Here is a 57,671-nt window from a genome sequence, read left to right on the forward strand (position 1 = left end):
GCGTGAACAGCGAGATCGCGTCGGGGTTCACTTCCGGCACGATCAGCGGCACGTCCTGGTCGTAGCGGAAGGCCGACGAATTGTCGATGACGACGCAGCCCTGCTTGCCGATCTTCGGCGACCATTCCTTGGAGACGTTGCCGCCGGCCGACATGATGCAGATGTCGGTGTCGGAAAAATCATACTGGTCGAGCGACTTGACCTTCAGCGTGCGATCGCCGAACGACACTTCGGTGCCCTGGCTGCGCCGCGAGGCCAGCGCCACGACTTCGCTTACCGGAAAGCCGCGCTCTTCCAGTATGTTGAGCATTTCCCGGCCCACATTGCCCGTGGCACCGACGATCGCTACCTTGAAACTCATTAGAAATCTCCTGTCCCTCTCCGCTTGGCTTTTGGAGAAACCCGCTGGCCGATGCGGGTTCCGTCCCCCGGGCCGGACCCGGGAGAGGGTGGTTAGGCCAAGGGAGTCACACCGTTTTGGTGGTGGTTTTGGCCATAGTTTTGCTGGAACGGGAAGACGCGCCGACGCGCCCGGCCCAATGATGTGCATTGCGGCCAGGGAGGTCGAATGCAAGAAACGCCATCAAAAGGCCGCGCATCGAAACTATCCTGTTCGGTGCCGGCTTTTACGCGGTTTGCGTCAAGAGTCAATTGCCGAGCGACCTCGGTTTCCCGCGCACCCTGTACAATCGCGGCTGCGCGAAGTACGAACAGCCAAGATTGTTTTGGCTGGCGCTAGGTCGGCCCCGGCATGTGCTCCATGATGAGCGCAGACCCTAAATTCCGAAAGAGTGAGATGTCCAATTTCGTAGCACTTGTCCCAGCGCTTGCCAGGGCGCTGGAAAAACGCGGCTATTCCGAGCTGACCCCGGTACAGAAGGCGGTTGTTGCCCCCGAACTCGGCCAGGCCGATGCGCTGGTTTCCGCGCAGACCGGCTCCGGCAAGACGGTGGCCTTCGGCCTTGCCCTGGCGCCGACCTTGCTTGACGGCGCGGAGCGCTTTGGCCACGCCGCGGCACCGCTGGCGCTGGCCGTGGCGCCGACGCGCGAACTGGCGCTGCAGGTGACGCGCGAGCTTGAGTGGCTCTACGAGCTGACCGGCGCCACGGTGGCGTCCTGCGTCGGCGGCATGGACATGCGCTCGGAGAGGCGTGTGCTGGAGCGCGGCGCCCATATCGTCGTCGGCACGCCCGGCCGGCTGCGCGACCACATCACGCGGCACTCGCTCGACATGTCGGCGCTGAAGGCAGTGGTGCTCGACGAGGCCGACGAGATGCTCGATCTCGGCTTTCGCGAGGACCTCGAATTCATCCTCGACGCCGCACCGGCCGAGCGCCGCACGCTGATGTTCTCGGCCACCGTGCCGCGCTCCATCGCCACGCTCGCGCAAGGATATCAGCGCGATGCCGTGCGCATTTCAGCCGCCGGCGAGGAAAAGCAGCATCTCGACATCGAATACCGGGCGCTGAGCGTCGCCCAGCCCGACCGGGAAAATGCCATCATCAACGTGCTGCGTTTCTACGAGGCGAAAAACGCGCTGGTGTTTTGCAACACGCGCGCCGCCGTCAACCATCTGACCGCGCGCTTCAACAACCGCAATTTTTCGGTCGTGGCGCTGTCCGGCGAGCTCAGCCAGAACGAACGCAGCCATGCCTTGCAGGCGATGCGCGACGGCCGCGCAAAAGTCTGCATCGCCACCGACGTCGCGGCGCGCGGCATCGACCTGCCCAACCTCGAACTGGTCGTCCATGCCGACCTGCCGACCAATCCGGAAACGCTGCTGCACCGCAGCGGTCGCACCGGCCGCGCCGGGCGCAAGGGCGTCAGCGCGCTGATCGTGCCCAACAGTGCCCGCAAGCGCACCGAGCGGCTGTTGCAGAACGCCGGCCTCAAGGCGACATGGGCAAGCCCGCCTTCGGCCGACGACGTGATACGGCGCGACGACGAACGCATCATTGCCGATCCGGTCTTCGACGAATCGGTGAAGCAGGACGAGCGCGGTTTCATCGACGCGCTGCTCGCCAAACATGGCGCCGAACAGGTGGCCGCCGCTTTCGTGCGCCAGTGCCGCGCCAGCCGATCGGCGCCTGAGGACCTCATCGAAATCGCGCCGTTCACGCCATCGCGTGAAAGACCGGCGGGCGAAGGTTTCGCACGCCGCGACGAGGCACCCAGCCGCCGCGACGATTTCGGTGCCAGCGTCTGGTTCTCGCTGTCGATCGGGCGCCGGCAGAATGCCGAACCGCGTTGGTTGATCCCGATGCTGTGCCGCACCGGCAGCATAAGCAAGCGCGAGATCGGCGCCATCAAGATGCAACCGGATGAAACCTTCGTGCAGATCGCGGCGGACTGGGCCGACCGCTTCCTGGCGGCGATCGGTCCCGACCGCAAACTGCAAAACAACATCATTGTGAAGCGGTTGGACGGCACGCCCGATTTGTCGCGTGCCGGCTACCAGGCGCCAAGCCCCGACAAGAAACCGCATCGCGGCAAGGCGCCGTTCGATCCCAACGCGCCGAAGCGCAAGTTCGAAAAGCGCGCACCGGCTTCAGCCGATCAGCGCCCGGCAGCCGCGCACGAGACAAAGCCTTGGGCGAAGAAGCCGGGTAAGCCGAAGTTCGAAAACACCGGCGCGCCGAAGCACAAGAAGGCGAAGAAGCGGCCTTCATAAGATCGCAAGCAGCTTCATTTTCCGGCAGCGACGGCAGGCACTTCATGGTGCCGCTTGCCCATCGGCTCGGCCCTGTGCCACATCTTGATCGGGACGTGGCGAGAGGGGTGGCCTATGCGCGGCGAGGTGCTTCACTATGACGAGGACCAGGGTTTCGGCTTCATCATTGGAGACGATGGCAACCGTTACACCTTCAGCCGCGAGAACCTGCGCCGGGAAAGCGCCATGCCCAGGGGCACCGTCGTCGAGTTCCAGCCGGGCGGCGGTCAGGCGCGCGATGTCTTTTCGATTGGTGTCCGGACCGCCATCGAGGCGCCGCACGTTGACGCCGGAACCAACACCGCACCGATTGAAGCTGGCAACGCACCCGCAGCTTCCGCTGTCCATGCGCCGCATTTCGGCCGCTCGTCCGGACCAGTCGAGCCCACCGGCCTCTGGGACTATTTCTGGCGCGGCGTGACGCAGAACTATTTCAATTTCGCCGGCCGGGCCCGCCGCAAGGAATATTGGGGCTATTTCCTGTTCTGGGTGGTCTCGCTGCTGATCATCGGCGGCATCGGTCTTTTCGCCGACAGCGAAATGGGCAATTTCGACAGCAGCGTATCGGCGGCGGTAACCGTTGGCCTTTGCGTCACCTTCGTGCTGGCGACCCTGCTGCCAAGCCTCGGCATGACCGTTCGCCGCATCCATGACATCGGCCTGTCGGGCTGGCTCTATCTGGTGGTGCTCATCCCGACCATCGGCAGCCTGATCATCCTGGTCTTCGCGCTGATCCCGACGCAGGCACGGGAAAACCAGTGGGGGCCGGTGCCGGCAGGCGTCAGGGTTTAGGGACGATAGCCTTCAAGGCGTCGTCCGAAAGCCGGAGAAAGACCTTCTGGCCGTGGCGTTCGGCGCCGAGCCTCGCGTAGAAACGCAGCGCGCCCTCGTTCCAGTCTTCGGAGGTCAGGTCGATGCGACCGATGCCGTGGCTAAGGCAATGATCGGCGAGAAAGCCGATCAACGCCCGGCCGACGCTGGCGTTGCGGATGTTGTCGCGCACGAACAGGTCCTTGAGGAACAGCAGCCGCTCAAGATCGATACCCGGATGCGCGATTGCCACCGACGCCAGGCCGCTGACCTCGCCGTCGACGAAGGCGAGCGCGAAATGCGGATAGGCCGGACTTTCCTCGCCAAGCCATTTGCGTGCGGCAGACAGGGCCCGGTCGGCATCGAGGCGCGGCTGCCGGTAATGCTCCGCCATCTCGCACAGTATGGCCGCCAGTGCCGCCGCGTCCTCGATCGTCGCCCAGCGGACGTCGACCGCCATGCGGATCAGCCGAGGAACCTGGCGATGATCGCGTCGCCCATCTCGACGGTGCCGACCTCGGTCATGCCGGGGGAGAAAATGTCCTTGGTGCGCAAGCCTGCGTCGAGCACGGCGGCGATCGCGCTTTCGACACGGTCGGCTTCAGCAACCATGCCGAAGGAATAGCGCAGGCACATGGCGAAGGAGGCGATCATGGCGATCGGGTTGGCAATGCCCTTGCCGGCAATATCCGGCGCCGAGCCGTGCACCGGCTCGTACAGCGCCTTGCGCTTCTTGGTCTTCACGTCGGGCGCGCCGAGCGAGGCCGACGGCAGCATGCCGATCGAGCCGGTCAGCATCGCGGCGATGTCGGACAGCATGTCGCCGAACAGATTGTCGGTGACGATGACGTCGAACTGCTTTGGCCAGCGCACCAGCTGCATGCCGCCGGCATCGGCCAGCATGTGGTCGAGCTTGACGTCTGAATAGCGCGCCTTGTGCGTTTGGGTGACGACCTCGTTCCACAACACGCCGGACTTCATCACATTGCGCTTTTCCATCGAGGTGACATGGTTCTTGCGGGTGCGTGCCAGCTCGAAGGCGACGCCCGAAATGCGCTCGATCTCGAACGTGTCGTAGACCTGCGTGTCGATGCCGCGCTTCTGGCCATTGCCGAGATCGATGATCTGCTTCGGCTCGCCGAAATAGACGCCGCCGGTCAGCTCGCGCACGATTAGGATGTCGAGACCCTCGACCACCTCCTGCTTGAGCGACGAGGACGCCGCCAGCGCCGGATAGCAGATGGCCGGGCGCAGGTTGGCGAACAGTTCCATGTCCTTGCGCAGGCGCAGCAGGCCGGCTTCGGGGCGCACCTCGTAGGGCACCGCATCCCATTTCGGACCGCCGACGGCGCCGAACAGCACCGCATCCGCCGCCATCGCCTTTTCCATGTCGGCATCGGAGATCGCCGCGCCATGCGCATCATAGGCACAGCCGCCGACCAGACCTTCGTCAGTGGAGAAATCGCTGCCAAGCTTGTCGTTCATGACAGCAATCAGTTTCTTGACCTCGGCCATGGCCTCTGGACCGATGCCGTCGCCGGCGAGCAGGAAAAGATGCTTCGTTGCCATGGAGAACCGTCCCAGAAAGAATGCGTTGCGATTTGCGGCCTTGCTAAACGCCAAGCGCTTGGCGCGCAAGCCCGCGCGCCATAACCATGATCACTGGTGCGAGAGAATGTTGACCAGCCGGCCGAACGGATCGCGCACGTAGAAGCGCCGTACGCCCCAAGGCTCGTCGGCCGGCCCGTATTCGATGGCGAAGCCGGCGGCACTCATGGCATCGAGCGCCGCATCGACATCGTCGACCTCGATCGAGAGATCCGGCACCGGCGTACCGGAGCCGCCTTGCGCCATGAAACTGACCTGCACCTGCATCTCTTGATCGGAACCGTAGGTCGCGATCCAGCCAAGATCCATCAGCACATCGAGGCCGAGCACGTCCTGGTAGAAGGGCTGTGCCGCAGCGATATCAGGTGTCTCGATGTTGGCAACGATACGCCGGACTTTCATCTGCCCGCCTTTCACGCCGTGCGCCGCAGCGCCGTCACCTCGATCTCGATCTTCATTTCCGGTCTGTTGAGCTGGCAGACGATCATCGTCGCCGCCGGCCTGATGTCGCCGAACGTCTCGCCGAGGATCGGGAAGACGACATCCACGAAGGCCTGGTCGGTGATGTAGTAATGCGCCCGCACCACATCGGCCATCTCGAAGCCGCCGTCCTGGAGAGCCTTGCCGATCGTCGCCAGGCAATTGCGCGTCTGCGCTTCCACCGTCTCCGGCATCGTCATTGTCGCATAGTCGTAACCGGTCGTCCCCGACACGAAACACCAGTCGCCCTGCACCACCGCGCGCGAATAGCCGGCGGTCTTTTCGAACGGCGAGCCGGTGGAGATCAGTTTTCGCATGGGAGGTCTCCTTGCAGGTCAGTGCGGCCATTCTGCAGGCAAGATGCCGGTTCGGCCATGGGCCAACGCAGAGGGATCGGCGGTGCAAACTCGATGCCGGCGGGGCAGCACCCCCCTCTGGCCTGCCGGCCATCTCCCCCGCAAGGAGGGAGATTGGCAGCTTTGACGAACCGCCATTCTTGCAACGTTGAAAGATTTGCGAAAGTCGTGGTGACGGCCGATCTCCCCCCTTGCGGGGGAGATGCCCGGCAGGGCAGAGGGGGGTGTGAAGGATCGCGGCGTANGAACAAAATCTCCGGCAACGGATGCTGCGCGGTCAAGTCCCGCGGGTCCGGAACCTCGCCGAATACATCCAGAAACACCATGCTGACCTCAGATCATCCAGAGGTCCTTTCAGAATCGATTTCCGCACACCACACAAGAGTCCCTTTGTACTCATGTGCGATTCCCCTGCCCGCAAGGGGGGAGATTGGCAGCGTTGATGTCCCGCCAACCTTCCAATCTTGGAGATTGGCGAAAGCCGAGGCGACATCCGATCTCCCCCCTTGCGGGGGAGATGCCGGGCAGGGCAGAGGGGGGTGCTGTCCCTCCGAGTTTAGAAGTGTCTGCGCACCACCCATCACCCTTCCACCCTCGCCATATGATCCCGCCCAAACTGCTCCCATTTCGCCGGAGCCGGCTCAAACCCCTGCGGCCGCACAAGCGAGGGAACCTGGCGCGTATCAAGCTCGAAATGCTCGTGCCGTCGGTCGATGGTCGGAACGGCGGCAATGAGTTTTTTGGTATAGGAATGCTTCGGTTGCGACAGCACCGAGGTCGCGTCACCGATCTCGACGATCTGGCCGGCATAGATGACGGCGATCCTGTGCGCGATCCGCTCGACGACCGCCATGTCGTGCGAGATGAACAGATAGGCTAGCCCGAACTCGCGCTGCAAATCGACCAGCAGCTCCAGCACTTTCGCCTGTACCGAGACATCTAGGGCGGACACGGCTTCGTCGAGGACGACGACGGAAGGGTTGAGCATCAGTGCGCGGGCGATGCACAGCCTTTGCCGCTGGCCGCCGGAGAATTCATGGGGGTAGCGCTCCAGGCTGTTTTTCGGCAGGCCGACGCGTTCCAGCAGGCTCGCCATCCTGGCCCGCGTTCCGGCATCGACCCGACCGCCGGTGGCGATCACCGGTTCGGCCAGGATGCTCTCGATGCTGAGCCTCGGATTGAGCGACGCGTAGGGGTTCTGGAACACCATCTGCACGGGCAGGGCGCTTTGCTGAGCAGACGCTTTTCTAGCGCCGACCGAGAAGCTGCCGCGCGTCGACCGCACCAACCCCAGGACGGCACGCGCGGTGGTCGATTTGCCTGAACCGCTCTCGCCGACGATGGCCAATGTTTCGCCCGGCATCAGGTCGAAATCGACGCCGTCGACGGCATGCACGGCGCCGGTGGCGCGGCTGAAGAAACGGCTCTTGAGAGGAAACCGCACCACGAGGCCGTCGACCTTCAAGGCCGGCTCGTGGCTCGCGACCTTGTCGCGCCGTCCGTCCGAACGCGTTGTGCTCCCATTGGTGAAATGCGGCACGTCCTGCAGCAGATGCTGCGTATAGGGATGCTGCGCATTGTCGAGGATCTGGTTCAACTCGCCTTGCTCGACGGCCTGGCCGTTCTGCATCACCATCACCTTGTCGGCGATGCCGGCGACCAGGCCAATGTCGTGCGTGATGAAGATCATCGACATGCCGGTTTCCCGCTTCAGTTCGGCAAGCAGCGCCATGATCTGCGCCTGCACCGTCACGTCGAGTGCCGTCGTCGGCTCGTCGGCGATCAGCAGGCGCGGATTGCAGGCCAGGGCAATGGCGATCATCACCCGCTGCAACATGCCGCCCGACAGCTGGTTGGGCGTGTATTTCAGCCGCCGCGCGGCATCGGGAATGCGCACGCGGTCGAGCGCATCCTTGGCCGCTGCCGTGGCTTGCCTGCCGGTCAGGCCGCGGTGCAGGCGAAAGGATTCCTCGATCTGCCAGCCGATAGTCAGCACCGGGTTGAGCGAGGTCATCGGCTCCTGGAAGATCATGCCGATCTCGGCGCCGCGAATGCCGGTCAGTTGCGGTTCGGTCGCGGTCATCAGGTCGAAAAGGCTGCCGTCGGCGCGTTTCAGCGTCATGGCGCCGCCGGTGATGCGGCCGCCGCCGAAATCGATGAGGCGGTTGATCGAGAGCGCGGTGACGGACTTGCCCGAGCCGCTTTCGCCGACTATGGCCAGCGTCTCGCCATCAGCCAGATCGAAGCTTATGCCGCGCACCACCTCGTTGGCTTGCGGATCGCGGCCGAAGCCAACGCGCAGGTCGCGAACGGACAGCAGCGGCATCATGCCGGCGCTCTCCGCATCTTCGGGTCGAGGATATCGCGCAGGGCATCGCCAAGCAGGTTGAAGCCGAGGATGCTGATCATGATCGTCAGGCCCGGAAAGATCATCAGCCAGGGGGCGGTCTCCATCAGATTGCGGCTGTCGCTCAGCATCAGGCCGAGCGAGGCCGCCGGCGGCTGTGTGCCGAGGCCAAGAAAGCTCAGACCGGCTTCGGTCAAAAGCGACCATGCCAGCGCCAGCGTCACCTGCACGGTCAAGGGCGCCACCAGATTGAGCAGCAGATGGCGCGTCACGATGTAGCCGGAACTGCTGCCGAAGGTGCGTGCGGCATCGACGAATTCACGCGCCTTGAGCGACAGTGCAGGGCCACGCACCACGCGGGTGAATATCGGAGTGTAGACGATGCCGATGGCAACGACGCTGGTCCAAGTGCCGGGTCCAGCGACGGTGACGATGAGCAGCGCCAAAAGGATGGCCGGGAAGGCCAGCAGCACATCCATGATCCGCATGACAGCACCGTCCCAGCGGCGGCCGAGCCAGGCGGCGGCCAGCCCGAGCACGGTGCCAGCCAGAGCGGCGAAGGCCACCGAAAAGAAGGCGACCGTGAAGGACTGGCCGATGCCTGCCATCAGCCGGCTAGCCACGTCGCGGCCAAACAGGTCGGTACCCATCCAGTAGACGCCGTTGGGGGCATGCAGTCGGTCGACGCGGTACTGCGTGATGGGATTGTGCGGCGTCAGCCCCAGCATGGCAAGCATGGCGACCGTGATATAGACGCCGACGATGACGCCGCCGATGCGGCCGCTGCTATGGCCGAAGATGGCGCGCAGGATGCGCATCAGGACTCCCCCAGCCGGATGCGCGGATCGAGCGCGACATAGGCGAGATCGACCAGAAGATTGACGATCATGAAGTTCAAGGCGATGAACAGCACGCTGCCCTGCACCAGCGCGTAGTCGCGCTGCTGGATCGCGTCCAGCACCATGCGACCGAGGCCGGGCAGCGCGTAGATCTGCTCGACGATCACCGCGCCGCCCAGGAGGTAGCCGAACTCGATGCCGCTCAGCGTCACGACCGGGATGAGCGCGTTGGGCAGAGCGTGCCGCCAGATGACGCTGCGCGCCGAGGCGCCCTTGCTGCGCGCGGTCCGCACATAGTCGTCGCTCAACACGTCGAGCATGGCCGAACGCGATATGCGGGTGACCGACGCGGCGAAGGCGAAACCGAGCGTGATGGCGGGCAGGATCAATTGGCTGAGATTGCGCAAGGGATCCTGCCACAGCGGCGCGAACTCGCCCATCGCCGGCAGCACGCCGAAGCCGGCCGACAGCGTGTAGATGATCAGCAGGCCCAGCACGAAGCTCGGCGTCGACTGGCCGATCATGGCGGCGATGCGCACTCCCAAATCGGACAGCTTCTCGTTGTGGGTGGCGGCATAGATCCCGGCCGGCATGCCGGCAGCGAGCGCGATGACCATCGACAGCACGGCCAGTTCGAGCGTCAGTGGGAAGCGCTCGAGGATGACGTCGAGCACCGGCCTGCCATAGGTGACCGAGATGCCGAGATTTCCATGCAGGATGCCGCCTATCCAGCGCCAGTACTGGACGAACCAGGGCTGGTCGGTGCCGAAATAGGCGGCGAGCGAGTCACGCTGCGCCGGTGTCAGCAGCCCGGCTTCGGTGCCCAGCATCGCCGTGATCGAATCGCCCGGCACCATCCGGATCGCCACGAAGACCAGGATGGACACGCCAAGCAGGACGAGAGGAAACGTCGCCAGTCGTCGCATCAGATAGTTCACGCGAAGAAGTCCTCTCGTCTAGAGCATGATGCCGAAAAGTGTGAAGCGGTTTTCTTGGACAAACGGATATCGTTTGTCCAGACATCATGCTCTATCTCTAAAGCCTGCGGCGACTACTGCTGAATGGTAACCTTACTCAGGCTGAACAGCGTGCCGATGGGCGTCGGCACGAACCCGGCGATGTTCTTCTGCTGGGCCGTATAGCTGTAGGACGTGTAGAGCCAGATCCACGGCGACATTTCGGTGAGATGCTTCTCGAACGCGGCGAAGATCGCCTTGCGTTTTGCCGGATCGGTTTCGGCGCGGCCCTGCTGCATCTGGCTGTCGAGCGTGTCGTCGATGTAGTTCGCCACCTTCTGCAGATTGCCCGCCTTGGTCCAGTAGCGGTTGTACATGGTGTAGGGATCGGCGCGGCCGCCGTTCAAGGCGATCGCCATGTCGAAGTCGCCCTTCAGCCAGGCATCGACATAGACGTTGAGCTCCATCATCTTGATGTCGAGCTTGACGCCGATTTCGGCGAGCTGCGACTGGATGACCTGGGCCTCCGCCGCTGCCGTCGGCGGTTCGCCGGTGGCGCCGATTACGGTCGCCGAAAAGCCGTCGGCATAGCCGGCCTCTTGCATCAGCTTCTTGGCCTTTTCGACGTCGCGCTTGTAGCAGAACAACTGACTCGGGTCGGTCGCGAGCGCCGGAATGGTGAGCGGCCCGGTGACCTTGCCTTCGCCCAGCGAAGCGGTGTCCAGCACTTCCTGGCGGTCGATGGCGCAGGAGATGGCCTGGCGCACCTTGAGCTCGGTCATCGGCTTGCGCGACGGATTGAGCTGCAGCACGTGATAGGCGAGCACCGGCACGCGGTTCAGCTGCAGGCTGGATTCCTTCGGCACCAGCGTGGCGACCAGCGGGTCGTTGAGCAGCGCGAAATCGATCTGCTTGGTGCGCATGGCGGCCAGGATCGCCGCTTCATCGGGAAGCACGCTGATTTCGATGCCGTCGACACCGGTTGCGCCCCCGGCCCAATCCTTGTTGGCGCTCAAGACTTCCTTGGCGTTAGGGTCCCATTTGTCGAGCTTGAAGGGTCCCGAGCCTAAAGCCTTGGTGCCGATCGAGCCGGCCTTGATTTCGCCGGCCGGGACGATGGCCGCGTTGACGTCGCTCATCGCGGTCAGGATGGGCGCATCGGGCTGCGACAGATGAAACACCACGGTCGCTGCATCCGGCGTATCGATGCTTGCGATCGACAGAAAGTTGGCACGAGCCGCAGCCCCCGTCTTCTCGTCGAGGATGCGTTCGAACGATGCCTTGACGTCGGCCGAGGTCACGGCGGCGCCGTCCTGGAATTTCGCCTTGGGGTCGAGCTTGAAGGTCAGCTCCTTGCCGTCCTTGGAGAACTCCCAGGAGGTGGCGATGGCAGGGATGATCTGCAGGCTGGCGTCGACCCGCACCAGCGGCTCATAGATCAGCTCCAGCAGCCGCAGCGACGAAAACGCCGTCTGCTTGTGCGGATCAAGTCCCGTGGCGTCCTGTGACCAGGCCATGTGCAGCGTTGCCGCGTGGCTCGAAACCGTCGCAATGCCGAGCATCGCGGCCAGCGTGATACCTGAAAGCAGTGTTCTTGTGAGATGCCTTGCCATTTTCGTCTCCCTTTGTGATTTGACTCGATGCCTTGCAGTTCTGCCGACCGCTTCCAAGACACACATGCTTTGGACCATCGGCCCAGTCTATGCGGCTCACGCCGTTATGTCGCTGATTGCCTTTCGCAGGAACCCGCAGGCCTTGCCGAGAGCCGCGCGCGCCTCCTCGACACCCATGCCGGTGATCGTCACCAGAATCGCCAGCTTGACATCGTTGCCGGTCTGGCCGAGCGCTTGCTTTGCCTGTCGCGCCGTACAGCCGGTCGTCTGCATGACGATCCTGATCGCCCTCGCGACAAGCTTCTTGTTCGACGGATTAAGGTCGACCATCAGGTTTTGGTAACTCTTGCCGATGCGGATCATCGAAGCGGTGGTCAGCATGTTGAGCACCAGCTTCTGCGCGGTTCCCGACTTAAGCCGGGTCGAGCCGGTGAGCACCTCCGGGCCGACGACCGGCGAGATGGCAATGTCGGCGATGCCGGCGATGGTGGAGGCCGGATTGCAGGACAGGGCGACCGTCGTTGCGCCCACCTGTTTGGCATAGTTCAATCCACCGATGACATAGGGCGTACGGCCGCTGACCGCGATGCCGACCACCACGTCGTCTGCCGTGAGCGTGATCTCCCGTAATGCCTTGGCGCCCATTTTCGGATCGTCCTCGGCGCCTTCCGTCGACCGCACCAGGGCGTCGGGACCGCCGGCGATCAGGCCGACCACCATGCCTTCGGGCACGCCGAAGGTGGGCGGACACTCCGATGCATCGAGAACGCCAAGCCGGCCGCTGGTGCCGGCGCCCATATAGACAAGCCGCGCGCCTCTCTGGAAGGCAAGCACGATACGGTCCACCGCGGCAGCGATTTCAGGCAGGACCTTTTCGACAGCCGCCGCAACAGCCTTGTCCTCGTCATTGATCTTGCGCAGGACGTCGATGGTCGGCAGCAAGTCGATGTCAATCGTCCTTGGGTTCCGGCCCTCGGAAACCAGCCGGTCCAGCTCAGACATCAACCTTTGCTCGGTCATCCCAGTGCTTTCAAGAGCCACGCGGCACAGCCGGATGAGCATGGCTCGCCGATCGGGAGCGGCATATAGGGGCCAAGAGCCTATCCTCGCTACCGTGTTTTCTCTGTTAACTTTTTAGAATTGGATATTCGTATCGTCAACAGAAATCTGGAATATTTTATTCCTTCGGGGCAAGACGCTGCCGTCGGTGAACGGACCTCTTGGCAAGGATGATCGCGCCGGACACGGCATCGCCGTCAGCAGGCTTCAACCGGCGCCGGACATCGGGGGAGAGCCACGGTTCGAGCGGGCTGGCGAGGCCGCCGAGCAAGGCCACACGCGGCGCGCCTTTTTCGAACAGCACCCGCACCAGCGTATCGATCTGCTCGGCCGCACTTTGCACGATGCGCCGTCCGACCGGATCGCCTTGATCGGCGTGGCGCATCACCATCGGCGCCAGGGCGGCATAGTCCGTCGGACTTGCGCGATCCATCCAGGCGACCGCTTCCATCGGATCGTCTTCGAAACGCTGCATCACTTCTGCCAGAAGTGCTGTCCGCTCATGGCGGCCGTCATGGGCGCGCAACGCCAGCTGCACGGCTTTCAGGCCGAGATCGGCGCCGCTGCCCTCGTCGGAGATCGGAAAGCCGTAGCCGCCGACACGCAGGTCGCGTCCGTCGACAAAGCCGAGGCCGATCGAACCGGTGCCGGCGATGACGATGGCGCCGTCCTGGCCCGAATGCGCGCCCAGGCAGGCGCCGACTCCGTCGCTGACGAAATCGATGCTTGCGAAGGGATGTGCGATCGCCCTGAGTGCTTCCAGCGCGCCCTTGCGGCCGATGCCGGCAAGGGCGATGCCGGCGTGGATCCGGGCGATCTCCGCAGCCCCGAAGCCCGCCTCTTCGACCGCCGTGCCAAACGCTTTCGCGACCGACGCCCAGGCGGCGTCGATGCCGAGCCGCGTCGTTGCCGGGCCCGACAGCCCTTGTCCCAGCACGGTTCCATCCGAGTCCTCGATGCGGGCGCGACAGCCGGTGCCGCCGCCGTCGACGCCGAGAAAATGGCGCCCCGGGCTCATGCGCTCAGCCGCTCGATATCGGCGCCGCACAGGCGCAGCTTGTGGTCCAGTTGCTCATAGCCGCGGTCGAGGTGGTAGACCCGGTTGATGATGGTTTCGCCCTCGGCGACCAGCGCCGCCAGCACCAGCGACACCGAAGCGCGCAGATCGGTGGCCATCACCTGCGCGCCGTGCAGTTTCGCGCCGCCGCGCACCAGCGCCGTGGTGCCCTGCAGTTTGATGTTGGCGCCGAGCCGCATCAATTCGGGAGCATGCATGAAGCGATTCTCGAAGATGGTTTCACGTAGCAGCGATGCGCCGTCAGTGCAGCACATCAGCGCCATGAACTGCGCCTGAAGGTCGGTCGGAAACCCCGGATAGGGTTCCGTGGTGAGATCGATAGCCTTGAGCGGCCTATCGCGCGAGACGATAAGCCCGCGGTCGCCGGGCCATACGCTGACGCCGGTGGCCTCCAGCAATTGCACTACCGAGGCCATGTGCTCGAGCCGGGCGTGGGTCAGCTCTAGTTGGCCGCCGGTGATCGCAGCGGCAATCGCATAGGTGCCGGCCTCGATTCGGTCCGGGATGATGTCGTGCCTGGCCGCATGCCAGTTGGTGTCGCCGGCAATCAGGATGCGGTGCGTGCCGGCACCCTCGATGCTGGCACCCATGGCGTTGAGGCAAGCGGCGAGATCAGCCACTTCGGGTTCGCGGGCCGCGTTGAGGATCTCGGTTTCGCCCTTGGCCGTGGTCGCCGCCATCATGGCGGTTTCCGTCGCGCCGACCGACGGTGAGCTTAAGACGATGCGCGTGCCGGTCAGCCCGTTCGGCGCTGATGCGACGATCGAACCGTTCTCGATGGCAATCCTGGCGCCCAGCGCGGCGAGTGCCGCGACATGCATGTCGACCGGCCGCGCACCGATCGCGCAGCCGCCCGGCAGCGAAACCCGGGCATGACCGAAACGCGCCAGCAGCGGCGCCAGCACGAGCACCGTCGCCCGCATTTTTCGCACCGTGTCGTAGGATGTCTCCTTGGATACGGCGGCACTGGTGTCGATCGTCGCGGCATGCGCCGACCGCGTCACTTGGGCGCCGTGAAGCCGCACCACGCCGAGCATGTTTTCGACATCGGTCACATCAGGCAGATTGGTCAGTTCGAGCGGGAAGGGGCTGAGCAGCGCGGCCGCTATCTGCGGCAAAGCCGCGTTCTTGGCGCCGGATATGGTGACCGCGCCTTCCAGTCTTTGTCCGCCGACGATCCGCAATCTGTCCATGGTTTGAAACCTTCGTGCGAAAGCCGGTCACACACGGGCGGCTCGCTCTGGAGATGTCGCTCCGAATTCCGGATCTTGGCCCGATCGGTCGAGAATTAATTCTACGTTCTTGGCTGTCAATCGGAATTGGAATATTTTATTCCTTTTGCCGTCACCTGAAAGCGCGAGGGAATCCGTGTCAGTTCTGAACAGGATCAATGCGAAGCTCGACGGCATGGCGCCTGGCGATCGTGAGATCGGCCAGTACATCGTCGACAATCCCGACCAGATGCTGCGCCTGTCGACGGCGGCTCTTGCCGCCGAGATCGGACGCAGCCAGTCGAGCGTCGTCAAGTTCAGCCAGAAGCTCGGCTATGCCAGCTATCAGGAGCTCAAGCTCGCGGTCAGCGAGGCCAAGGCGCAGGAATGGCAGGTGCCGGCGGGCATGATCCACGGGTCGATCGAGGTCGGCGACAACTACCAGGTCATTTTGAAGAAGCTGATCGGCAGCAAGCTCCTGTCGATGCAGCGGACGGTCGCCGCCAACACCGAGCGCATCATCTCGAGGACGCTGGAATTGCTGGATGGCGCGCGCCGCATCCATCTGGTCGGCGTCGGCGCTTCCTCGCTGGTGGCGCGCGATTTCTCCTACAAGCTGATGAAGCTTGGCCGCAATGTCCTGCATGACAGCGACAGTCACATCCAGATGGCCAATGTCTCGACGCTCGGGCCCGGCGACGTGCTGTTCGCACTCTCCTATTCCGGCGCCAGCATCGAAACCTTGCGCATCGCCGAGCTTGCGTACAAGCGCGGCACGACCGTAATCGCGGTCACCGGCCTGCACGACAATCCGCTGAGCCGTGTCGCAGACATCTGCCTCTACACCATCGCCGATGAGGAGCGGGCGCGCTCGTCTTCGATCACCGCGCGCGATGCGCAACTGGCGCTGACGGACTTGCTGTTCATCCTGCTGGTGCAGAAACAGCCGGACGCCAATGAGTACGTCCACAACAGCGAAGTGGCGGTTTCGGTGCTGAAGGCCGAGCGGTCTTCGTAGCGCCACAGGCGATATTGGATTGCGCAAACGCCGGTCCCGCGACCGTCTGGCTCAACGACTGCAGCAATTCCATCTCTTGCCTGTCACCCGCGAAGGCGCAACCCTGCCTGATCTGCAAGGAGAGAAAAATCATGACATCCGATGTGGCCGTCATTGCAGGTGCTGGCGCTGGTCTGAGCGCCTCGCTTGCGCGCCTTCTCACCCGGGAAGGCTTTCGCGTGGTTCTGGCCGCCCGCAACGTTGAGAAGCTGGGCGCTCTGGTCGACGAGACCGGTGCGCTGGCCGTCGAGACGGATGTCGCCGACGCCGCATCCGTGGCCAAGCTGTTCGACGCCGCCGACAAGGCCGGCCCGCTGGCGCTCGTGGTTTTCAATGCCAGCGCGCGCACGCGCGGCCCGATCGCCGAACTCGATGCCGAAGCGGTCAAACAGGCATTGCTGGTCGGCGCCTATGGCGGCTTCCTGGTCGGCCAGCAGGCGGCGCGCCGGCTCCTTGTCCGGGGTTCCGGATCGATCCTGTTCACCGGCGCCACCGCCAGTGTGAAGGGATTTTCCGGCTCGGCCGGCTTTGCCATGCCGAAGTTCGGCCTGCGCGGCCTGGCGCAGTCCATGGCCCGCGAACTCGCCCCGAGGAACATCCACGTCGCCCACTTCATCATCGACGGGGCGATCGAGCCGCCCGGTAAGCTCGGTGACCCGGACCGGCCGGACCGCCGCCTGTCGCCGGACGCCGTCGCCGAGGCCTATCTCGCGACCCATCGCCAGCATCGCAGCGCCTGGAGCTCAGAGCTCGAGCTGCGGCCCTGGGTCGAGACTTTCTGACAATCCAGAGGATTGCCCGGGGCGACCGTGTCGTGCAAGCCCTTGGACCTAAACGCTTTCGAGATAGGTCTCGATTTCGAAATCGCTGACATTGAGCGCGAACGTGTTCAGCTCCTGCCGTTTGCAGGCAACGAAGGAGTCGCGCAGGATTGCCGGAAAGATTTCCGCCACATGCGTGCCGCCTTCAAAGGCGGCGATCGCGGACGCCCAGTCCGGCGGCAGCTTTGCCGGCGGAAGTCCCTGGCCATCGCTACCCGTCGGATCGCCAGGCGACAACTGTCTTTCGATGCCTATCAGTGCTGCGCCCAGTATGGCGGCAAGCACCAGATAGGGATTGGCGTCCGCCCCCGAAACGCGATGCTCGATACGGCGCGCACCGCTAGGTCCGCCGGGAATGCGGATCGCCACCATGCGGTTCTCGTAACCCCAGGCGACGGCGGTCGGCGCGTAGGATCTTGGGCGTAGCCTGCGGTACGAATTGAAGTGCGGGGCGAACACCAGCGTGCTCTCGGCCATCGCCGCAAGCAGGCCGCCGACCGCATGGCGCATGATCGACGAACCCTGATCGGTGCCGTCGTCGAACACGTTGCACCCTTCTCCATCGACCAGGCTGAAATGGACGTGAAAGCCGTTGCCGGCCCGGTCGCCATAGGGCTTGGCCATGAAGCAAGCGGCAAAGCCATGCTTGCGGGCAATGCCCTTCACCGTGCGCTTGAAGAGCACCGCATCGTCAGCCGCCCGCAAGGCGTCCGCGACATGGTTCAGGTTGATCTCGAACTGACCGACACCGTTTTCGGCGATGGCCGTGTCGACGGGAATGCCTTGCGTCCGGCAGGCCTCGTAGACGTCATGGATGAAGGATTCGAAATCGTCGATCTCGTCGATCGACAGCGCCGCGTCGGAATCAAGACGGCGCCCGGTTACCGGCGAGACAGGTCCGACCGGCCGTTGCGACTGCGGATCGACGAGGTAGAATTCGAGTTCCGTTGCCGCGACCGGGGTCAGGCCCAGGGCCTTGTAACGATCGAGGATGCGGGCCAGCGCCCGTCGCGGGTCGCCGAGATAGGGCGCGCCGCTTTCGTCGGCAAGCCATAGCGGGATGAGCGCCGTCGGGTGCGCCGTCCAGGCGACCGGCAGAATGCCGCGCCCTGTCCACTGGCAAAGCCCATCGGCATCGCCGGTCGAGAAGACCAGCGTGTTGCCTTCGATATCCTCGCCCCAGACATCGAGCCCGATCAGCGAATAAGGCATGCGCAGCTTGCCTTCCAGCGCCTTCCTTGCCTGCTCGACGGGAATGCGCTTGCCGCGCATGATGCCGTTGAGATCGCACACCGCCGCCCTCAGGCTCTGGATGTCGGTTCTGCTTTCGAGCCAGTTCAAAACGTCCGCAATTGCATCGCTCAATTTCTAACCTCTGGTTTTGGAAGGCGCCGCAGCCTGCTCGGCTGCACTGTCCCTGGTAAAAATAGCTTGCGAGTTTTCGGGAAGCACATCCGGCTGATGCCAGATATTTTCCTTATTTTTTCAAGTCACTAGCTGGGATGTCGGGAGGCATTTCAAAACCAATTGCGCGATCTGCGATCGCAACATAGAGGCAAGAGCACGGAAAGCCAAGGGGCATTCGGGCTGTGATGTCTGCCCCCAGCTCCTGGGCCGATGCCTGCTTCTTCGGCGAGAAAGTCTTGACGGTGACGAACCGCATGCCTTGGCGATTGGCGGAAACGTCGGTCAATTCGTCATCCACGGGTGGAGCAAGGAGCGTAGCGACGCGGCGCAGACCCCTGGAGCTGCTTCGCAGCCCAAGGGATCCATGCCGCGATGTCGGAGCGTTGCTGCGTTGCAGAATTCTGCTCCGTTGCATTCTTCGACCAAGGTCGCGGCATGGATCCCAGGGTCTCCGCGACGGAGCTTCGCTCCTGCTTCGCCCAGGGATGACGACGTTGGGGAGGCTTCAGCCAATCGCGAAGGTTTTGCGATAATCCGCTGAAAGGAACGATAGGCGTCGGGTGATCCATTCTAACCTCTAGCGTCCGGAAATCTGGCCTGCTGAAGGATGTGCGCGGCGCCTTCTTCGATGTCACGCACGATGGCCATGCGCGCTCGATCCCCATCCTGGGCCTCGATCGCCGCGACGACTTCCTCGTGATAGTCGATGTCGAGAATGGAGGCGAGGTCATCTTCGAACCCTATGGCAAGGTTCCTGAGAAACGGGCCGACCTGCATCCACACCGTCTCGATCAGGAAGATCATCTGCTCGTTGCCGCAATGGCGATAGATCGAGAATTTGAACTCGTGGTTCTTGCGCAGGTAATCGTCGATATCGCCCTTGCAGGCCGTCAGGGTCAGGTCGGTGCAGTGGCGTCGGATCGTCCGCAGATTGTTGCCGTTGATGCGTTCTGTCGCAAGCTCTGTCGCCGAGCCTTCGAGGATCGTGCGTACTGCGGTCAACTGCGAAAACCGCTCGGCCGAAATGGCCGGCACTTCGACGCTGCCGTTCGGCAGTGGGCTGAGCGCGCGCAGTGCCTGAAGCCGCATGAAGGCGCTGCGCACCGGCATGTCGCTGGTGCCGAGCTCCTTGGCGAGCTTGCGCGAGGTCAGCTTCTGGCCCGGCGCGAACTGGCCGGACATCAGCGCCCGCACGAGTTCCAGATAGACTTTCTCATGCAGGGGAACGGTGTCGACGGCGGTCAAGCCGAATTGTGTCTTGTCGGCCATTGGCGGGGGCGCTGCTTCATTCGTTCTGAAATCTACCCTGGCGAAAACAGCCGCGGATAATCCTGCCTGGCCGATCGCGGCGAGAACGCCAAGTCAGCGATTTATCGACGCATGATAGACGCTTCGATCGTCGCGCGGCAAGCCAGCTCGTCACCCTGCCGGTGGTTGCAGCAAACAAACTTCTCCAGAGACGGTGCGATTCTTCCGGCGGCTATCGCAACCGCATCGGATTCAGTCTGGCATATCCGCGACGGATACTCACCTCCGCGATCCCCCTGTCCAAAACGGTCATCACAAATCTTGACCTTGCGCGCACTTGCACCTCTGGCCGCTCTCTGGCTTTTTGGGGTACCCATCCGAACGGACTGATTCGCGTCGTGCCGCTCGATTGCAATGTCCCAAGGCAGTCTGGGGGTGGGCCGTGAAGCAGCGCGCAATTAGCGAAGGAGAAGCAGGCATGGCCGAGTTCAAGAAGCCCGAAATCTCCGAGATGAGACCCAAGATCACCGTTATCGGCATTGGCGGCGGCGGCGGCAATGCCGTCAACAACATGATCGCGGAGCAGCTTCAGGGTACGGAATTCATCGCCGCCAACACCGACGCCCAGGCGTTGACCATGTCGAAGGCGACGCGGCTGATCCAGCTTGGCGCTCACGTCACCGAGGGATTGGGCGCTGGCTCGCTTCCAGAGATCGGCCGTGCCGCGGCCGAGGAATCGCTCGACGAGATCATGGATCATCTGGCCGGCACGCATATGTGTTTCGTCACCGCCGGAATGGGCGGCGGCACCGGAACCGGCGCTGCACCCATCATCGCCCAGGCGGCGCGCAAGGCCGGTATCCTGACGGTGGGTGTCGTCACCAAGCCGTTCACCTTCGAAGGCCGGCGCCGTATGCAGATGGCCGAAGAGGGCATCGAGCGGCTGCGCGAGAGCGCCGACACGGTGATCGTCATCCCGAACCAGAACCTGTTCAGGATCGCCGATGCCAAGACCACCTTCGCCGATGCATTCGTCATCGCCGACCGGGTGCTCTATGCCGGCGTCAGCTGCATCACCGATCTCATCGTCAAGGAAGGCCTGATCAATCTCGACTTCGCCGATGTCAAATCGGTGATGCGCGACATGGGCCGCGCCATGATGGGCACCGGCGAGGCGTCCGGTGAGGGCCGGGCGATGAAGGCGGCGGAAGCCGCGATCGCCAACCCCCTGCTCGACGAAGTGTCGATGAAGGGCGCCAAGGGCGTGCTGGTCTCGATATCGGGCGGCAGGGACATGACGCTGTTCGAGGTCGACGAGGCTGCCACCCGCATCCGTGAAGAGGTCTACGAGGATGCCGACATCATCGTCGGCGCGATCTTCGACAAGAGCATGGAAGGCCGCTTCAGGGTCTCGGTGGTGGCGACGGGACTCGACCGTGCGTCTGGAGCAGAAGATGGCGATGCCGGCATAGCCCGGGATCACCTCGGCCAGAGCGCGCGGACGCTTCAGTAGATCTGGCCGACCCGGATGCGGAGCGCTAGCCTCCAATGTCGTCATCCCTGGGCGGAGCAGCCGCGAAGCGGCGTCGCGGAGACCCTGGGATCCATGCCGCGACCTTAATCGTAGAGTGCAGCGGAGCAGAGTTCTGCACCGCGGCAGCGCCTGGAAGTCGCGGCATGGCAACAACACACAGGATCCTGGGGTCTGCGCCGCGTCGCTTCGCTCCTAGCTCCGCCCCAGGATGACGATTGACGGGTGTTCCCGCAATCTTCTGGGCACGCCCAAACCCACCACACCGATGATCGGATCGCTTGTCAGTCCGCTTTGGATAGAAATTTAAAACGTTTGCATTTTTGCGAAAGGCAATTACAAACGTTTCAAACTTGTTCGAGGGAGAAGGATGACGACCCGCGTCATCACGCTCAAGGAGCTTGCCGCAGGCCTCGACCTGTCGATCACGACGGTGTCGCGGGCGCTTGCCGGCCATGAACAGATCGCGCTGAAGACGCGCGAACGTGTCGCGCACGCGGCGCGTCAGGCGGGGTACGTGCCCAACACCGCGGCGCGCACGCTTGTCTCCGGCCGCAGTGGCTTCGTCGGCCTCGTGTTGCCGATCCGCGGACCGAACCTTGTCGATTCCTTCCTTGGCGAATTCGTCACCGGGCTCGGCGAAGGGCTGGTATCGCATGGCGCCGACCTGATCCTGGCCACCGCCGCCTTCGGCCATTCGGAACTGTCGGTGCTGCGCCATGTCGTCGAATCCGGACGCGCCGATGGCGTCGTCGTGACGCGTATCGCCGCGGTCGACGAGCGGCTCGCCTATCTGCGCGAGCGCGGCTTTCCGTTCGTTGCCCATGGCCGGTTGCTCGACAGCGACTTCGGCTACAATTGGCTCGATACCGACGGCGCCCATGCCTTCGGCGAAGCCTTCGACATGCTCTATTCGACATGCTCTACGATCTCGGCCACCGCCATTTCGGCCTGGTGACGATTTCCGAACCGATGACGTTCCGGCATCTCAGGCAAGACGGCTTTGCCGCGGCCATTGCCCGTCGGGGCGATCCTTCGGTGCGGCTCGACGTGGTGACGGCGCCGCGCTTCGATCACGGAGCCCGCGTCGAGGCCGTCAACCGCATGCTGCAGCGGCCTGACAGGCCCACGGCCATCGTCGCGCTGTTCGACGAACTGGCTTTGACCGTGATGGAGGAGGCCGCCCGCGCGGGCCTCAGCGTGCCGCGCGACCTCTCCGTCATCGGTTTCGACAACATCGCTGCTTCGGCCTACGCGCCGCCGGGCCTGACCACATTCGATGCCTCGATCCGTCAATGCGCGCGTGAGATCGCCGACATGCTGCTCACCATCATCGCCGACAAGCCCACCGCACCGTTGACGCGGCTGATCCGGCCGACGCTGGTTGCGCGCGCAAGCCATGGACCCGCACCGCAGATGAGAAGCTGACGCCGCCGTGACGGCGCATATCCAGGGAGGAAGACCGTGATGAAAGCATTGAAGACACTGCTCGGCGCCGCGCTGGCGTTATCGATCGCCTCAGGCGGCGCGCGGGCCCAGCAGGTGCTGTTCTGGTCGACGCAGGCGCGCCCCGTCGAGGAAACCCAAAAGATGCGCGACGAGGTGCTGAAGGGTTTTGACGGTGCGGTCGACTATCAGGTCGCCGAGACCGGCCCCTGGCTCACCCGCTTGCAGGCCGAACTGCAGGCCGGCACCGGCACCATCGGCGTGCTCGGCGGCCTGCATGGTGATTTCTCCAATGTCGGCGCGAACTTTGTCGATCTGTCCGGCGTCGATGTCGGCGGCGTCAAGGTCAACGAAGCTTACAAGAAGCTTGGCATGCTCGGCACCGGCGAGCAGAAATACCTGCCATGGATGCAGGCCACCTATTTGATGGCGGCCAACAAGCAGGCCTTGCAATATCTGCCGCAAGGCGTCGATCTCAACACCATCACCTATGACCAGCTGATCGAATGGTCGAAGAACATCGCCGAGAAAACCGGCTCGCCGAAATTCGGCTTTCCCGCCGGTCCAAAAGGGCTCAAGCACCGCTTCTTCGAGGGGTTCCTCTACCCGTCCTACACCGGCTCGATGGTGACCAAGTTCCGTTCACCGGAAGCCGAGATCGCCTGGAACAAGTTCAAGGAATTGTGGCAATACACCAACCCGAACTCGACCAACTATGCCTTCATGCAGGAGCCGCTTTTGACCGGCGATGTCTGGGTGGCGTTCGACCATGTCGCGCGGCTTGCCGACGCCTTCAACAAGAAGCCGGATGAGTTCGTTGCCTTTCCGGCGCCGGCCGGCCCCGCCGGTCGCGGATTCATGCCTGTCGTGGCCGGTGTCGCCATCCCGAAGACCTCGCCCGACATCGACAAGGCCAAGGCGCTGGTCGCCTACATGCTGAAGCCGGAAACCCAGATCGCGACACTGAAAGCCACCAATTTCTTCCCGGTCGTCGACGTCAAGCTGCCTGACGACATGCCGGCTTCGGTCAAGGCCTTCGGTCCGGCGATCACCACCATGACCGGGGCTCCCGATGCTCTGCCGGCACTGCTGCCGATGGGGCTCGGCGATCTCGATGGCAAGTTCAACCAGGTCTACACCGACAGCTTCGAGCGCATCGTGCTCGGCGGCGAGGACGTGCATGGCGTGCTTGGCGAAGAGGCCACGGCGCTCAAGGGCCTGATCGACCAGGCCAAGGCGCCGTGCTGGGCACCTGACAAGCCATCCGAGGGGGCTTGCCCGGTCGACTAAATCCTCCCGAGGGGGCGCCCGGAGTTTGTTGCACTCCGGGCGCCCAGACCCGCACCCACATGGCCGCAGCATCGCAAAGGACACCACCATGCATGGCAAGGCTCTGCCCTATCTGTTGCTGATGCCGGCGACCTTGTTCCTCTGCATCTTCTTCCTTTACCCCTTCGCGCTGGTCGCTTTCGAGGCGGTGACCCGCGACGGCGCCTTCACCCTCGATAATTTTCGCACCATGGCCGGCAGCTGGAAATTCCCCGCCACGGTTCGCAACACGCTGCTGCTTGCGGCGATCGTCGTGCCGATCCAGCTCGCCATGGCGTTGCTGATGGCAAGCGTGGTGGCGCGGCTGGAGACCGGACGCAGCGCGGCGCTCTATGTCTTCGCCATTCCGCTCGGCATTTCCGACCTCGCCGCGGGCCTGATCTGGCTCGCTATCTTCGACCAGTCCGGCTTCCTCAACACGCTGCTCTCCAGCCTTGGCGTCGTCGACACGCCGATCATGTTCCTCGGCTATCAGAGCAAGCTGACCATCTTCATCGCCGTGGCACTGGCCGAGATCTGGCGTGCCACCGCAATCATGATGGTCATCCTCGTCGCCGGCATGGGCCTGATCCCCAAGGAATACTACGAGGCGGCGGAGGTGTTTGGCGCCAGCCCATGGCAGCGCTTTGTGCGCATCACGCTGCCATTGCTGCGCCCCAGCCTGCAGACGGCGATTATCCTGCGGGTCATCCTCGCCTTCGAAGTCTTCGCCGTGGTCGCAGCGCTTGGCGGCACAAATCTGCCGGTGCTGATGGGCGAGACCTACAATTGGCAATTCACGCTGCAGGACCGCAATGTCGCCGCCGCTTCGGCGCTGCTCATCCTCGCCATCTCGATCGGCTTCACGCTGTTCTTCCTCAGGGTGCTGCGGGTGCCTAAAGAGGCCCGGATATAAAGGAGGCGCGGATATGAGCGCCATCGCCGAAGTACCGGCCACGGCGACCGCCGATGCGCGCAAGGCCGGCGACTGGCTGCTGATCGCCACCGCCATGCTGCTTTGCGTCTGGGTGCTGCTGCCGATCTATCTCTTGCTCGTCAACGCGCTGTCGGCGCCGGGTGAGGTCACCGCCTTTCCCAAGCGCTTCTTTCCGTCCTTCGATTTTGGCAGCCTGTCCTTCTTCATCGAATTTGCCGGCGTCGCCAGGGCACTGTGGAACTCGGTCCTCGTCGCCACCCTGACGATGATCCTGTCCATCGGCTTCGGTGCGCCGGCCGGCTACGCGCTGTCGCGTTTCGCCTTTCCGGGCAAGGAGGCCTTCCGCTTCCTGGTGCTGATGACGCGCGCCTTCCCGTTGCCGCTGCTGGCATTGCCGCTGGCGGTGATGTTCATCCGCACCGGCCTCGACGACACCGCCATCGGGCTGGCGCTGGTCCATACCACGCTGGCGCTGCCGTTTGCCGTGCTGATCACCTTCTCGCTGTTCTCGGGCATACCCGTCGAACTCGAAGAGGCAGCCTGGACGCTCGGCTGCACAAGGCTGCAGGCCTTTCGAAAGGTCATCCTGCCGCTGGCGCTGCCCGGCATCGCGGCCTCGGCGGTGTTTGCCTTCACCATCTCCTGGAACGAGGTGTTTGCCGCCGCCGTGCTCACCATCGAGAACCGCACGCTGACCGCCTTCCTGCTGCAAAGCGTCGGTGAATCGCCGCTCTATCTCAAATTCGCCGGCGGTGCCGCACTGGTCGTGCCGGCGCTGATCTTCATCTTCGCCGTTCGAAAATACCTGTTTGCCATGTGGGGGATCGCCAACCGATGACGCGAGACGCGGAGACCGCACATGGCTGAAATCGCGATCAAGGGTGTGGCCAAGCGCTTCGGCGGCTTCACCGCCCTGCACCAGGTCGACCTCACCATATCAGACCAGGAATTCATGGTGCTGCTCGGCGCCTCGGGTTGCGGCAAGACCACCCTGCTGCGCATCGTCGCCGGGCTGGAAACGCCAAGCCAGGGCGAGGTCTGGATTGGCGGCCGCCGCGTTGACCATCTGCCGCCGCGCGACCGCGGCATTGCCATGGTGTTCCAGAACTACGCCGTCTTTCCGCACCTGACCGTGTTCGAGAACATCGCCTTCGGCCTCCGCATGAAGAAGTTGCCGCAAGCTGACGTCGAGCGTCGCGTTAACAGCACCGCCGAACTGATGCATATCGAGCAATTGCTGAAACGCTATTCGGGCCAGCTGTCCGGCGGCCAGCGCCAGCGCGTTGCCGTCGCCCGTGCGCTCGCCATGGAGCCCGACGTCATCCTGATGGACGAGCCGCTGTCGAACCTCGACGCGCTGCTGCGGCTGGAAATGCGCGCCGAACTCAAGGGCGTGCTTGCCGCGTCGAAGACCACCACCATTTATGTTACCCACGACCAGGTCGAGGCGATGAGCCTCGCCGACCGCATCGCCGTCATGCATCAAGGCCGCATCGTCCAGGCCGCGTCGCCGGTCGAGGTCTACCGCAATCCGGCCGCGCGTTTCGTCGGCTCCTTCATCGGCAACCCGCCGATGAATTTTATTCCGGCAACCAAGGCCAGGAATGGCAGCTGGACCGTTGCCGGACTGACGCTGCCCGGCCCCAAATCGGACAAGCAGAACATAGACTTCGCCATCCGCCCCGAAGACGTCGGTGCCGGCAGCGAGGGCTTGCATGCCACCGTGCGCGTCATAGAGCCGCTCGGATCACACACGCTGGTCACCTGCGATGTCGAGGGCGGCCTGTTCCGCGCCATCCTGGACTCGAATGCCGGCGTCCAGGTCGGCGATCACCTGCGGCTCGCGCCCAAACCCGACCGCATCCGCTGGTTCGATCCGGAAACCACCAATAGTCTTTGATACCGAAAGCCCTGAACTCTCATGACTGCTTCTCCCGCCAGTGACATCATCGCCCGCGCCGTCGAGGTGCTGAAAGAGAACGACAAGGGCGCCTACACCATCCCGACGAAAGGTCTCTATCCGTTCCAGTGGAACTGGGATTCCTGCCTCACAGCGCTCGGTCTGGCCCATTATGACGAGGCCCGCGCCTGGACCGAGATCGAGACCTTGTTCGCGCACCAATGGCCGGACGGCATGGTGCCGCACATCGTCTTCCATGTCTGGAGCGACGGCTATTTTCCCGGGCCGGAAGTCTGGCGCACCGGCCGCCCGACGGCCACCTCCGGAATCACCCAGCCGGCTGTTGCAGGTTTTGCCATACGCCGCCTGTTCGACCGGGCCAAGGACAAGAAATTTGCTGCGGAGCGGGCCCGCGCCTTGCTGCCGAAGATCGATGCCTGGCACCGCTGGTTCTACGAAAATCGCGACCCTGCGGGCGAGGGACTGGTCGCCATCATCCACCCGTGGGAGTCCGGCCGCGACAATTCCATCGACTGGGACGAGGCCTTCGACTGCGTGCCGACCGAAGGCGTCGAGCCTTACACGCGCCGCGACACTTTACACGCCGATCCGGCGCACCGGCCGACGCAAGGCCAGTATGACCGCTACATTTGGCTGTTGCAGCACTTTCGCGGGCTCGGCTGGGACAACACCAAATTGCATGACGCCTCGCCATTCCGGGCCGTCGATCCCGGCTTCAACGCCATTTTGGTCCGCTCCTGCGCCGATCTCGCCGATCTGGCACAATTGCTGGGCGAAACCGGGATCGCCAGCGCCAATCGTGCCCGCGCCGAAAAGAGCCTGGCGGCGATGGAGCGGCTGTGGAGCGATGCGCACGGCCAGTATCTCTGCCTCGACCGCGTCACCGGCAGGCTGGTCGACAGCGCCTCCGTCGGCGGCATCCTGCCGGCCTTCGCGGCCATTCCCGGGGCTCGCACCGCTGCGCTGGCCGCAACCGTCGAACGCCTTGCCGCCAAGGCACGCTACGTCGTCCCGTCGCATGATCCAGACGATCCACGTTTCGACGCCAAGCGCTACTGGCGCGGCCCGGTCTGGCTGGTGGTCAACTACATGATATCAGACGGCCTCGCCGCCGCCGGCCACAACGACGCGGCACGGCGCATCATGCAATCCAGCCTGGATTTGATCCGGGAAAGCGGCTTTGCCGAATATTACGACCCGCTCACCGGCGAGCCGCTCGGCGGCGGCCGCTTCACCTGGACGGCGGCGATGGTGATCGAGTTTTTGCGCGACGCGTAGGGGCAGCGCCGCCCTCTCTTTCCCTTCTCCCCTTGTGGGCCCCTTGTGGGAGAAGGTGGCCGAGCGCAGCTCGGTCGGATGAGGGGTGTTCCAGAAGACACCGCCGCCTCACTCCGCTGGGCCTCAACCGTCTCGGCGCTGCGCGCCGATCCACCTTCTCCCCTTGTGGGCCCACAAGGGGAGAAGGGAGAACCGCCAAGGCAGCTCACCCAAACTTCGGATCTAGACTGCCCGACTTGTAACGCTTGGCCATTTCCGCGACCGGCAGCGGCTTGATCTTCTGCGCGTTGCCGGCGGTGCCGAACTGTTCGAAGCGCTCCTTGCAAAGCTTGCGCATCGCGGCCATGGCAGGCGTCAGATATTTGCGCGGATCGAACTCGCTCGGGTTCTCGGTCAGCACCTTGCGGATGGCTCCGGTCAGCGCCATGCGGTTGTCGGTGTCGATGTTGATCTTGCGCACGCCGTGCTTGATGCCGCGCTGGATCTCCTCGACCGGGACGCCCCAGGTCGGCTTCATCTGGCCGCCATATTTGTTGATGATCTCCTGCAGATCCTCCGGCACCGAGGACGAGCCGTGCATCACCAGATGCATGGTGGGCAGGCGGCGGTGGATTTCCTCGATGACGTTCATGGCCAGCACCGCGCCGTCAGGCTTGCGCGAGAACTTGTAGGCGCCGTGGCTCGTGCCCATGGCAACCGCCAGCGCATCGACATGGGTATCCCTAGCGAATTCCACCGCTTGTTCCGGATCGGTCAAAAGCTGGTCGTGGCTGATCGCGCCTTCGATGCCGTGGCCGTCTTCCTGCTCGCCGCCGCCGCTCTCCAGCGATCCGAGCACGCCGATCTCGCCTTCGACGGACACGCCGCCCCAATGCGCCATGTCGACGACGCGCTTGGTGATGCCGGAATTGTAGGCGTAGTCGGCAGGCGTCTTGCCGTCTTCCTTCAGCGATCCGTCCATCATGACCGAGGTGAAGCCATACTGGATCGCGGTGACGCAGGTGGCCTCGTTGTTGCCATGGTCGAGATGCATGCAGACCGGAATGTCGGGATGGATTTCGACCAGCGCATCGATCAGCTTGGCCAGCACAACGTCATTGGCATAGGCCCGCGCGCCGCGGCTTGCCTGCAGGATGACCGGCGATTTGGTCTCCTCGGCGGCCTCCATGATGGCGAGGCCCTGTTCCATATTGTTCATGTTGAAGGCGGGTACGCCGTAGCCGTATTCGGCGGCGTGGTCGAGCAATTGTCTCAGTGTTATGCGAGCCACCCAATAGTCTCCCGTATCTGGTTTCAAGCGCAACGTCGTCCGACCGGTAGCCGGCCGGCCCTTGATGCTTCTGGCCGGATTTCAGCGGAACCGCAACCTTCACGGTTCTTCTCGATCGCAATTCTTGTTGCAGGGCTGAAATCCGGGCTCTTTGGTCAGGCCGCGATCAATTCCCGCGCCGCCAGGAGTTGCACGCAGGCATTGGCGGCTTCCTTGCCCTTGACGGCGAAGTGCTCGAAGAAGAAGCGGTGATGCTCGGCGCTGTCATGGTAGTTGTGCGGGGTGAGCACCGCCGACAGCACTGGCACGCCGGTCGACAGCTGCACGTTCATCATGCCGTCGATCACCGCGCTGGCGACGAACTCGTGCCGGTAAATGCCGCCATTGACGACGGAGGCGGTGCCGAGGATCGCGGCATAGCGGCCGGTTTGGGCCAGGGTCTTGGCGTGCAGCGGAATTTCATAGGCGCCCGGCACGTCGAAGACATCGACGGCGAAGCGGTTCTCCCCAAGCGCGGAAAGCTCCGCTTCGAAGGCCTGCACACATTGGTCGACGATGTCGGCATGCCAGCGCGCCCTGATAACGGCGACGCGGGTCGTTTCATAGTCTTTATGGGAATGCTGATTCATGGGTCCATCCTTCCGTTTCGAACCAGAATCAGGACGCACGATACGGATTAAGCCCGCGAAAAGCGGGCCGGCTTCCGTTTCGTTCTCTTCCATCCGGACTGTAACCGTCGGCTCCGGATTCACACCGGATCTGCTGACCCCTCCGACCATCGGAGGGCGCTCGCGGGCTCAGGCCGAAACCTTTACCGCCGGTGGGGACTTTCACCCCGCCCTGAGAACTTTAACGGCTTTGTATGGAAGGGCAGGGGTGCCGCTGTCAACCGGACGAAGAGCCGATGACCAATACAGTCTGTCAAGTGGATCGGCGCCACGCCGCCGCCGACGCCGCAACCAGCATCAGCACTGCTGCGACCGCCGCGCATGTCGCAAAACCAAAGCTGGAATAAAGCGGCCCGAAGCTGGTGGTGCCGACGAAGACCGCAAGATAGGTTACCGCGCTGTTCAAGCCCATGATCGTGCCGCGGCGCGACGGATCGAGTGCTGACAGACGCATCACCAAGACGTTGAGGCCGAAATGATTGGCCAGTCCCCAAACGGCCACCATGGTCAAGGTCAGCCCGAAACTGCCGCTCGTCGCGGCCATTGCGACATAGACGACGGCGACCAGAAGGTAGGCGAATGGCATGACGCGTCGTGCACCCAGCCGATCGATGACGCCGTCGAGGAGAGCAGCGGTGCCGAACCCGATCCCATAGGCGAGTGCGGCGAGCCCATTGGCGCTGACCGGCTCTCCCAGCCCAACGTGAAGGTGGTCGCCGAGATAGCCATAGACACCATAGAAGGCGGTCATGAACGCGGCGCAGGCAATGAGAAGCGGGACGATGCCGGGAATGCCGAGCGCGTCCAGCGGGGTCGGTGCCGGACCGCTTTTCCTGACATCGTTTAGCGAGGAGAGTGAGAGGCCGGCCAGTGCAAGCACTGCCAGCAGAGCGACTGCTGCGAAGACGGCGCGCCAATGCACGAGATCGGCCAACACCGCCGACAGCGAGACGCCGGCCACCATGCTGAGCGTCCATCCGGTCAGCACGACGCCGATCGTGCCGCTCTCCCTGCCCGGTGGAGCGATGGCCGCCGCACTGGCATAGATCGCCGGCATGGCGATGCCTGCAGCGATGCCCGCCAGCAACTGTGCCGCGACCAGCATGACCACTGTGGGCGCCATTGCACTTGCTACCAGCGCTATCGCCAGCAACAGCAATGCGCCCTGCAGCATCCGGCGCGCGCCGAGGCGGTCGATGTAGCGGGCCAGGAACAGGGCGCTTGCGGAGGTGCCGAGGCCGAACGCGGCCGCCGCGATCATCACGGTCGGCACGCTGGTACCGAACGAGGAGGCCACGGCCGGTGCGATCGGACCCAGCACAAGCGAATTCGAGCCGATGACCGCGATGCATCCGGTCAGCAGGTAAGCCAGCGCCGGGATCGGCGCGCGAGCGCTAGGCGCCAGAGATGCAACTTGATCTGCGTTCGACATATCGTCATGATCGCCGTATTTTATTCAGCTGCAATCGGGAAATTGGCCATGGATGAAGAAACAGATGGTATTCCGCAGAACAAGGCTGCGACCCGCGACCTCGACGCGATAGACCGAAGAATATTAGGCGTCCTGGTCGATGACGCCACGATCAGCTACGCCGAACTGGGCGATCGCGTGGGCTTGTCGCCTCCTGCCGCGCATGAGCGGGTCAAACGCCTTCGGCGCAGCGGCGCCATCCGCAACACCGCGGCAATCATCGATCCCCGGGCGGTAAAAAAGCCTTTGCTTGCCTTTGTCCATATCGACACCAAAGGCTGGGGAAAAACCCCGGAGCTGATGGCGGTTTCGGAGTATCCGGAGGTCGAGGAGATCCATTCGGTTGCCGGCGACAGCTGCATGCTGCTCAAGGTGCGCACCGAAGACACCAGGGCACTCGAAGGACTGCTGTCGCGCCTTTACGAGACGCCTGGTGTCACCTCGACCCGCAGCTATGTGGTGCTGTCTACCTATCTCGAGCGGCCGGTGCAGCCCGGCACCACCACCGAGTGGCCAACGCCAAGGCATATGGCCAAGCCGCTGTATTGAGGTTCGACGGTCGGCTCCTAACCACGCTCGGGAAACAGCGCCTGCAGGCCTTCGCGCGACGCCTTGGCGATGCCACGCTCGGTGATCAGGCCGGTCACCAGCCGCGCCGGCGTCACGTCGAAAGCCGGGTTCGCTGCGGGCGTCGTCGCCGGCGAAATGCGCACCTGGGCAATCTCGCCGCTGGCGGTCTTGCCCCAGACCAGCGACACCTCGTCGGAAGAGCGTTGCTCGATCGGGATCTCGGCCAGACCGTCATGCACCGTCCAGTCGATGGTCGGCGACGGCAGCGCGACATAGAAAGGCACATCATTGTCGGCGGCGGCTAACGCCTTGAGATAGGTACCGATCTTGTTGCAGACATCACCACTGGCAGTCGTGCGGTCGGTGCCGACGATGACCATGTCGATTGAGCCGCGCTGCATCAGATGGCCGCCGGCATTGTCGACGATCAGCGTGTGCGGCACGCCGTGGCCGGCCATCTCCCATGCGGTCAGCTGGGCGCCCTGGTTGCGTGGCCGCGTCTCATCGACATAGACGTGGACCGGAATGCCAGCCTCGGTGGCTAGGTAGATCGGCGCGGTGGCGGTGCCGTAGTCGACGGTGGCCAGCCAGCCGGCATTGCAGTGGGTCAGGATGTTGACCGGTTCGCCCTGCTGCTTGCGCGCCGCGATCGCCTTGATGATGGCGAGGCCGTTCTCGCCGATGGCCCGGTTGAGGCCTACATCCTCGTCGGCGATTTCACCGGCGCGTCGGTAGGCTGCTTCGGCGCGTTGCTCTGCTGGCAATGGCCGCAGGAAGCGCCGCATCTCGTCCAGCGCCCAGCGCAGATTGATGGCGGTCGGGCGCGTCTCGTGCAACGTCTCCCACGCGGCATCGAGCGCCGCATCGGAGGGATCGTCGGCCATCTGCATGGCGACGCCATAGGCAGCGGTGACGCCGATCAGCGGCGCGCCGCGCACCCACATGTCGCGGATCGCGGTGGCGATGCCGTCAACCGTGCCGATCGTCTCGATGCGGAAATCATGCGGCAGCCAGCGCTGGTCGATGATCTCCACCGAACGCCCGTCGCCGCTCAGCCAGATGGTGCGATAGTGGCGGTCGCCGACGTTCAAATGCTGCTCTCCTGTTCGATCAGCGCGGCCAGTTGGTTGACCTCGCCGATGCTATGGATATGGCGCCGGTTGACGGCGATGTGACGGCCGAATTTCAGCGCCTTTGCCTCACAACTGGCGCGCAAATCCTCGTCGGCAATGGTCTCGAAATCGGCATTGTGGGCGAGACCGAGGATGCGCCGATGAACCTCGATGCCGGCAAAGCCGAGCAGATCGGTCCAGATCTGGTGCAGCACATGGTCGAGTGCCTGCTCGGCGCCGAGCCTGTCGCCCTGATCCTCGAACAGGCTCTTCTGATAGAGCATGCCGCTGCGTTCGGTGCGCCACAGATGCGAGAACTCCGCGCGGAACACTGACCAGGTCTCGACTGTCACCTCGAGCAGATAGGCGCGCATGGCATCGCGCTTTCCTTCCTGCTCGTGCCCGCGTTGCGAGAAGAACGACATCCAGAAATTGGCGAGCAGCATGCCGACATCGAAGGCCATCGGGCCGTAGAAGGCGAATTCCGGATCGATCATCCGGGTTTCTGTATCGGTGACCATGATCGAGCCGGAATGCAGGTCGCCATGCAGCAGCGTTTCGGCATTGGCGGCGAAGATGTGCTTCAGCCGCTGCGCCTCGACCTTGAGGTCGCGGTCCGCGCGCAATTCGGCGACGAGGCCGTCGAGCTGCGGCGAGGTGTGCCGGTTCATCCTGGCGTCGAAATAGGGGTCGGAAAACACCAGGCTCTCGGTGATGTCGCAGAGTTCGACATTGTCGGCGAACAGCGCCAGGTCGACCTTGCGGTCCTTGGCCGCCATGTACAGGTCGGAGCCGCGAAACAGCGTGCGGGCCATGAACAGGCCGATATCCCGAGCAATGTTCGGCAATCGCCGGCCTTCGATCAGCGCGCGGCGCAGGATGATGTGCGGCGGCGCTAGATATTCCATGATGATCAGCGCCTGGCTTTCGTCGAAATAATGGATCGCCGGCACCGAACCCGGCGCGCGCGCCTCTTGCCTTGTCAGCGCATGATATTCGAAGAAGGAGCGTTTCAAGGGCAGCGGCCAGCTGTCGCCGACCAGACGGACATAAGGCAGGGCCTGCTTGACCACCGCCGCACCGCTGGCGCCCTCGACGATGAAGACGAGGTTGAGATTGCCGTCACCGACCTCGCGGACCTTCCAGCGTGTGGTGTCATTGCCGATCTTCGCGCACAGCGCGTAGTTTGTGCCAAGGCGGGCAGCCAGGGTCTCGACCGACAGGGCTTCGAACGGCAATTCTTCAGTCATCGTCATCCTCCCGCTATGCGCGCCCCGAACATAATCGAGACGTGACGGTCGGGCCAAGCTAGGAAGCGATCTGGCAATTGTCAATCGTGTTGACAATTGACGATACAGGCCATAGCGTCATGTCAGGGAGGAACGCATGGTCGGCAATGCCGTGTTCCGCGTAGAGGGACTGAGGAAATCCTTTGGCCATAACGAGGTGCTTGGCGGCGTCTCGCTCGAATTGCATGCGGGCGAAGCGACCGTGCTGATGGGCGCCAACGGCGCCGGCAAATCCACCCTCGTCAAGATCATCTCCGGCGTCTACGAACGCGGTGGCGGCACGATGGCGCTTGCCGACCAGGATTTTGCACCGAAAACCCCGGCCGAGGCGATCCGCGCCGGCGTCGTCACCGTTCACCAGAACATCAATGACGGTGTCGTCGCCGATCTCGACGTTGCTACCAATCTCACTCTCGACAGGCTGAGTGGCAGCGGCGCGCCGACCCTGTTCAATCCGGCGCGCGTGCGCCGGGAGGCCAAGGCGGTCGCGGACCGCATGGGGCTGGCCATCGATCTGATGGCGCGGGTAAGCGATCTTTCGCTGGCCGATCGCCAGATGGTGGCGATTGCCCGTGCGCTGGCGCACCAGCCGAAAGTGCTGATTCTCGACGAGCCGACCTCATCGCTCTCCAGCACCGAGGCCGATCGGCTGTTTGCACTGGTCGACAGGCTGCGCAAGCAAGGCGTGGCCATCCTCTACATCTCGCACCGCATGTCGGATATCAGGCGACTTGCCGACCGCATCGTCTCCATGCGCGACGGGATCATCTCAGGCATCTTCGACAAGAAGCCGCTCGACTATGAAGGCGCGGTCAACGCCATGCTCGGCCGCAAGATCCATCTCGACCAGATCGTTGCCAGGAATTCGGCCAAGGCAATCCTGACGATCGAGGGCCTGCGCATCGCGCCAGGTGCCCGGCCGATCTCGCTGACGCTCGGCGACGGCGAGGTCGTTGCGATCACCGGCCTCGTCGGTGTCGGCAAGACGGTGCTTGCCGAGACGCTGTTTGGCGTGCGCCAGCCGCTCGCCGGCACCATGACGATGAGCGGCAAGCCCTATGCACCGCGATCGACGGGTGAGGCGATCGCCGCCGGCGTGTTCCTCGTCGCCAAGGACCGTGGTGAGAACGGCATTGTCGGCGGCTTCAACATCCAGGAAAATATCAGCCTGCCGTTTCACAAGCGCATGTCGCGTTTCGCTGTTCTCAGGCGCCGTCTCGAACGCGCCACGGCGCGCCGGCAGATCGAGGAACTGGGCATCGTCTGCCGCTCCGAGAAGGACGAGATGTCGGAGCTGTCCGGCGGCAACCAGCAGAAGGTAATGGTCGCCCGCTGGATGGCTCAGGATGCAAGACTGTTCATTCTGGACGAGCCGTTTCAGGGCGTCGACATTTCCGCGCGGCGCGACATTGCCGCCAAATTGAGAGCGAGTGCAAACGGCCGCGCCACGTTGTTGTTCGTCACCGAACTCGACGAGGCGCTGGAGACCGCCGATCGCATCCTGGTGATGTCGGAACAGACCATCGTCGGCGAGCATCGCAATGCCGACGTCGATCTCGATCGTCTGCTGGCCGAGGTGGCGGGCGGACCGCTGCACAGCGCCGCCTGAGGGTCGCGGTGAATAGGATTGGAGAGAGCATGGGTTCGAGTTGGGTAAAGACGGCAGCGGCGCGCGGGAGCGCTGAATGACGTCGCGCGACCACGCCATCCGCTACGGCTTCATCGTGCTCTTGTTCGGGCTCGTCGGCTATTTCGCCATTGCCGCCGACGGTTTCGTCTCTCCGCAAAGTGCCGTCTTCATCTTCCAATCGGTTGCCATCACCGGCGTGCTTGCACTCGGCGTCACCGCGACGCTCGTCGTCGGCGGCTTTGACCTGTCGATCGGCTCGGTCGCCACGTCGGCCATGATGGCGGCCGCCTATGTCATGGTGGTGCTGGAGCAGAACGCCTTCGTCGCGGTCGTCGTCTGCCTGCTGATCGGCGCCATTGTCGGCCTGATCAACGGCTGGCTGATCGTCTACATGCGCGTGCCTGATCTCCTGGCGACGCTCGGCATGATGTTCCTGCTCGTCGGCCTGCAGCGCATTCCGACCGAAGGCCGCTCGATCGCCACCGGCATGACCATGCCGGACGGCTCGGTCGCCAACGGCAAATTCTCTGACGCCTTCCTGGCGCTTGGCCGCCACCGCTTCGATTTCTTCATCCCCAACCTCATTCCGGTGTCGGTGGTGGTGCTGCTCGTGCTCGCCGTGCTGATCTGGTTCTTCCTCGAATACACCCGTTTCGGCCGCATGATGTATGCGGTCGGCAGCAACGAGCGTGCCGCCGAACTCGCCGGCGCGCCTGTCAAGGCATACAAGATCTGGGCCTACGTTATTTCAGGAGTTTTTGCCTCGATCGGCGGCATCTTGCTCGCCGCCCGGCTTGGACGGGGCGACATCGCCTCGGGTAATAATCTGCTGCTCGATGCCGTCGCTGCGGCGCTGATCGGCTACGCGGTGCTGGGTGCTGCCAAGCCGAACGCCTTCGGCACGGCCGTTGGCGCGCTGTTCGTCGGCATCTTGCTGCAAGGCCTGACGATGATGAACGCGCCTTACTACACGCAGGATTTCGTCAAGGGCGTGGTTCTGGTCGTCGCCCTTGTCTTCACCTTTGCGCTTTCGGGCAGGGGCAGGAGGTAGCTTTCGATCGGAACAGGATTTTGGGTTCAACAAGAGTGGAGGAAAACAAAGTGAGCATTACAAGAAGACTTCTGGGAAAGGTGGCGCTCGGATTGGCCGGCGCAACCATGCTGATGCAGGTTCCGGCGCTGGCCGCCGACAAGCCGGCGCCTTTCGACAAGCCCGGCGTCAAGATCGCGCTGGTGCGTTATCTCTCGACCGGTGACTTCTTCCAGGCCTATCTCAGCGGCGTCGAGGCACAGTCGAAGGCGCTCGGCATCGACCTGCGCGTGCTCGACAGCCGCCAGGACGCCGCGCTTCAATCCGACATGGTCGACCAGGCCATTGCGCTCGGCGTTCAGGGCATCATCATCCAGCACGGCCTGACAGAATCGATGAAGGACGCCGCACAGCGTGCGGTCGACGCAGGCATCAAGGTTGTGGCTTTCGACGTCAATGTCGAGAACCCCAAGATCCCGCAGGTCGAACAGTCCGACCGCGACTTGGCCCGCCTCGCGCTCGAGCAGGCGGTCAAGGACAATGGCGAGAGCTGGGATGCCGGCTATGTCTATGTCGCCGGTATCGCGCCGCTCGACCGCCGCAACGAGACCTGGGTCGACGTGAAGAAGAAATATGCCGGCATCAAGGAAGTCGCGATGTTCGGCACGCTCGACAATCCGATCGCCAACTCGGTCGCCAACCAGGCCCGCTCGGTGCTGTCGGCCCATCCCGACATCAAGGTGATGTTCGCCCCCTACGATGAATTCGCCAAGGGCGTGAAGATCGCCGTCGACGAAGCGGGCTTGAACAAGGGCATCAAGATCTATTCGGCCGATATCTCAACGTCCGATATATCAGCGATGCGCGAGCCCGACAGCGCCTGGGCCGCGACCGCCGCGACCAACCCGGCCGTCGTCGGCCAGGTCTCGGTGCGTGCGCTGGCGCAGCTGCTGGCCGGTGAAGATCCCGGCCACAACGTCGTCGTGCCGCCGACGCTGATCACCCAGAAGGACCTCATCGACAAGGACATCAAGAACATGGAGGATCTGTCGGCCAAGCTGCCGCAGTTCGCTCACGCCGATGTCGCGATGCCGGCCTGGATGCCGAACCCGAACGCGAAGTAAGTTCGCTATCGAGGGCCGCTTGCAGCCGCTTGCTGCGGGCGGCCTTCTTGCCGAATATTTGCAGGGCCGGCTCGCTTGTTCCGGCCCAAGGTTCGGTGCGTGTATGGAACCACAGACCGCAATCGAGGAAAATCTGTCCGGTGCCGTCGCCGGAACATTGCTTCGATGCCCGCAGGCCACCACCGGCGTCGTGGTGTTGGGCGGATCGAGTGGCCGCGTCGATGTCGGGCGCGCGCGGCTTTTTGCAAACGAGGGCTCATCTGCCTTGGCCCTGCAGTGGTTCGGCGGCGAGGGCCAGGCTCCCGGAATATGCGAAATTCCCCTCGAAACCTTCTTTGCGGCAACCAACTCTCTCATTGAAACAGGATGCCGCCGCATCGTCTACGTCGGCACATCCAAGCGTGCCGGGGCCTCACTGCTCGCGGCGGTCCATGACCCGAGAATCGACGCTGTGGTCGCAATCAGCCCGTCATCGGTGGTTTGGGGAAATATCGGCGCGGGCCGGGATGGTGTCAGCTGGCCCGAGCGATCCTCATGGTCGCTCGACGGTATTCCCCTACCGTTTGTGCCGACGGATCCGAATTGGACCCGAGAGTATGTGGATGGCCTTGTGTCCTACCGAGGACACTTTGAGCATTGTTTCAAAGCCTTCGAACGGGAAGCAAATGCGACAGCCATCCCCGTTGAGACCGCATCGGCCGAGATTCTGCTGGTTGCAGGTGGCGACGACGCGCTGTGGCCCTCCCTATGGTTCGCAATGGACATTGTTCGGCGGCGAGACAACAAAGGCAAGGTCACACATCTCGTTTCATCGCCGGGCGCGGGCCACCGCATTCTCTTGCCAGGTGAGAACACACCACGCTCCGCATTGCATGCACACGGAGGCAATGACGAGGCTGATTCAAGGCTTGGCAGAAAGGCTTGGGAAGGCATCCGGGAACTGCTGTAGCAGACCGGTTTCGGCTACTCGTTGAACAGATCGGAGTGAGAGCCGGTCCGAGCAAGCTGTAATTCGTCGCTGGCCACCCGATAGATCAAGAGCCAGTCCGGTTCTATGTGCGCGTCACGATAGCCTTTCCAGTCGCCTTTCAAGGGGTGGTCCTTATAACTCGCCGGTAGCTCGTTTCCGGCGATCAGCCGGCCGAGCAGTTCGCGCAATTTGCCAAGGTCTTTGCCACGCTTCTCAATACGTTTCACGTCGCGACGGAATTGCCCGGAGCGAACAGGCGTCAGCACATCAGATGCCCAAATCCTTGAACAGCTCATCGGCCGAGGCGAAACGCTTGCCCTTGCCCTGTTCCAATTCGGCCATGGCCTTTCGAGTGGTTGCGTTAGGCACCTTCACCGGAAAGGGAAATTCCTTGTCGGCAGCGACGCGAACCAAAAGCAGGCGGATGGCGTCGGAAACCGACAGGCCCATTGCCGCCAGGGCTTCTGTTGCCTGATCCTTTGTCGCCGTATCGATCCGAGCGCGGACCACGGTATCAGTTGCCATGTTATAACTCCTCTGAGTGAGCTACAATGTAGCTACGGATTGCTAGCTGCGCAAGCCGGTTGATGCTCTCTCAATCTACCGCAACGCCGCCGCGATATTGCCGCCGTCGACCGTCGTCACGTCGGCGGTGGTTCGGTCGGCCAGCGCGTGGTGCAGGAATGCCTGTGCCACGTCCTGCGCCGTCACTTCCTGGCCGAGCAGATTGCCGGACATGTAGTCCTTCTCCGACACGCCGCGCGCGCCCGAGCGGCTGGCGATCATGGCGTCGGTCAACAGGCCTGAGCGGATGCGGTCGGCGTTGACGGCGTTGGATCGGATGCCATACGCGCCATAGTCGAGCGCGTATTGCCTGGACAGGAACAGGGTCGCTGCCTTCGGCAAGCCATAGGCGCCGAACTTCGGGCCAGGATTGACTGCTTGTTTGGACGTGTTGAACAACAACACGCCGCCAGTGCCTTGTTCGAGCATGATGCGCACAGCGTTCTGCGCCACCGACTGATGGGCGAAGAAGTTGAGCTCGAAGCTTTTGCGCAAAAGCGCATCGTCGAGTTCGCCGATGCGGCCTTCCCAGGCAGCACCGGCATTGGACACCAGGATGTCGACACCGCCGAACACGGCGACCGCTCTGTCGAAGGCGGCACGCACCTGTGCCGGGTCGGTGATGTCGGTGGCGACGCCGATCGAATTGTTACCGGCCTTCTTCGCCGCCTCGGCGGCCTTCTCGGCATCGAGATCGACGACGACGGCGTGAGCGCCATTGTCGGCGAACAGTTTTGCTGTCGCCGCACCGATCGCGCCGGCGCCGCCGGTGATCAGCACGACCTGGCCGGTCAGCGGCTTCGGCTTGTTGGAGGCGAGCTTGGCCTGCTCCAGCGACCAGTATTCGAGCGGGAACAGGTCTGCCTTGGAGAGCGGATGGAAACGCCCGACCGCCTCGGCGCCGCGCACCGCCTCGATCCACATCTCGCCGACATCCGACGCGATCTTCGCATCCTTCAGAGTGCGGCCATGGCCGAACATGCCGAGGCCCGGCACCAACGTCAGCCGCGGCATCTGGTCGAGCATGGTGCGCTTGACGTCGTCGAGCGCGTCATTGGTCTCGAAATAGGCGCGGTAATCCTTGGCGAAGGCGTCGACATGGTCCTTGATCACCGCCTTGTAGTCGCCGGCCTTGTCGGCATCGGGCGCCGGCAGTGCCATCGGTCCGGTCTTGATGCGGATCGACAGATCGGGCGTCGACACGCCGCGTCCAGCATAATCGGCAATCTCGGTCGAATTGATGAAATCGACGATTGCCGGCGAAGTGCGGAAGTCGCTGATCATGCGGTCGAAGCGGCCTTCGCCGCGAGCCACTGCAACGGCACCACGCAGCATCGGCGCGATAGACGCCGGTGTCGCGAGCTTTGCCGGCAAGGCTGCCTTTGCTGCCTTGGGCTTGCCGCTTGCGGTAATGAAGTCCTCGGCGACATTCACATAGTGGATCATCCGGTCGTAGGCTTGTTTGGCGTCGTCGCCGAAGGTGAAGATGCCATGCTTGTCGAGGATCAGGCCCTCGACCGTGGGGTCGGCGTCGAAGATGTCGGCGGCCGCCTTGGCGAGGTCGAAGCCGGGCATGATGTAGGGCACATAGCCCATCTTGCTCCCGAACACCGTCTTCACCAGCGGTTTCGAATCTTCCTGGTCGACGATGGCCAAGATGGCAGTCGAGTGCGTGTGGTCGACGAATTTGTGCGGCAGGAAGGCATGCAGCAGCGTCTCGACAGAAGGATTGGGCGATGACGGGTCGATGAGGTTGGCGCGTTGCAGGGCAACCATGTCCTCGTCGGCCAGTTTGTTCAGCGCGCGCGCCTTGAGCAGTGGCTTGAGCTTGACCGCCGGCAGGCCCTGCGGCTCGATGACGCCCATATCCCAGCCGCTGCCCTTGACGCACAGCACGTCCCACTCGTCGCCGACAAGATCGACGGCCGTCGTCTTGCAGGAGGTGTTGCCGCCGCCATGCAGCACCAGTCTCGGTTCACCGCCCAGCAGCCGCGTCGTGTAGACGCGCAAGGCCAGGTCGCGGCCGACGCCCTTCCTTGCATAGTCGGCAACGAGCTTTTCGGCTGCATCGTCATTCCACAGGTTCTTCATGTTCGCTTCGTCCAATTGCTGTCTTCGATGGTGAAACAGGAATGCCGCGACGCTTTGATGACAATGCGACGGCGACGGGAGTGCTGATTGCTAGGAAGCCTTTTCTGTCGTGGCGGCCGCATGATCCAAGAGCCGCTGCGCCATGCGCGCGCCGACCACCAAATGCGTGCAAAGGCCACCGGCGATCGCCGCGAGCAGCGGTTCGAACTTGCTGTCCTCCTGTACGACCATCAGCCGCCGGGCGATGGCGCGCAGTGAGGCAAGTTCGGCGGAGATCACCCGCCTGTTATAACTGCAGTCGAGCACTTTGCCCCCGGCGTCGATGATCTGCCCGGCAATGACGCCGGCAGCGCCCTGCTTTCGCAGTTCCGCCATTTCACTTGGTGTCAGCGCGCCGCATTTGACCAGATGGCTGTCGGCATCGACCGCGCCGACCGAGTATAGCGCCAGATCGCATTCGCCGACGCCCGATAATTGTTCGCGGATCACCGGTTCGGCACGCAGCGCACGTGCCAGCTCTTCCGTCGACAGCACCAGCGGTGCGTAGAAGTTGAGCCCCTTGGCGTTCAGGCGCCGCGCGATCTCCATCGTGCACTGATCGGGCCGATAGGAATAGGGCGCGCCGAGATTGCCGCAGAGTTGCGCCACCGTGACATCCTGCAGGTCAGCATAGGACATGATGTCGGCGATCATGTAGACGGTCCGGCCCCAGGCGACGCCGATGCGGTCGCCCTTCTTGACCAGCTCGAGAAAGACGCTTGCCGCCAGCACGGCGATTTCCGTCGATGGGTCGGCGATATGGTCGTTTTCAGGCGCGATCCAGACGGCGTCGAGGTGCAGCGCATCTTCGAGTTTGCGCGCCAGCACATCGTCGGTGAAAAGTTGGGTCGAGGTCGAGATGTTGACGATGCCGGTCTCGCGCGCCTTGCGCAGATACATGGCGACCGAAGCGCGGGAAATGTTAAGCTGGCTTGCCACCTGGTCCTGCCGCAGGCCATGGGCATAATAGAGCCAGGCGGCCTTGTGGATAAGTTGTTCTGCCGGTCTGATCGCCATGCCATCTCCTCGGCTGACATTATTCACGGCTCTCGACAAAAGTCAAACTGGACACAGGTATGCGATGCCCTTTGGCGAGGCGAATCTGGATGATCATTGCGCCAAATGCGCCTCAACGGGGCATCGTTGATGGTGACGCGGCCCGAGGCCGTGATTAGAACGTCTAAAGAAAGAACGCGGGGAGTATGGGGATGGGCAATCCTTACGAACAGGATCTCGACAAGAACGCGGCCAACCATCAGCCGCTGACGCCGCTCACCTATCTGGAGCGCGCGGCCAGGACCTATCCCGACCATATCGCCATCATCCACGGCCGCCAGCGCATCGACTATCGCAATTTCTGGCATCGCTCGCTGAAGCTTGCCTCGGCGCTTCAGAAACGGGGCATCGGCAAGGGCGACACGGTCACCGTCATGCTGTCCAACACGCCGCCGATGCTGGAGGCGCATTTCGGCGTGCCGATGACCAAGGCGGTGCTGCATTCGCTCAACACACGCCTCGATGCCGCGGTCATCGCCTTCCAACTCGACCACGCGGAGACCAAGGTACTGATCGTCGACCGCGAGTTCTCCAGTGTCATCAAACAGGCCCTGGAACTGGCCAAGGTCAAGCCGCTGGTCATCGACTATGACGATCCCGACTACGCCGCCGACGCGCCGTACCCTAAAGGCGAGCGGATTGGCTCGCTCGACTATGAGGCCTTTGTCGCCGGTGGTGATGCGGATTTCGCCTGGTCGATGCCCGACGACGAATGGGATGCGATCTCGCTCAACTACACGTCGGGCACGACAGGCAATCCGAAGGGCGTGGTGTACCATCACCGCGGTGCCGCCCTGATGGCCTACACCAACACCATCCATGCCGGCATGGCCAAGCATGCGGTCTATCTGTGGACGCTGCCGATGTTCCACTGCAATGGCTGGTGCTTTCCCTGGACGCTCGCCGTCCAGGCCGGCACCCATGTCTGCCTGCGCTGGGTGCGGCCGAAGCCGATCTACGATGCGATTGCCGATCTCGGCGTCACGCATCTTTGCGGCGCGCCCGTGGTCATGTCGGTGCTGATCAATGCGAAGGACGGGGACAAGCGGGAGTTCCCGCAGACGGTCTCCTTCAACACGGCCGCCGCACCACCGCCGGAAGCCGTGCTGTCGGGGATGGCCGATGCCGGCTTTGCCGTCACCCATCTCTATGGCCTGACCGAGACCTATGGCCCCGCGGTCGTCAACGAATGGCACGGCGCCTGGGACGACCTCGAAAAGGGTGAACGCAGCGCCAAGAAGGCACGGCAGGGCGTACGCTATGCGGCACTCGAAGGCCTGACCATCATGGATCCTGAGACGATGCGGACGACGCCGGCGGACGGCGAGACCATCGGCGAGGTCATGTTCCGCGGCAACATCGTCATGAAGGGCTATCTGAAGAACCGCAAGGCGAGCGACGAGGCCTTTGCCGGCGGCTGGTTCCATTCCGGCGATCTCGGTGTCATGCACGCCGATGGCTACATCCAGCTCAAGGACCGCTCCAAGGACATCATCATCTCGGGCGGCGAGAATATCTCCTCGATCGAGGTCGAGGATGCGCTCTACAAACACCCCTCCGTCGCCTCTTGCGGTGTTGTCGCCAGGCCCGACGACAAATGGGGCGAGGTGCCCATCGCCTATGTCGAATTGAAGCCTGGCAAGTCGGCGACCGAGGCCGAGATCATCGAACACTGCCGCGCGCTGCTTGCCCGCTTCAAAGTGCCGAAGGCGGTGATCTTCGCCGAAATCCCGAAGACCTCGACCGGCAAGATTCAGAAGTTCCGGCTGCGCGAAATGGCAAAGGTCGCCTGAATCGCCGACAGTCTCTCGCGGAAAATATTCTCTACAGTCCGCATCCTCCGGTGGCTTCGTGACGTCTATCGAATGTCACCATCTGTCAACAATCGTACAAGTACGCCGAAATCGCATTGACAGGTCACTCGTTTCGATTTACGAGTGACGAAAATTGAAATTCGTCATTCGTAAAGCAACAGAGGTCATGTCCGAAGCCGCCACCATCGTCGCCGACGCCGCCCGACAGGAAAATGTGACGCGCATTCTCGATTGCGCCGAGCGCTTGTTCCGCCACTACGGCTACGGCAAGACCAATGTCGCCGACATCGCCCGCGAACTCGGCATGTCGCCGGCCAACATCTACCGCTTCTTCGCTTCCAAGGTGGAAATCCACCAGGCGGTCTGCGGTCGGATGCTCGGTGCAAGCTATAAGATGGCCTACGAGATTGCCCACCTGCCGATCAGCGCCGAGGAGCGGCTTCGGCGCTACATACATGCCCAATACAAGATGACGATGGAAGTCATGCTCGACGAGCAGAAGGTCCACGAGATTGTCGTCGTCGCACTCGAACGGGACTGGGGCGTCATCGACAAGCATGTCGACAGCATTCACGACCTGTTTGCGGACGTGATCCGCGACGGCATCGAGGCCGGTGAGTTCAGGGAACAGGATCCGGTGATCGCGTCTCGGTGCTTCGGCGCCTCGACCGTCATCCTGTGTCATCCGCAGATGGTGGCGCAATGCCTTGCCAAGACCAACCGGGCGATGCCCGACGACCTGATCGACTATGCGATCAGGGCTTTGAAGTAATAGCCGCCGAACGCCGGTATCGACCGTTCATCTCCAGTCGGGAGTACAAGATGTCTTTGTCCAGTTCCATCCTCCGCAAACTGCCAGTTGCTGGCCTGATGGTCGCGGCCCTCGGGCTCGCCGGCTGCAGCCAAGAAAAAGCCGAGGTCAAGGAGATCATCCGGCCGGTCAAGGTCGTCGAGATCGCCCAGGCGCATGATAAGCGCACGCTCTCCTATTCCGGCTCGGTGCGGGCCCGCACCGAAAGCGCGCTGGCTTTCCGGGTCAACGGCAAGATCACAGAGCGCCTCGTCGACATCGGCCAGCACGTGGCCTCGGGCGATGTGCTCGCCCGCATCGATCCCATCGACTACGACCTTTCGGTCAAGAGCGCGCAGGCAGCCCTTGATGCCGCCGATCGGCAGGTCGAGACATCGGAGCTTGCCCGCAAGCGCGCCGAACAGCTGTTCGACAAGAAGTTCGCGCCGAAATCGCAGCTGGAGCAGGCGACCTTGGCCTACGACCAGGCCGTCGCCACCCGCGATTCCGCCCGCTCGACGCTTGCCCAGGCCAGGAACCAGGTTGGCTATACCGATCTCAAGGCCGACAGGGATGGCATCATCACCGCAGTCAGCGCCGATGTCGGCCAGGTGGTCGGCTCCGGCTCGCCGGTGGTCACCGTCGCGGTCGACGGCGAAAAGGAAGTGCTGATCGCCGTTCCGGAAATGGAAATCGCCGAATTCAAGCCGGGCAAGGTCGTCAAGGCGGGCTTCTGGTCCGACGACGCGTTGGCGCTGGACGGCAAGGTCCGTGAAGTCGCCGGCAGCGCCGATCCGCAATCGCGCACCTTTGCCGTCCGCGTCAGCCTGCCAAACGACCCACGCGTGCTTCTCGGCATGACCGCCAGCATCGAAGCCTCGGCCGCCAATGAACGGCAGCTCGTCTCGATCCCGCTGAGCGCATTGGCTGAGAAAGACAGCCAGTCGATCGTCTGGACCGTCGATCGTGGCGCCGATACCGTTCATGCCCGTCCGGTCAAGGTCGCGAAGTTTGCCGCCGATGGCGTGCGTGTCGCAGAGGGTCTGAAGCCCGGCGACGTCGTGGTCGCTGCCGGCACGCAGTTCATGACCGAGAATCTCAAGGTGAAATTCGCCGGTGACACGGTGCTGCAATCCGCCTCTGCGGCGGGTGACGGCGGCGACACCAAGCAGGTGCGCTGACGAAAGACAACCGGCTGCGCGTTCCCGCAGCCGCTGGTTTCCGGGCGGCAAGCGCCCACCCGAGACGCTCGATTGATGTAACCCCCACATCGATTTCGCGTCCCACCGCGATGAGCGTTTCTCCTCTCGGAGAGCCTTGCCGCCCGGAAGCCAATACCGAACCTCGATTGCTGAACAGATGGATCTGCATCCATGACCAATTCCACGGAAGAGAAGCGGCCCTTCAACCTGTCGCGCTGGGCAATCGGCCACCCCGCCATTGCGCGGTTCCTGTTTGGCCTGATCATCATTTCCGGCGCGCTCGGCCTGATGCGCATGGGCCAGAAGGAAGATCCCGATTTCACCTTCCGGGTCATGGTCGTCCAGGCAATCTGGCCGGGCTCGTCGATCCAGGAGATGGAAGACCAGGTCGTCAACAAGATCGAGCGCAAGCTGCAGGAGACGCCGCATCTCGACTTCGTCCGCTCCTTCACCCGCGCCGGCAGCGCCATCATCACGGTCCAGATCAAGGGTGACACCAACACCGCCGAGGTGACCGACGCCTTCTATCAGGTGCGCAAGAAAGTCGGCGACATATCAGGCGACCTGCCGCAAGGCCTGCTCGGCCCCTATTTCAACGACGAATTCGGCGACACCTTCATCACGCTGCATTCGATCAGCGGCGACGGCTTCAGTTATCCCGAGTTGAAGAAGTTCGCCATCCAGGCGCGCGACATGCTTTTGACGACGCCCGGCGTCGAGAAGGCCGTCATCATCGGCGATCAGCCGGAAAAGCTCTATATCGACGTCTCGTCCAAGGCGCTCGCCGAACGCGGCCTGACGCTGACCGATCTGCAGAACGCGATCAAGGGACAGAACAATGTCGATCCGGCCGGATCCGTCGACACCGGCACCAATTCGGTGCGCATTGCCGTCGAAGGCGACGTCGCCAAGGTCGAGGATATCAGGAACCTGCGCTTGCGCGCCGGCGGCCAGGTCACAAGGCTGGGCGACATCGCCACGGTGACTTCAGGTCTGGAAGACCCGTTCCAGCGCAAATACCGCTTCAACGGTCATGACAGCGTGCAGCTTGGCGTCGTCATGGCCAAGGGATTTAAGGTCACCGATGTCGGCAAGGACGTCGAGGCCACCTACAAGCGCTTCGAGGAGACGCTGCCCTATGGCGTTTCGGTCGACCAGATTTCCGATCAGCCGGGCGTCGTCACGGATGCGGTGGCCGAGTTCATGCATGCGCTCGGCGAAGCGCTGCTGATCGTGCTCGTCGTCTCGTTCCTGTCGATCGGCTGGCGCTCGGGCCTGATCATCGCCATCACCATCCCGCTGGTGCTCGCTGCCACCTTCGCCATCATGTACGAACTCGGCATCGACCTGCAGCGCATCTCGCTCGGCGCCCTGATCATCGCGCTCGGCCTGCTTGTCGATGATGCCATGATCGTCGTCGAGATGATGGAGCGGAAGCTGGAAGAGGGGCTGGTCAAGATCGAGGCGGCAAGCTTCGCCTATTCCTCGACCGCCTTCCCGATGCTGACCGGCACGCTGATCACCACGGCCGGCTTCATCCCGGTCGGCTTCGCCGCCTCGACGGCCGGCGAATATGTCCGCACCCTGTTCTATGTCGTCGGCATCGCGCTGGTCGTCTCCTGGTTCGTCGCGGTGTATTTCACGCCGTGGCTTGGCAACATGATCCTCAAGCAGCGCAAGCATGCTGGCAGCCACCACGACGCCTTCGACACGCGCTTCTATCGCCGGCTGCGCGGAACCGTCGGCTGGGCGGTGCGCCATCGCATCATCGTCCTAGCCATGACTTTGGTCACCTTCGGCACCAGCCTGTGGGCCTTCCAGTTCATCCCGCAGAACTTCTTCCCGCAATCGTCGCGTCCGGAAATCCTCGTCGACCTCTGGCTGCCGGAAGGCACCAGCATCAAGGAGGTCGAGGCACAGGCCAAGGCGCTCGAAGCCAAGATGATGGACGACAAGGACAAGCGCTTCATCGCTACCTATATCGGCGAAGGCGCGCCGCGCTTCTTCCTGCCGCTGGACCAGCAGCTGAGCAACCCGAACTTTGCCCAGCTGCTCGTCATGGCCAATGACGAACCGGCCCGCGAACGGCTGATCGTCAAATTGCGCACCGTCCTGGCCGAGGATTTTCCGTCGATCCGCGCCAAGGTCGACCGTCTGTTCCTCGGTCCGCCGACCGGATGGCCGGTGCAGATGCGCGTCATGGGGCCGGATCGCCAGGAGGTGCGCCGCATCGCCGACCAGGTGAAGGCGAAGTTCAGCGAGGATCCGCTACTCGGCGCAGTCCATGACGATTGGCTCGAGCCGGTGCCGGCCATGAAGCTGGACATCGACCAGGATCGCGCCCGTGCGCTCGGCGTCACCTCGCAGCGCATCCGCCAGACGCTGCGGGCGGCCATGTCCGGCGTGCCGCTCGACGACTTCCGCAACGGCGAGGAGACGGTGTCGATCGTCGCCCGCGAGCCGGATGCCAGCCGCAGCCTGCTGTCCTCGGTCGACTCCGTCTATATTCCGACCGATTTCGGCGGCTCCGTGCCGCTGTCGCAGGTGGCCAAGGTTGTGCCGGTGCTGGAGCAAGGCATCGAATGGCGCCGCGACCGCTTGCCGACCATCAGCGTGCGGGCGACGCTGCCGGATGGCGTGCAGTCAAACGACGTCATCACCAAAATGTACAAGGACATGCAGGGCCTGCGTGACGGGCTGGCGCCCGGCTACAAGATCGAGATCCAGGGCGGTGCGGAGGATTCGGCGGAAAGCCAGGCTTCGATCGCCGCCAAGGCGCCGATAATGCTGGCCGTCATCGTCGTGCTGTTGATGATCCAGCTGCAGCATTTCGGCAAGGCGATGCTGGTTCTGGCGACCGGTCCTCTCGGCATCATCGGTGCTGCGGCGGCCCTTTTGATCAGCGGCGCGCCGTTCGGCTTCGTCGCCATCCTCGGCGTCATCGCTCTGCTCGGCATCATCATGCGCAACTCGATCATCCTGGTCGACCAGATAGACCAGGACATTGCGAGAGGCATGGACCGCTACGAAGCGATCGTCGGCTCGGCCGTGCGCCGCTTCAGGCCGATCGTGCTGACAGCGATGACGGCGGTGCTTGCACTGATCCCGATCTCGCGCGGCGTGTTCTGGGGGCCGCTCGCCTACGCCATGATGGGCGGCATCCTCGTTGCCACCGTGCTGACCATCCTGGTCCTGCCGGCGGGCTACGCCCTGTTCTTCGGCCGCGAGCCCAAGAGGATTGCCGCGAAGGAAGACGATTTGGCATCCAGCAAAGTAGCCGAAAGGCCTCGACTGGCCTTGGCGGCTGAATAAACGATATCGGCCGGTCGAGTTTCGACCGGCCGATTGTCCATCCTGTTAAGGCTTTCCGCTGCCGGCCTTTTCGGGAAGTCGTCAGATGACGAAAAACCAGTTGGCCAGCAGCATCACCACCACGCCGGCGACCAGCGTCAAATAGGGCAGCATGCCCGCCTTTTTGACCGCGAGGTCGGCTCCCGTCATGCCGAGGTCGGCCAGCATGTGGTCGGGGAACTTGCCCTTGTCCTGGACGTAGTGGCGGAAGCAGAACACCGGGATGATCAGCGCCGCTGTGATCAGTCCTGCCCACAGCGCCATCGGGTTCCACACCTTGGCGCCGGCGCCCATGAAGATGGCGTTGACATAGGCGAAGATCGCCCCGATCCCGAGCAGCCAGCTCGGCGCCTTCCAGGGCCGCGCGATATGGCCGTTGTCGATGCGGTGGATCCAGCCGGCGTTGAGGTTGAGGAAGTTGAAGATGATGTAGCCGCAGTTCGACACGGCGAGGATGAAGAAGAAGCTCGTCGCGTCGGCCGAGGCGATGGCCAGCACGATCAGGTTGAAGACGAGATCGGTCCACATGGCGCGGGTCGGTGCGCCGTGCTCGTTGACATGGCTCAGATAGCGCGGCAGCCAGCCGTCGACCGAGCCCTGGTAAAGCGTGCGCGAAGAGCCGGCCATGGCGGTCATGATGCACAGCACCAGCGCCAGGATCATCAGCATTACCAGCAGGCTGTGGATCAGCGCGCCGCCACCGACCATGCCGGCCAATGCGTCGGCGACGCCGGAGCCGTCGACGATCGGCGTGGCCAACATGCCGTTAAGGCCGAGCACGCCCTGGAAGGTGAAGGGCACCAGGATGAACAGCAGCATGCACAAAAGGCCGGAATAGAAGATCGCCTTGAAAGTGTCGGTACCGGGGTTCTTGAACTCCGAGGTGTAGCAGACGGCGGTCTCGAAGCCGTAGGTCGACCACGCGGCGATGAACATGCCGCCGAGCACCAGCGTCCAGCCAGCGATATTCCAGACGCCGGGTTCTGGCGCATAGGCAGCCGCCAGCGGTACAAATGGCGAAAAATTCGCCCAGTTGATCTGGCCGGTGATGATCGGCACGACGCCGACGATCAGCATCGGGATGATGACCAGCAGGCCGATATACTTTTGCACGTTGGCCGTCCCGAGGATGCCGCGATGCTGGATGGCGAAGATGATCAGCATCAGCACCGCGCCGATGAAGAAAGTCGCGTTGAACGTGAACGAGACCGGTCCCAGCGTGTGGCTGTAGAGCGTCCAGTTGCGGATCGCCGGCGTTGCGGCGGCTGTCACCGCCGTGATGGCGTCGGCGGCACTCGTTCCGGCATGCGCGGCGATATAGGCGACGACATCCGGCGAGGCGTCGGTGAACAGCGGCACCGGCGCCAGCGCGTTGAGAATGTAGGCGGCGGCGATCGAGCAGCCGAGCGACAGCACCGGCGACCAGGCGAACCAGTTGCACCAGACCGACAGCGGCGCGATGAATTTGGAATAGCGCAGCCAGGCCGTGGCGCCATAAATCGAGGCGCCGCCGGATTTGTTCGGGAACAGGCCGGCGATCTCGGCATAGGTGAAGGATTGCAGGAAGCCCATGATCATGGAGGCGATCCAGATCGCGAAGGCCAACGTTCCGGTCGTGCCGGCAATGCCGCCGATCGAAAACAGGACGAGGGCAGGGACGCCACTCGCCACCCAGAAGGCGCCGCGCCAATCGATATTCCGGTGCAGCTTGCCTTCTGCAAGCGGCTCCAGGGCAGTCGTTATCGTGCTCATGTGTCTTTGTTCCCCTTTTTTGATGTTCCCCGTTCGTGACGGCCGCGACTTCGCGAGGCTTCATCATCGACGCACGCATTGAGCGACTGCGTGTTTCCACTCAGTCGTATTTTTTTCTTAACAGTGAAGATTGATCCGACACGCTTTCAGGTCAAGCGTTTTGTGAAGCCATGCACATCACGCTTGTGAGCGTAGGATTCACGCGACCAGTGAAATTACAGACCGGCCGACCTGTTTGTCATGAAAACGGTCCTCATGAGCGCGGTTTTATCTTCTGCGGATCGTAATGTGCGAAGGCAACGACCCGCGCCGGCAGCCGCTTGGCATGGCCATCGAGCTTGCCGATCTCGACCTCGGTGCCAATCGCCGAATGAGTGACGTCGAGCCTGGCCAATGCGATGTTCTTGTTCAGCACCGGCGAACGCATCCCTGAGGTGACGACGCCGATCTGGGCGCGGCCGACATGCACACAGTCGCCGTGGCCGACTGCGACATTGGCGTCGATGTCGAGCCCGACCAGCTTCGTCTGCGGGTGCTCCTTGCGGCGGATCAGCGCCTCGCGGCCAATGAAGTCATCGGTCTTGCTTGTCAGCGGCACGGTAAAACCGATGCCGGCCTCGAACGGATCGGTCTGGTCGGAGAATTCGTAGCCGGCGAAGATCAGCCCGGCCTCGATACGCACCATGTCGAGTGCCTGCAGCCCCATCGGCTTCAATCCGTGCGGCTGGCCGGCCTCCCAGATAGCGTCGAACACTTTTTCGGCGTCGCGCGGATGGCACCAGATCTCGTAGCCGAGCTCGCCGGTGTAGCCGGTGCGCGAGACGACGACCGGAATGCCGTTGCCCCCACCGATGCGGGCGACGGCGAAACGGAACCATTCGAGCTCGTCGATCGACGGCTGCAGCGGCGACGTCCAGATGACTTCACGCAGGATGTCGCGGCTCTTCGGCCCTTGCATGGCGACATTGTGCATCTGGTCGGTGGAGGAACGCACCAGCACGTTGAGCCCCAGCTTTGCCGCTGTCTCGCGCAGCCATTCGCCGGACAGATCATCGCCGCCGACCCAACGGAAATTATCCTTGCCGAGGCGCAGCAACGTGCCGTCATCGATCATGCCGCCATGCTCGTAGCACATGGCGGAATAGACGACCTGGCCGACGCCGAGCTTCTTGACGTCACGGGTCAGCGTGTACTGCAGCAGCGCTTCGGAGTCGGGACCAGTGACCTCGAACTTGCGCAGCGGCGACAGGTCCATGATCACCGCATCCTGCCGGCAGGCCCAGTATTCGGCGATCGGTCCGTCCTTGGCGAAGGAGTTGGCCAGCCAGTAGCCCCTGTACTCCTGGAAGTTGCGGGTGTGCTTGGCAAAGCTCGAATGAAAGGAGGTCTCGCGGGTCATTTTCGGTTCCGAATCAGGCGTCATGCGTCTGGCGATCGCTCGCGAGAATTTGTGCTGGCCGGAATAGGTGCGCACATGGATGTCGGTCGGGTTCCAGCCATTGGCCGGCGTCGTGTCGTCGGGACAGGCGGAGGAAACGCAGACGATGTCGGTGAGCGCGCGCAGCAGCACATAGTCGCCGGGCCGCGACCATGGCTCATCGGACACCATCACGCCACGCGCGTCGATCGCGGTGTTGAAGAAGAAGTTGATCGCCATCCAGCCGGCACGAGGATTGACGCCTCTGTCCGCCAGCGCGCGATTGAAATTCTCCGAGCAGTTGGCGTGGCCGGGATAGCCGATATCGTCGTAATATTTGGCTGCGCAGGCGAGCGCGAACGCATCATGCCGACCGCATGTGTCCTGCACCACTTCGACCAGCGGCTCCATGTCCTGGTCGTAATATTTCGAATGCAGGCCGGGCATCGGATAGCTCGCACCCATCAGCGTGCGGGTCGTCGTCACGTCGAGTGGCTGGTCGAAGCCCTTGTCCAGCTTGCGCGCCGAAAAGCACTGGAAGTCGGTGCACTGGCGCCCATCGACATCGATGATCTGCAGATAGTCGCCCGCCTTGACGAAATAGGACTGCGCCGTCGCCGAATGTACGCGCAAATCCAGCACCGGATCGGCCAGCGGATCGGCCAGTTGCGATTTCGCCGCCGGGCGGATCGTGGCGCGGCGCACGATAACCGTGAGCGGAGTCGCCGTGTCATGGCCATCGACCAGCATCGGCCCGCCGGGCGCGGCGACGACCATCGAGCCGTCGCGCGCGACGGTGAAAGCCTGCTCGGTGCCGGCAGGCGTGGAACCGCCGAACACGCGCACCGCCTTGGCCTGGTCCAGATGCACCTGCCGGCGCGCGAGCCCGCCCCGCAGGGATGCGAGACTATCGTCGCCCTCGGCCAGCAGCGCCTTGATGCCGGCCGCATTGCTGTTCGATGTTTCTCCAAAAATGTCGGAGCCGGTCGCGCCGGTCTTGTCCCAGGCCAGCAATTCGCAGGCCTGGCCGCCCTCGACATTGCGCACGGTGATCGTATCGCCGGCCTCGATGTCGATCAGCACCGCGCCGTTGCCCTGGATCGTATAACGCTCCATGCCCGGCGGCAGCGCAATCTGGCCGGGCCTCAGGATGAGGCTCGGCCGGGGCGGTCCGGCTGCAATTGCGGGGTAGGGCGACTGGCTCATCTCTGCCTTGCGGTTCGAGAAACAAGTTTGCCTGTGTGTAAAATTATTTTAGCAGCAAGAATAGCAGTGCGGTTGGGTTTGGCAAGGCGGAGGTGATGCTGGCTCCCCCTTCTCCCCCTGTGGGACCCACAGGGGAGAAGAGAAGACCGCTACGCCAGTTCTGCGGAATGGCTGACAGCAACTCCATATTCCGCAGCCGAGTCGAGCATCGTGTGCCAAAGGCTTTCGGCAAAGGTCGCAAACACCAGCAGATTGAACACCGCCAGCCCATCCGGACGATCGCCGCCGCGCCAGAGCGTGACGCTGGTGTGGTCCATCGAGGTTGCGGCGGCAGCGCCGATCGGAAATGCTCCCGCGTGCAGATCGATCGACGACAGTTTCACCAGCATCATCCGGGCCTTTGCTCCGGAAATGCTGATCATGGCGCGCGCATGCGACTGGTCGGACAGCGAGGCGGCACCGGACAATGCCGGCGCCAGCGTATCCATTGCGTGCTTGCCGCCCTTCGACAGGACGAAGAACTGATCCGGTCCCGACCAGATAAGCGTGGCCTCCTGAGCCTGTATCGCCTTCGGCGCATCCGGGGCCGCCACGTCGAAGCGGGCCATGGCCGCCTTTGCCAGTTCGGCCGCTTGGCCGCGCCGCGCCATCACCTGGATCAGGTCGAAGTTGCGTATCTCGGTCAGCCAAACGCCGGCCTCGATGCTGCTTGCACCATGCCGACCGGCGACCAGCGCGTGCTCGAGGGGGCTGCGGGGAGCCCAGGAAAACTCAGCCACGCTGGCGCCCTCCATCGGGATCGTAGAAGACGGGATTGCACAGCTCGACATCATAGTCCTCGCCGCGCAATGGGTCATGCGCGTGTACGATCTCGCCGATGCGCTCGCGGCCGCGTTCGACAAGTGCGAGCCCGATCCATTGGTCCGATGTCGGCGAGAAACAGACCGAGGTGACATAGCCCTGGTCGTTGCCGGGGCCAGGTGTCTGCCCTTTCGGAATGACGTGCGCGCCGGAGCGTAAGCGGCGGGCCTTGTCGGCCGGCTTGACGCCGACAACGACCTGGCGATCCGGCGCGACCAGCGCCTCGCGCCCCGCCATGACGCGGCCGATATAGTCCTTCTTGGTCGACATCATCTTGCCCAAGCCGAGATCGGCCGCCGTCGTCGTGCCGCTCAGTTCCGGTCCGGCGATGTGCCCCTTTTCGATGCGCATGACGCCGAGCGCCTCGGTGCCGTAGGGTGTGACGCCGAATGGCGTGCCGGCCAGCATCAGATTGCGCGCCATGGCGTCGCCGAAGCGTGCCGGCACCGAAATCTCGAAGGCCATTTCACCGGAGAACGAGATGCGGAACAGCCGCGCCTTGAGGCCACCGCGAAGGGCGACTTCGCGTGCGCCCATGAACGGGAAACCCTCGTTTGAAAGGTCTTCCGCCGGGTCGACGATCTCCCTGAGCAGGTCGCGCGTTTTCGGGCCTGCGATCGAGAATTGCGCCCACTGGTCGGAGACGGAGGTCAGTTGCACATCGAGGTCCGGGAACAGTACCTGCCGGCAGAATTCGAGATGCTGCATCACCAGGCCGGCCTTGGCGGTGGTGGTGGTCAGGAAATAATGATCCTCGGCCAGCCGCGACGTGGTGCCGTCATCGTAGACGATGCCGTCCTCGCGCAGCATCAGCCCGTAGCGGGCTTTTCCCACCGCAAGGCTGGAGAAGGTGTTGATGTAGACGCGGTCGAGGAAGGCGCCGGCATCCGGGCCATGCACGTCGATCTTGCCGAGCGTCGAGACATCGCAGAAGCCGACGCCGCCGCGCACCGCCTTGACCTCGCGGGTCACCGATTCCAGCCAGTCCTTTTCGCCGGCGCGCGGATACCATTGCGCACNGCGCACCGCCTTGACCTCGCGGGTCACCGATTCCAGCCAGTCCTTTTCGCCGGCGCGCGGATACCATTGCGCACGCTTCCACAGGCCGGTGTCGACGAAGATCGCACCCTGTTCGGCCGCCCAGTGATGCGACGGCGTCAGTCTTGTGGCGTGGAAAGTCTCGTCGCGATGATGGCCGGCGAAGGCGCCTATGGCGACCGGCACATAAGGAGGCCGGTAGATCGTCGTCCCGGTCTCGGGAATGGAGCGGCCGCTGATCGCAGCCATGATGGCGAGGCCGGCGACATTTGAGGTCTTGCCCTGGTCGGTCGCCATGCCGAGCGTCGTGTAGCGCTTCAGGTGCTCGATCGATTCAAAGCCCTCGCGCTGCGCCAGTTCGATGTCGGAAGCGGTGACGTCGTGCTGGTAGTCGACGAAGGCCTTTCCCTTTCCGGCGACATGCCAGAGCGGTGTCAGTGAAAAGGCCTCGTCGTCGGCGACAGGAACGGCGCCCGCCATCCCATTGTGCCCCGCGTCACGCGCCGCGGCCATGCCGGCGGCAAATCCCTGGCTCAGGCAGGCGCCGAGCCCGAAGTCGCCGTTCGCGGCGCCGGCGGCAATCATGCCTGGAGGAACGCCGTCCGGCACGAAGGCGGCGATGTCGTCACGCCATTTCGGCCGTCCGCGATGATACGAGGTCAGCCCGACAGCCGGGTTCCAGCCACCGGAAACGGCGAGGCCGTCGGCTTCGACCTCGGCGCGAGCGCCGCCCGTCAGCGACACCGCGATTTTCCTGACGCCGCCCTTGCCGCCCTCGACACCACTGACGGAGCCGTGCAGCACCGCGAAGCCACCCCTGGAGGCGAGCGATCGGTGGGCTGGAGATACATCAGGGCGCGCATCGATGACCGCCGCGATCTGCAGTCCGGCGCCAAGCGCGGTCTCGACCGTGCGCCAGCCATCCTCATTGTTGGTGAACAGCGCGATGCGTCTGGCCGGCGTTGCAGCGTAGCGCGCGATGTAGGTTCGCATGGCGGAGGCCATCATCACGCCGGGCGTGTCGTTACCGGCAAAGACGATCGGCCGTTCGATGGCGCCGGCCGCGACGATGCAGCGCTTGGCCACGATCCGCCACAGGCGCTGACGCACCTGATGCTCGGGCGGCGACGGCAAATGGTCGTTGACCCGCTCGATCGCACCATACGTGCCGCCGTCGTAGACGCCGAACAATGTCGTGCGGGTCATGGTGCGGACGTCGGGCATATCAGCCAGTTCTGCCAATGACCGAGACAGCCACTCGGCTGCCGGCAAGCCATCGATCGTGCCGCCGTCCGACAGCAGACGGCTGCCAAGCGTGAAATCTTCTTCGCACAG

The 57,671-nt window shown here is 63.4% G+C and carries 50 protein-coding genes and 1 riboswitch (2 of these 51 cut by a window edge); of the genes, 21 read left to right on the plus strand and 29 right to left on the minus strand.

Annotation, left to right across the window (positions count from 1 at the left end; all coding sequences use genetic code 11):
* Window positions 1-361, minus strand: the beginning of a protein-coding gene (locus X744_RS158320) for an aspartate-semialdehyde dehydrogenase (protein WP_023758956.1). Its footprint begins 674 nt before the window's first position; only the first 361 of its 1,035 coding nucleotides appear in the window; it begins with the start codon at window positions 359-361; its stop codon lies off the left edge, out of view.
* Between the two features lie 106 nt (window positions 362-467).
* A complete protein-coding gene (locus tag X744_RS1000000175985) occupies window positions 468-599 on the minus strand; it encodes a hypothetical protein (protein ID WP_280948948.1) in 132 nt (43 codons plus the stop codon).
* Between the two features lie 197 nt (window positions 600-796).
* Between X744_RS1000000175985 and X744_RS158315 the strand changes: the two genes are divergently transcribed.
* Both X744_RS158315 and X744_RS158310 read left to right on the plus strand, forming a co-directional pair.
* Complete coding sequence (locus tag X744_RS158315; protein ID WP_023758957.1) at window positions 797-2,671, plus strand: DEAD/DEAH box helicase; 1,875 nt, start codon at window positions 797-799, stop codon at window positions 2,669-2,671.
* Between the two features lie 114 nt (window positions 2,672-2,785).
* Entirely contained in the window at window positions 2,786-3,502 is a 717-nt protein-coding gene (locus X744_RS158310) for a DUF805 domain-containing protein (RefSeq protein WP_023758958.1), read from the plus strand.
* Here the strand turns inward: X744_RS158310 and X744_RS158305 are convergent.
* The 11 genes from X744_RS158305 to murA form a co-directional block, all read right to left on the minus strand.
* Complete coding sequence (locus X744_RS158305) at window positions 3,492-3,980, minus strand: GNAT family N-acetyltransferase (RefSeq protein ID WP_023758959.1); 489 nt, start codon at window positions 3,978-3,980, stop codon at window positions 3,492-3,494. The two genes, X744_RS158310 and X744_RS158305, sit on opposite strands and share 11 nt — an antisense overlap.
* Window positions 3,981-3,985: 5 nt before the next feature.
* Entirely contained in the window at window positions 3,986-5,089 is a 1,104-nt protein-coding gene (gene leuB, locus X744_RS158300) for a 3-isopropylmalate dehydrogenase (RefSeq protein ID WP_023758960.1), read from the minus strand.
* Between the two features lie 90 nt (window positions 5,090-5,179).
* Window positions 5,180-5,530 carry a VOC family protein gene (locus tag X744_RS158295; RefSeq protein WP_023758961.1) on the minus strand — a complete coding sequence of 117 codons (351 nt, stop codon included), beginning with the start codon at window positions 5,528-5,530 and terminating at the stop codon, window positions 5,180-5,182.
* Window positions 5,531-5,541: 11 nt separating this feature from the next.
* Window positions 5,542-5,925, minus strand: a complete 384-nt coding sequence (locus tag X744_RS158290) for a RidA family protein (RefSeq protein ID WP_023758962.1) — start codon at window positions 5,923-5,925, stop codon at window positions 5,542-5,544.
* 619 nt (window positions 5,926-6,544) lie between these two features.
* Window positions 6,545-8,293: an ABC transporter ATP-binding protein gene (locus X744_RS158285; RefSeq protein ID WP_023758963.1), complete on the minus strand. Its 1,749-nt coding sequence runs from the start codon at window positions 8,291-8,293 to the stop codon at window positions 6,545-6,547.
* On the minus strand, window positions 8,290-9,129 hold the full coding sequence (locus X744_RS158280) for an ABC transporter permease (protein WP_023758964.1): 840 nt from the start codon (window positions 9,127-9,129) through the stop codon (window positions 8,290-8,292). The genes X744_RS158285 and X744_RS158280 overlap by 4 nt, the downstream gene beginning before the upstream one ends.
* Complete coding sequence (locus tag X744_RS158275) at window positions 9,129-10,088, minus strand: ABC transporter permease (RefSeq protein WP_023758965.1); 960 nt, start codon at window positions 10,086-10,088, stop codon at window positions 9,129-9,131. The genes X744_RS158280 and X744_RS158275 overlap by 1 nt, the downstream gene beginning before the upstream one ends.
* A 113-nt stretch (window positions 10,089-10,201) precedes the next feature.
* Window positions 10,202-11,719, minus strand: coding sequence for an ABC transporter substrate-binding protein (locus X744_RS158270; protein ID WP_023758966.1), 1,518 nt, complete (start codon window positions 11,717-11,719; stop codon window positions 10,202-10,204).
* Window positions 11,720-11,815: 96 nt separating this feature from the next.
* Entirely contained in the window at window positions 11,816-12,739 is a 924-nt protein-coding gene (gene murQ / locus X744_RS158265) for an N-acetylmuramic acid 6-phosphate etherase (protein WP_023758967.1), read from the minus strand.
* Between the two features lie 157 nt (window positions 12,740-12,896).
* The gene (locus tag X744_RS158260) at window positions 12,897-13,796 is read right to left on the minus strand and encodes an N-acetylglucosamine kinase (RefSeq protein ID WP_023758968.1); all 900 of its coding nucleotides are present in this window, start codon (window positions 13,794-13,796) and stop codon (window positions 12,897-12,899) included.
* Window positions 13,793-15,049: a UDP-N-acetylglucosamine 1-carboxyvinyltransferase gene (murA, locus tag X744_RS158255; protein WP_023758969.1), complete on the minus strand. Its 1,257-nt coding sequence runs from the start codon at window positions 15,047-15,049 to the stop codon at window positions 13,793-13,795. Before murA ends, X744_RS158260 begins: the two co-directional genes overlap by 4 nt.
* A 175-nt stretch (window positions 15,050-15,224) precedes the next feature.
* Between murA and X744_RS158250 the strand changes: the two genes are divergently transcribed.
* Window positions 15,225-16,085, plus strand: a complete 861-nt coding sequence (locus X744_RS158250) for a MurR/RpiR family transcriptional regulator (protein ID WP_023758970.1) — start codon at window positions 15,225-15,227, stop codon at window positions 16,083-16,085.
* Between the two features lie 131 nt (window positions 16,086-16,216).
* Window positions 16,217-16,906 carry an SDR family NAD(P)-dependent oxidoreductase gene (locus X744_RS158245; RefSeq protein ID WP_023758971.1) on the plus strand — a complete coding sequence of 230 codons (690 nt, stop codon included), beginning with the start codon at window positions 16,217-16,219 and terminating at the stop codon, window positions 16,904-16,906.
* A gap of 48 nt (window positions 16,907-16,954) precedes the next feature.
* On the opposite strand, the gene X744_RS158240 is transcribed toward X744_RS158245, so the two are convergent.
* From X744_RS158240 to X744_RS158235, 3 genes are all read right to left on the minus strand, one after another.
* Window positions 16,955-18,310 carry a glutamine synthetase family protein gene (locus X744_RS158240; protein WP_023758972.1) on the minus strand — a complete coding sequence of 452 codons (1,356 nt, stop codon included), beginning with the start codon at window positions 18,308-18,310 and terminating at the stop codon, window positions 16,955-16,957.
* Between the two features lie 112 nt (window positions 18,311-18,422).
* Window positions 18,423-18,638, minus strand: coding sequence for a hypothetical protein (locus X744_RS1000000173625; RefSeq protein WP_156938531.1), 216 nt, complete (start codon window positions 18,636-18,638; stop codon window positions 18,423-18,425).
* Window positions 18,639-18,922: 284 nt separating this feature from the next.
* The gene (locus tag X744_RS158235) at window positions 18,923-19,621 is read right to left on the minus strand and encodes a GntR family transcriptional regulator (RefSeq protein WP_023758974.1); all 699 of its coding nucleotides are present in this window, start codon (window positions 19,619-19,621) and stop codon (window positions 18,923-18,925) included.
* A gap of 457 nt (window positions 19,622-20,078) precedes the next feature.
* On the opposite strand from X744_RS158235, the gene ftsZ reads away from it, so the two are divergent.
* The 8 genes from ftsZ to X744_RS158200 all read left to right on the plus strand — a co-directional run bounded on the left by ftsZ (window position 20,079) and on the right by X744_RS158200 (window position 28,021).
* Complete coding sequence (gene ftsZ / locus X744_RS158230) at window positions 20,079-21,113, plus strand: cell division protein FtsZ (RefSeq protein ID WP_023758975.1); 1,035 nt, start codon at window positions 20,079-20,081, stop codon at window positions 21,111-21,113.
* A 388-nt stretch (window positions 21,114-21,501) separates the two neighbouring features.
* The gene (locus X744_RS1000000175095; RefSeq protein ID WP_050589525.1) at window positions 21,502-22,089 is read left to right on the plus strand and encodes a LacI family DNA-binding transcriptional regulator; all 588 of its coding nucleotides are present in this window, start codon (window positions 21,502-21,504) and stop codon (window positions 22,087-22,089) included.
* Complete coding sequence (locus X744_RS1000000175100) at window positions 22,050-22,559, plus strand: substrate-binding domain-containing protein (protein WP_023758977.1); 510 nt, start codon at window positions 22,050-22,052, stop codon at window positions 22,557-22,559. Before X744_RS1000000175095 ends, X744_RS1000000175100 begins: the two co-directional genes overlap by 40 nt.
* Before the next feature lie 39 nt (window positions 22,560-22,598).
* The gene (locus tag X744_RS158220; protein WP_023758978.1) at window positions 22,599-23,867 is read left to right on the plus strand and encodes an ABC transporter substrate-binding protein; all 1,269 of its coding nucleotides are present in this window, start codon (window positions 22,599-22,601) and stop codon (window positions 23,865-23,867) included.
* Between the two features lie 88 nt (window positions 23,868-23,955).
* On the plus strand, window positions 23,956-24,801 hold the full coding sequence (locus X744_RS158215) for a sugar ABC transporter permease (RefSeq protein ID WP_023758979.1): 846 nt from the start codon (window positions 23,956-23,958) through the stop codon (window positions 24,799-24,801).
* Window positions 24,802-24,814: 13 nt separating this feature from the next.
* A complete protein-coding gene (locus X744_RS158210; protein ID WP_023758980.1) occupies window positions 24,815-25,660 on the plus strand; it encodes a carbohydrate ABC transporter permease in 846 nt (281 codons plus the stop codon).
* A 21-nt stretch (window positions 25,661-25,681) separates the two neighbouring features.
* On the plus strand, window positions 25,682-26,722 hold the full coding sequence (locus X744_RS158205) for an ABC transporter ATP-binding protein (RefSeq protein ID WP_023758981.1): 1,041 nt from the start codon (window positions 25,682-25,684) through the stop codon (window positions 26,720-26,722).
* Window positions 26,723-26,743: 21 nt separating this feature from the next.
* On the plus strand, window positions 26,744-28,021 hold the full coding sequence (locus X744_RS158200; RefSeq protein WP_023758982.1) for a trehalase family glycosidase: 1,278 nt from the start codon (window positions 26,744-26,746) through the stop codon (window positions 28,019-28,021).
* Between the two features lie 205 nt (window positions 28,022-28,226).
* Here X744_RS158200 and fba read toward each other — a convergent pair whose 3' ends face one another.
* The 3 genes from fba to X744_RS158185 all read right to left on the minus strand — a co-directional run bounded on the left by fba (window position 28,227) and on the right by X744_RS158185 (window position 31,391).
* Entirely contained in the window at window positions 28,227-29,291 is a 1,065-nt protein-coding gene (fba, locus tag X744_RS158195) for a class II fructose-bisphosphate aldolase (protein ID WP_023758983.1), read from the minus strand.
* Between the two features lie 155 nt (window positions 29,292-29,446).
* The gene (locus tag X744_RS158190) at window positions 29,447-29,920 is read right to left on the minus strand and encodes a 6,7-dimethyl-8-ribityllumazine synthase (RefSeq protein WP_023758984.1); all 474 of its coding nucleotides are present in this window, start codon (window positions 29,918-29,920) and stop codon (window positions 29,447-29,449) included.
* Between the two features lie 77 nt (window positions 29,921-29,997).
* Window positions 29,998-30,143: riboswitch (FMN riboswitch) on the minus strand.
* 69 nt (window positions 30,144-30,212) lie between these two features.
* Entirely contained in the window at window positions 30,213-31,391 is a 1,179-nt protein-coding gene (locus X744_RS158185) for an MFS transporter (protein WP_023758985.1), read from the minus strand.
* 48 nt (window positions 31,392-31,439) lie between these two features.
* Between X744_RS158185 and X744_RS158180 the strand changes: the two genes are divergently transcribed.
* Window positions 31,440-31,979, plus strand: a complete 540-nt coding sequence (locus X744_RS158180) for an Lrp/AsnC family transcriptional regulator (RefSeq protein WP_023758986.1) — start codon at window positions 31,440-31,442, stop codon at window positions 31,977-31,979.
* Window positions 31,980-31,996: 17 nt separating this feature from the next.
* Here X744_RS158180 and mtnA read toward each other — a convergent pair whose 3' ends face one another.
* Complete coding sequence (gene mtnA, locus X744_RS158175; RefSeq protein ID WP_023758987.1) at window positions 31,997-33,091, minus strand: S-methyl-5-thioribose-1-phosphate isomerase; 1,095 nt, start codon at window positions 33,089-33,091, stop codon at window positions 31,997-31,999.
* On the minus strand, window positions 33,088-34,362 hold the full coding sequence (gene mtnK, locus X744_RS158170; RefSeq protein ID WP_023758988.1) for an S-methyl-5-thioribose kinase: 1,275 nt from the start codon (window positions 34,360-34,362) through the stop codon (window positions 33,088-33,090). The genes mtnA and mtnK overlap by 4 nt, the downstream gene beginning before the upstream one ends.
* Window positions 34,363-34,498: 136 nt before the next feature.
* Between mtnK and X744_RS158165 the strand changes: the two genes are divergently transcribed.
* From X744_RS158165 to X744_RS158150, 4 genes are all read left to right on the plus strand, one after another.
* Complete coding sequence (locus X744_RS158165) at window positions 34,499-36,010, plus strand: sugar ABC transporter ATP-binding protein (RefSeq protein ID WP_023758989.1); 1,512 nt, start codon at window positions 34,499-34,501, stop codon at window positions 36,008-36,010.
* 76 nt (window positions 36,011-36,086) lie between these two features.
* Window positions 36,087-37,082, plus strand: a complete 996-nt coding sequence (locus tag X744_RS158160) for an ABC transporter permease (RefSeq protein ID WP_023758990.1) — start codon at window positions 36,087-36,089, stop codon at window positions 37,080-37,082.
* A 50-nt stretch (window positions 37,083-37,132) separates the two neighbouring features.
* A complete protein-coding gene (locus X744_RS158155; RefSeq protein WP_023758991.1) occupies window positions 37,133-38,185 on the plus strand; it encodes a substrate-binding domain-containing protein in 1,053 nt (350 codons plus the stop codon).
* A gap of 103 nt (window positions 38,186-38,288) precedes the next feature.
* Entirely contained in the window at window positions 38,289-39,134 is an 846-nt protein-coding gene (locus tag X744_RS158150; RefSeq protein WP_023758992.1) for an acyl-CoA thioester hydrolase/BAAT C-terminal domain-containing protein, read from the plus strand.
* Window positions 39,135-39,148: 14 nt separating this feature from the next.
* On the opposite strand, the gene X744_RS158145 is transcribed toward X744_RS158150, so the two are convergent.
* The 4 genes from X744_RS158145 to X744_RS158130 form a co-directional block, all read right to left on the minus strand.
* Window positions 39,149-39,421 (minus strand): type II toxin-antitoxin system mRNA interferase toxin, RelE/StbE family, encoded by a 273-nt coding sequence (locus X744_RS158145; RefSeq protein ID WP_023758993.1) that lies wholly within the window; start codon window positions 39,419-39,421, stop codon window positions 39,149-39,151.
* Between the two features lies 1 nt (window position 39,422).
* Window positions 39,423-39,680: a type II toxin-antitoxin system RelB/DinJ family antitoxin gene (locus X744_RS158140; RefSeq protein ID WP_023758994.1), complete on the minus strand. Its 258-nt coding sequence runs from the start codon at window positions 39,678-39,680 to the stop codon at window positions 39,423-39,425.
* A 75-nt stretch (window positions 39,681-39,755) separates the two neighbouring features.
* Window positions 39,756-41,810 carry a bifunctional aldolase/short-chain dehydrogenase gene (locus tag X744_RS158135; RefSeq protein ID WP_023758995.1) on the minus strand — a complete coding sequence of 685 codons (2,055 nt, stop codon included), beginning with the start codon at window positions 41,808-41,810 and terminating at the stop codon, window positions 39,756-39,758.
* Window positions 41,811-41,900: 90 nt separating this feature from the next.
* The gene (locus X744_RS158130; protein ID WP_023758996.1) at window positions 41,901-42,866 is read right to left on the minus strand and encodes a sugar-binding transcriptional regulator; all 966 of its coding nucleotides are present in this window, start codon (window positions 42,864-42,866) and stop codon (window positions 41,901-41,903) included.
* A gap of 191 nt (window positions 42,867-43,057) precedes the next feature.
* Between X744_RS158130 and X744_RS158125 the strand changes: the two genes are divergently transcribed.
* From X744_RS158125 to X744_RS158110, 4 genes are all read left to right on the plus strand, one after another.
* Entirely contained in the window at window positions 43,058-44,698 is a 1,641-nt protein-coding gene (locus X744_RS158125) for an acyl-CoA synthetase (RefSeq protein WP_023758997.1), read from the plus strand.
* Between the two features lie 187 nt (window positions 44,699-44,885).
* Window positions 44,886-45,491 carry a TetR family transcriptional regulator gene (locus X744_RS158120; RefSeq protein WP_023758998.1) on the plus strand — a complete coding sequence of 202 codons (606 nt, stop codon included), beginning with the start codon at window positions 44,886-44,888 and terminating at the stop codon, window positions 45,489-45,491.
* 50 nt (window positions 45,492-45,541) lie between these two features.
* A complete protein-coding gene (locus X744_RS158115; RefSeq protein ID WP_023758999.1) occupies window positions 45,542-46,690 on the plus strand; it encodes an efflux RND transporter periplasmic adaptor subunit in 1,149 nt (382 codons plus the stop codon).
* Window positions 46,691-46,882: 192 nt separating this feature from the next.
* On the plus strand, window positions 46,883-50,023 hold the full coding sequence (locus X744_RS158110; protein WP_023759000.1) for an efflux RND transporter permease subunit: 3,141 nt from the start codon (window positions 46,883-46,885) through the stop codon (window positions 50,021-50,023).
* An 81-nt stretch (window positions 50,024-50,104) separates the two neighbouring features.
* On the opposite strand, the gene X744_RS158105 is transcribed toward X744_RS158110, so the two are convergent.
* The 4 genes from X744_RS158105 to X744_RS158090 form a co-directional block, all read right to left on the minus strand.
* Window positions 50,105-51,814, minus strand: coding sequence for an APC family permease (locus tag X744_RS158105; RefSeq protein ID WP_023759001.1), 1,710 nt, complete (start codon window positions 51,812-51,814; stop codon window positions 50,105-50,107).
* Window positions 51,815-52,067: 253 nt separating this feature from the next.
* Window positions 52,068-54,437 (minus strand): aminomethyltransferase family protein, encoded by a 2,370-nt coding sequence (locus X744_RS158100; protein ID WP_023759002.1) that lies wholly within the window; start codon window positions 54,435-54,437, stop codon window positions 52,068-52,070.
* A 149-nt stretch (window positions 54,438-54,586) separates the two neighbouring features.
* Window positions 54,587-55,216 carry a sarcosine oxidase subunit gamma family protein gene (locus tag X744_RS158095; protein ID WP_023759003.1) on the minus strand — a complete coding sequence of 210 codons (630 nt, stop codon included), beginning with the start codon at window positions 55,214-55,216 and terminating at the stop codon, window positions 54,587-54,589.
* A protein-coding gene (locus X744_RS158090) for a sarcosine oxidase subunit alpha (RefSeq protein ID WP_023759004.1) crosses the window boundary here: on the minus strand, window positions 55,209-57,671 show its 3' portion. 594 nt of this gene lie beyond the right edge of the window; the window shows 2,463 of its 3,057 coding nt (coding positions 595-3,057); its start codon lies beyond the right edge, outside the window; the stop codon is at window positions 55,209-55,211. The genes X744_RS158095 and X744_RS158090 overlap by 8 nt, the downstream gene beginning before the upstream one ends.

The sequence above is a fragment of the Mesorhizobium sp. LNHC252B00 genome (assembly GCF_000502955.1).
Lineage (GTDB): Bacteria > Pseudomonadota > Alphaproteobacteria > Rhizobiales > Rhizobiaceae > Mesorhizobium.

Excerpts from the sequence above, each read along its gene's own strand:
- leuB (WP_023758960.1), bottom strand. The coding sequence starts at position 5,089 with ATGGCAACGAAGCATCTTTTCCTGCTCGCCGGCGACGGCATCGGTCCA.
- X744_RS158135 (WP_023758995.1), bottom strand. The coding sequence starts at position 41,810 with ATGAAGAACCTGTGGAATGACGATGCAGCCGAAAAGCTCGTTGCCGAC.
- X744_RS158120 (WP_023758998.1), top strand. The coding sequence starts at position 44,886 with ATGTCCGAAGCCGCCACCATCGTCGCCGACGCCGCCCGACAGGAAAAT.
- X744_RS158110 (WP_023759000.1), top strand. The coding sequence starts at position 46,883 with ATGACCAATTCCACGGAAGAGAAGCGGCCCTTCAACCTGTCGCGCTGG.
- X744_RS158125 (WP_023758997.1), top strand. The coding sequence starts at position 43,058 with ATGGGCAATCCTTACGAACAGGATCTCGACAAGAACGCGGCCAACCAT.
- ftsZ (WP_023758975.1), top strand. The coding sequence starts at position 20,079 with ATGGCCGAGTTCAAGAAGCCCGAAATCTCCGAGATGAGACCCAAGATC.
- X744_RS158115 (WP_023758999.1), top strand. The coding sequence starts at position 45,542 with ATGTCTTTGTCCAGTTCCATCCTCCGCAAACTGCCAGTTGCTGGCCTG.
- X744_RS158165 (WP_023758989.1), top strand. The coding sequence starts at position 34,499 with ATGGTCGGCAATGCCGTGTTCCGCGTAGAGGGACTGAGGAAATCCTTT.
- X744_RS158130 (WP_023758996.1), bottom strand. The coding sequence starts at position 42,866 with ATGGCGATCAGACCGGCAGAACAACTTATCCACAAGGCCGCCTGGCTC.
- X744_RS158305 (WP_023758959.1), bottom strand. The coding sequence starts at position 3,980 with ATGGCGGTCGACGTCCGCTGGGCGACGATCGAGGACGCGGCGGCACTG.
- X744_RS158215 (WP_023758979.1), top strand. The coding sequence starts at position 23,956 with ATGCATGGCAAGGCTCTGCCCTATCTGTTGCTGATGCCGGCGACCTTG.
- X744_RS158260 (WP_023758968.1), bottom strand. The coding sequence starts at position 13,796 with ATGAGCCCGGGGCGCCATTTTCTCGGCGTCGACGGCGGCGGCACCGGC.
- X744_RS158295 (WP_023758961.1), bottom strand. The coding sequence starts at position 5,530 with ATGAAAGTCCGGCGTATCGTTGCCAACATCGAGACACCTGATATCGCT.
- mtnK (WP_023758988.1), bottom strand. The coding sequence starts at position 34,362 with ATGACTGAAGAATTGCCGTTCGAAGCCCTGTCGGTCGAGACCCTGGCT.
- X744_RS158245 (WP_023758971.1), top strand. The coding sequence starts at position 16,217 with ATGACATCCGATGTGGCCGTCATTGCAGGTGCTGGCGCTGGTCTGAGC.
- murA (WP_023758969.1), bottom strand. The coding sequence starts at position 15,049 with ATGGACAGATTGCGGATCGTCGGCGGACAAAGACTGGAAGGCGCGGTC.
- X744_RS158310 (WP_023758958.1), top strand. The coding sequence starts at position 2,786 with ATGCGCGGCGAGGTGCTTCACTATGACGAGGACCAGGGTTTCGGCTTC.
- X744_RS158100 (WP_023759002.1), bottom strand. The coding sequence starts at position 54,437 with ATGAGCCAGTCGCCCTACCCCGCAATTGCAGCCGGACCGCCCCGGCCG.
- X744_RS158190 (WP_023758984.1), bottom strand. The coding sequence starts at position 29,920 with ATGAATCAGCATTCCCATAAAGACTATGAAACGACCCGCGTCGCCGTT.
- X744_RS158140 (WP_023758994.1), bottom strand. The coding sequence starts at position 39,680 with ATGGCAACTGATACCGTGGTCCGCGCTCGGATCGATACGGCGACAAAG.
- X744_RS158105 (WP_023759001.1), bottom strand. The coding sequence starts at position 51,814 with ATGAGCACGATAACGACTGCCCTGGAGCCGCTTGCAGAAGGCAAGCTG.
- X744_RS158150 (WP_023758992.1), top strand. The coding sequence starts at position 38,289 with ATGGAACCACAGACCGCAATCGAGGAAAATCTGTCCGGTGCCGTCGCC.
- X744_RS158285 (WP_023758963.1), bottom strand. The coding sequence starts at position 8,293 with ATGATGCCGCTGCTGTCCGTTCGCGACCTGCGCGTTGGCTTCGGCCGC.
- murQ (WP_023758967.1), bottom strand. The coding sequence starts at position 12,739 with ATGACCGAGCAAAGGTTGATGTCTGAGCTGGACCGGCTGGTTTCCGAG.
- X744_RS158210 (WP_023758980.1), top strand. The coding sequence starts at position 24,815 with ATGAGCGCCATCGCCGAAGTACCGGCCACGGCGACCGCCGATGCGCGC.
- X744_RS158270 (WP_023758966.1), bottom strand. The coding sequence starts at position 11,719 with ATGGCAAGGCATCTCACAAGAACACTGCTTTCAGGTATCACGCTGGCC.
- X744_RS158290 (WP_023758962.1), bottom strand. The coding sequence starts at position 5,925 with ATGCGAAAACTGATCTCCACCGGCTCGCCGTTCGAAAAGACCGCCGGC.
- X744_RS158280 (WP_023758964.1), bottom strand. The coding sequence starts at position 9,129 with ATGCGCATCCTGCGCGCCATCTTCGGCCATAGCAGCGGCCGCATCGGC.
- X744_RS1000000175095 (WP_050589525.1), top strand. The coding sequence starts at position 21,502 with ATGACGACCCGCGTCATCACGCTCAAGGAGCTTGCCGCAGGCCTCGAC.
- X744_RS158315 (WP_023758957.1), top strand. The coding sequence starts at position 797 with ATGTCCAATTTCGTAGCACTTGTCCCAGCGCTTGCCAGGGCGCTGGAA.
- X744_RS158200 (WP_023758982.1), top strand. The coding sequence starts at position 26,744 with ATGACTGCTTCTCCCGCCAGTGACATCATCGCCCGCGCCGTCGAGGTG.
- X744_RS158185 (WP_023758985.1), bottom strand. The coding sequence starts at position 31,391 with ATGTCGAACGCAGATCAAGTTGCATCTCTGGCGCCTAGCGCTCGCGCG.
- X744_RS158220 (WP_023758978.1), top strand. The coding sequence starts at position 22,599 with ATGAAAGCATTGAAGACACTGCTCGGCGCCGCGCTGGCGTTATCGATC.
- X744_RS158235 (WP_023758974.1), bottom strand. The coding sequence starts at position 19,621 with ATGGCCGACAAGACACAATTCGGCTTGACCGCCGTCGACACCGTTCCC.
- X744_RS1000000175100 (WP_023758977.1), top strand. The coding sequence starts at position 22,050 with ATGCTCTACGATCTCGGCCACCGCCATTTCGGCCTGGTGACGATTTCC.
- X744_RS1000000175985 (WP_280948948.1), bottom strand. The coding sequence starts at position 599 with ATGCGCGGCCTTTTGATGGCGTTTCTTGCATTCGACCTCCCTGGCCGC.
- X744_RS158160 (WP_023758990.1), top strand. The coding sequence starts at position 36,087 with ATGACGTCGCGCGACCACGCCATCCGCTACGGCTTCATCGTGCTCTTG.
- X744_RS158205 (WP_023758981.1), top strand. The coding sequence starts at position 25,682 with ATGGCTGAAATCGCGATCAAGGGTGTGGCCAAGCGCTTCGGCGGCTTC.
- X744_RS158180 (WP_023758986.1), top strand. The coding sequence starts at position 31,440 with ATGGATGAAGAAACAGATGGTATTCCGCAGAACAAGGCTGCGACCCGC.